The organism is Roseovarius sp. 217, from assembly GCF_000152845.1.
Taxonomy (GTDB): domain Bacteria; phylum Pseudomonadota; class Alphaproteobacteria; order Rhodobacterales; family Rhodobacteraceae; genus Roseovarius.
In genome coordinates this window covers 3,526,269-3,582,302 of sequence record NZ_CH902584.1, presented here as the reverse complement: position 1 = coordinate 3,582,302, position 56,034 = coordinate 3,526,269, and the positions used below count along the sequence as shown (strand labels likewise).

At 61.5% G+C, this 56,034-nt stretch carries 58 protein-coding genes and 2 tRNA genes (2 of these 60 running past the window's edge); 32 read left to right on the top strand and 28 right to left on the bottom strand.

From position 1 onward, the window contains the following. The 12 genes from ROS217_RS17180 to ROS217_RS17125 all read left to right on the top strand — a co-directional run. Positions 1–130, top strand: partial view of a biotin--[acetyl-CoA-carboxylase] ligase gene (locus tag ROS217_RS17180; protein WP_009819065.1) — the 3' portion only. Its footprint begins 629 nt before the window's first position; the window shows 130 of its 759 coding nt (coding positions 630–759); its start codon lies off the left edge, out of view; its stop codon occupies positions 128–130. A gap of 18 nt (positions 131–148) precedes the next feature. Next, positions 149–919: a type III pantothenate kinase gene (locus tag ROS217_RS17175; RefSeq protein ID WP_009819064.1), complete on the top strand. Its 771-nt coding sequence runs from the start codon at positions 149–151 to the stop codon at positions 917–919. 6 nt (positions 920–925) lie between these two features. Next, the gene (locus tag ROS217_RS17170) at positions 926–2,593 is read left to right on the top strand and encodes a ribonuclease J (protein WP_040650701.1); all 1,668 of its coding nucleotides are present in this window, start codon (positions 926–928) and stop codon (positions 2,591–2,593) included. Positions 2,594–2,611: 18 nt separating this feature from the next. Continuing rightward, entirely contained in the window at positions 2,612–3,127 is a 516-nt protein-coding gene (locus tag ROS217_RS17165; RefSeq protein WP_009819062.1) for a DUF2478 domain-containing protein, read from the top strand. Between the two features lie 70 nt (positions 3,128–3,197). Next, positions 3,198–4,577, top strand: coding sequence for a Trk system potassium transporter TrkA (trkA, locus tag ROS217_RS17160; protein ID WP_009819061.1), 1,380 nt, complete (start codon positions 3,198–3,200; stop codon positions 4,575–4,577). Positions 4,578–4,581: 4 nt separating this feature from the next. After that, positions 4,582–6,102 (top strand): TrkH family potassium uptake protein, encoded by a 1,521-nt coding sequence (locus tag ROS217_RS17155; RefSeq protein ID WP_009819060.1) that lies wholly within the window; start codon positions 4,582–4,584, stop codon positions 6,100–6,102. 145 nt (positions 6,103–6,247) lie between these two features. Continuing rightward, a complete protein-coding gene (gene hfq, locus ROS217_RS17150; protein WP_009819059.1) occupies positions 6,248–6,487 on the top strand; it encodes an RNA chaperone Hfq in 240 nt (79 codons plus the stop codon). Continuing rightward, the gene (gene hflX, locus ROS217_RS17145; RefSeq protein WP_009819058.1) at positions 6,487–7,761 is read left to right on the top strand and encodes a GTPase HflX; all 1,275 of its coding nucleotides are present in this window, start codon (positions 6,487–6,489) and stop codon (positions 7,759–7,761) included. Before hfq ends, hflX begins: the two co-directional genes overlap by 1 nt. Before the next feature lie 403 nt (positions 7,762–8,164). Beyond that, entirely contained in the window at positions 8,165–9,196 is a 1,032-nt protein-coding gene (locus tag ROS217_RS17140; RefSeq protein ID WP_009819057.1) for a fatty acid desaturase, read from the top strand. Positions 9,197–9,355: 159 nt separating this feature from the next. Next, positions 9,356–10,165: a DUF4394 domain-containing protein gene (locus ROS217_RS17135; protein WP_009819056.1), complete on the top strand. Its 810-nt coding sequence runs from the start codon at positions 9,356–9,358 to the stop codon at positions 10,163–10,165. Positions 10,166–10,344: 179 nt separating this feature from the next. Further along, positions 10,345–10,875: a sigma-70 family RNA polymerase sigma factor gene (locus tag ROS217_RS17130; RefSeq protein ID WP_009819055.1), complete on the top strand. Its 531-nt coding sequence runs from the start codon at positions 10,345–10,347 to the stop codon at positions 10,873–10,875. Next, a complete protein-coding gene (locus ROS217_RS17125) occupies positions 10,872–11,591 on the top strand; it encodes an anti-sigma factor (protein ID WP_009819054.1) in 720 nt (239 codons plus the stop codon). Before ROS217_RS17130 ends, ROS217_RS17125 begins: the two co-directional genes overlap by 4 nt. Positions 11,592–12,166: 575 nt before the next feature. On the opposite strand, the gene ROS217_RS17120 is transcribed toward ROS217_RS17125, so the two are convergent. Continuing rightward, positions 12,167–12,241: transfer RNA gene (locus tag ROS217_RS17120), tRNA-Asn, on the bottom strand. A gap of 79 nt (positions 12,242–12,320) precedes the next feature. Further along, positions 12,321–13,232, bottom strand: coding sequence for an MBL fold metallo-hydrolase (locus ROS217_RS17115; protein ID WP_009819053.1), 912 nt, complete (start codon positions 13,230–13,232; stop codon positions 12,321–12,323). 39 nt (positions 13,233–13,271) lie between these two features. Between ROS217_RS17115 and ROS217_RS17110 the strand changes: the two genes are divergently transcribed. Further along, complete coding sequence (locus tag ROS217_RS17110) at positions 13,272–14,558, top strand: ATP-binding protein (protein WP_009819052.1); 1,287 nt, start codon at positions 13,272–13,274, stop codon at positions 14,556–14,558. A gap of 124 nt (positions 14,559–14,682) precedes the next feature. On the opposite strand, the gene ROS217_RS17105 is transcribed toward ROS217_RS17110, so the two are convergent. The 11 genes from ROS217_RS17105 to ROS217_RS17055 form a co-directional block, all read right to left on the bottom strand. Continuing rightward, on the bottom strand, positions 14,683–16,230 hold the full coding sequence (locus tag ROS217_RS17105; protein ID WP_009819051.1) for a DEAD/DEAH box helicase: 1,548 nt from the start codon (positions 16,228–16,230) through the stop codon (positions 14,683–14,685). Positions 16,231–16,427: 197 nt separating this feature from the next. Next, a complete protein-coding gene (locus ROS217_RS17100; protein WP_009819050.1) occupies positions 16,428–17,396 on the bottom strand; it encodes a glycosyltransferase family 2 protein in 969 nt (322 codons plus the stop codon). A gap of 379 nt (positions 17,397–17,775) precedes the next feature. Further along, positions 17,776–18,219: a MaoC family dehydratase gene (locus tag ROS217_RS17095; RefSeq protein ID WP_009819049.1), complete on the bottom strand. Its 444-nt coding sequence runs from the start codon at positions 18,217–18,219 to the stop codon at positions 17,776–17,778. Positions 18,220–18,319: 100 nt separating this feature from the next. Beyond that, the gene (locus tag ROS217_RS17090; RefSeq protein WP_009819048.1) at positions 18,320–19,192 is read right to left on the bottom strand and encodes a TIGR01459 family HAD-type hydrolase; all 873 of its coding nucleotides are present in this window, start codon (positions 19,190–19,192) and stop codon (positions 18,320–18,322) included. A gap of 112 nt (positions 19,193–19,304) precedes the next feature. After that, the gene (locus ROS217_RS17085; RefSeq protein WP_009819047.1) at positions 19,305–19,808 is read right to left on the bottom strand and encodes a flavin reductase family protein; all 504 of its coding nucleotides are present in this window, start codon (positions 19,806–19,808) and stop codon (positions 19,305–19,307) included. Positions 19,809–20,001: 193 nt separating this feature from the next. Next, a complete protein-coding gene (locus ROS217_RS17080; protein ID WP_009819046.1) occupies positions 20,002–21,396 on the bottom strand; it encodes a TRAP transporter large permease in 1,395 nt (464 codons plus the stop codon). Then, positions 21,396–22,076, bottom strand: coding sequence for a TRAP transporter small permease (locus ROS217_RS17075; protein ID WP_009819045.1), 681 nt, complete (start codon positions 22,074–22,076; stop codon positions 21,396–21,398). The genes ROS217_RS17080 and ROS217_RS17075 overlap by 1 nt, the downstream gene beginning before the upstream one ends. Positions 22,077–22,198: 122 nt before the next feature. Next, entirely contained in the window at positions 22,199–23,200 is a 1,002-nt protein-coding gene (locus tag ROS217_RS17070; RefSeq protein ID WP_040650699.1) for a DctP family TRAP transporter solute-binding subunit, read from the bottom strand. Between the two features lie 252 nt (positions 23,201–23,452). After that, a complete protein-coding gene (locus ROS217_RS17065) occupies positions 23,453–24,682 on the bottom strand; it encodes a sigma-54-dependent transcriptional regulator (protein WP_009819043.1) in 1,230 nt (409 codons plus the stop codon). Next, entirely contained in the window at positions 24,679–26,448 is a 1,770-nt protein-coding gene (locus ROS217_RS17060) for a sensor histidine kinase (RefSeq protein ID WP_009819042.1), read from the bottom strand. The genes ROS217_RS17065 and ROS217_RS17060 overlap by 4 nt, the downstream gene beginning before the upstream one ends. Before the next feature lie 52 nt (positions 26,449–26,500). After that, positions 26,501–27,076 carry a YqgE/AlgH family protein gene (locus ROS217_RS17055; RefSeq protein ID WP_009819041.1) on the bottom strand — a complete coding sequence of 192 codons (576 nt, stop codon included), beginning with the start codon at positions 27,074–27,076 and terminating at the stop codon, positions 26,501–26,503. 162 nt (positions 27,077–27,238) lie between these two features. On the opposite strand from ROS217_RS17055, the gene ROS217_RS17050 reads away from it, so the two are divergent. Continuing rightward, positions 27,239–28,021, top strand: a complete 783-nt coding sequence (locus tag ROS217_RS17050; protein WP_009819040.1) for a protein-disulfide reductase DsbD domain-containing protein — start codon at positions 27,239–27,241, stop codon at positions 28,019–28,021. 9 nt (positions 28,022–28,030) lie between these two features. On the opposite strand, the gene ROS217_RS17045 is transcribed toward ROS217_RS17050, so the two are convergent. From ROS217_RS17045 to ROS217_RS17035, 3 genes are all read right to left on the bottom strand, one after another. Further along, positions 28,031–28,861 (bottom strand): arginyltransferase, encoded by an 831-nt coding sequence (locus tag ROS217_RS17045; protein ID WP_009819039.1) that lies wholly within the window; start codon positions 28,859–28,861, stop codon positions 28,031–28,033. An 87-nt stretch (positions 28,862–28,948) separates the two neighbouring features. Then, on the bottom strand, positions 28,949–29,398 hold the full coding sequence (locus tag ROS217_RS17040) for an RDD family protein (RefSeq protein WP_009819038.1): 450 nt from the start codon (positions 29,396–29,398) through the stop codon (positions 28,949–28,951). Positions 29,399–29,461: 63 nt separating this feature from the next. Then, a complete protein-coding gene (locus tag ROS217_RS17035) occupies positions 29,462–29,929 on the bottom strand; it encodes a YbaK/EbsC family protein (protein ID WP_009819037.1) in 468 nt (155 codons plus the stop codon). A gap of 79 nt (positions 29,930–30,008) precedes the next feature. Between ROS217_RS17035 and ROS217_RS17030 the strand changes: the two genes are divergently transcribed. From ROS217_RS17030 to ROS217_RS17010, 5 genes are all read left to right on the top strand, one after another. Then, positions 30,009–32,795 carry a glutamine-synthetase adenylyltransferase gene (locus ROS217_RS17030; RefSeq protein WP_009819036.1) on the top strand — a complete coding sequence of 929 codons (2,787 nt, stop codon included), beginning with the start codon at positions 30,009–30,011 and terminating at the stop codon, positions 32,793–32,795. Between the two features lie 3 nt (positions 32,796–32,798). Next, entirely contained in the window at positions 32,799–33,083 is a 285-nt protein-coding gene (locus ROS217_RS17025) for a hypothetical protein (protein WP_009819035.1), read from the top strand. A 134-nt stretch (positions 33,084–33,217) separates the two neighbouring features. Beyond that, positions 33,218–33,847, top strand: a complete 630-nt coding sequence (locus tag ROS217_RS17020) for a DUF6778 family protein (RefSeq protein ID WP_254656451.1) — start codon at positions 33,218–33,220, stop codon at positions 33,845–33,847. A gap of 43 nt (positions 33,848–33,890) precedes the next feature. Further along, entirely contained in the window at positions 33,891–35,087 is a 1,197-nt protein-coding gene (locus ROS217_RS17015; protein ID WP_009819033.1) for an RSP_2647 family RNA methyltransferase, read from the top strand. Then, the gene (locus ROS217_RS17010) at positions 35,084–35,629 is read left to right on the top strand and encodes an RSP_2648 family PIN domain-containing protein (protein ID WP_009819032.1); all 546 of its coding nucleotides are present in this window, start codon (positions 35,084–35,086) and stop codon (positions 35,627–35,629) included. The genes ROS217_RS17015 and ROS217_RS17010 overlap by 4 nt, the downstream gene beginning before the upstream one ends. A gap of 116 nt (positions 35,630–35,745) precedes the next feature. On the opposite strand, the gene ROS217_RS17005 is transcribed toward ROS217_RS17010, so the two are convergent. After that, positions 35,746–36,243, bottom strand: coding sequence for a lactoylglutathione lyase family protein (locus ROS217_RS17005; RefSeq protein WP_009819031.1), 498 nt, complete (start codon positions 36,241–36,243; stop codon positions 35,746–35,748). 103 nt (positions 36,244–36,346) lie between these two features. Here ROS217_RS17005 and ROS217_RS17000 point away from each other — a divergent pair, with 103 nt between their 5' ends. The 4 genes from ROS217_RS17000 to ROS217_RS16990 all read left to right on the top strand — a co-directional run bounded on the left by ROS217_RS17000 (position 36,347) and on the right by ROS217_RS16990 (position 39,547). Continuing rightward, positions 36,347–37,237: a LysR family transcriptional regulator gene (locus ROS217_RS17000; protein ID WP_009819030.1), complete on the top strand. Its 891-nt coding sequence runs from the start codon at positions 36,347–36,349 to the stop codon at positions 37,235–37,237. A gap of 150 nt (positions 37,238–37,387) precedes the next feature. Continuing rightward, on the top strand, positions 37,388–37,702 hold the full coding sequence (locus tag ROS217_RS24135; protein WP_009819029.1) for a hypothetical protein: 315 nt from the start codon (positions 37,388–37,390) through the stop codon (positions 37,700–37,702). Between the two features lie 221 nt (positions 37,703–37,923). Continuing rightward, entirely contained in the window at positions 37,924–38,283 is a 360-nt protein-coding gene (locus tag ROS217_RS23640; protein ID WP_083781558.1) for a hypothetical protein, read from the top strand. A gap of 22 nt (positions 38,284–38,305) precedes the next feature. Continuing rightward, a complete protein-coding gene (locus ROS217_RS16990) occupies positions 38,306–39,547 on the top strand; it encodes a PqqD family peptide modification chaperone (RefSeq protein WP_254656450.1) in 1,242 nt (413 codons plus the stop codon). On the opposite strand, the gene ROS217_RS16985 is transcribed toward ROS217_RS16990, so the two are convergent. From ROS217_RS16985 to ROS217_RS16970, 4 genes are all read right to left on the bottom strand, one after another. Then, on the bottom strand, positions 39,537–40,721 hold the full coding sequence (locus tag ROS217_RS16985; protein WP_009819027.1) for a vWA domain-containing protein: 1,185 nt from the start codon (positions 40,719–40,721) through the stop codon (positions 39,537–39,539). The genes ROS217_RS16990 and ROS217_RS16985 overlap by 11 nt on opposite strands. A gap of 6 nt (positions 40,722–40,727) precedes the next feature. After that, positions 40,728–40,895 (bottom strand): hypothetical protein, encoded by a 168-nt coding sequence (locus ROS217_RS24430; RefSeq protein ID WP_009819026.1) that lies wholly within the window; start codon positions 40,893–40,895, stop codon positions 40,728–40,730. A gap of 3 nt (positions 40,896–40,898) precedes the next feature. Continuing rightward, positions 40,899–42,272, bottom strand: a complete 1,374-nt coding sequence (locus ROS217_RS16975) for a DUF2927 domain-containing protein (protein WP_009819025.1) — start codon at positions 42,270–42,272, stop codon at positions 40,899–40,901. Between the two features lie 280 nt (positions 42,273–42,552). Continuing rightward, positions 42,553–43,392 (bottom strand): AAA family ATPase, encoded by an 840-nt coding sequence (locus tag ROS217_RS16970; protein WP_009819024.1) that lies wholly within the window; start codon positions 43,390–43,392, stop codon positions 42,553–42,555. Positions 43,393–43,550: 158 nt separating this feature from the next. Here ROS217_RS16970 and dksA point away from each other — a divergent pair, with 158 nt between their 5' ends. Continuing rightward, the gene (gene dksA / locus ROS217_RS16965) at positions 43,551–44,006 is read left to right on the top strand and encodes an RNA polymerase-binding protein DksA (protein ID WP_254656449.1); all 456 of its coding nucleotides are present in this window, start codon (positions 43,551–43,553) and stop codon (positions 44,004–44,006) included. Between the two features lie 92 nt (positions 44,007–44,098). Further along, positions 44,099–45,271: an FAD-dependent monooxygenase gene (locus ROS217_RS16960; protein WP_040651645.1), complete on the top strand. Its 1,173-nt coding sequence runs from the start codon at positions 44,099–44,101 to the stop codon at positions 45,269–45,271. A gap of 82 nt (positions 45,272–45,353) precedes the next feature. On the opposite strand, the gene xth is transcribed toward ROS217_RS16960, so the two are convergent. Continuing rightward, a complete protein-coding gene (gene xth / locus ROS217_RS16955) occupies positions 45,354–46,136 on the bottom strand; it encodes an exodeoxyribonuclease III (protein WP_009819021.1) in 783 nt (260 codons plus the stop codon). A 65-nt stretch (positions 46,137–46,201) separates the two neighbouring features. After that, positions 46,202–46,525, bottom strand: coding sequence for a HesB/IscA family protein (locus ROS217_RS16950; RefSeq protein WP_009819020.1), 324 nt, complete (start codon positions 46,523–46,525; stop codon positions 46,202–46,204). Positions 46,526–46,603: 78 nt separating this feature from the next. On the opposite strand from ROS217_RS16950, the gene ROS217_RS16945 reads away from it, so the two are divergent. The 7 genes from ROS217_RS16945 (at position 46,604) to ROS217_RS24425 (ending at position 53,432) form a co-directional block, all read left to right on the top strand. Next, on the top strand, positions 46,604–47,800 hold the full coding sequence (locus tag ROS217_RS16945; protein WP_009819019.1) for a deoxyguanosinetriphosphate triphosphohydrolase: 1,197 nt from the start codon (positions 46,604–46,606) through the stop codon (positions 47,798–47,800). Positions 47,801–47,901: 101 nt separating this feature from the next. Continuing rightward, positions 47,902–49,647 carry an arginine--tRNA ligase gene (argS, locus tag ROS217_RS16940; protein WP_009819018.1) on the top strand — a complete coding sequence of 582 codons (1,746 nt, stop codon included), beginning with the start codon at positions 47,902–47,904 and terminating at the stop codon, positions 49,645–49,647. 75 nt (positions 49,648–49,722) lie between these two features. Then, positions 49,723–50,676 (top strand): SPOR domain-containing protein, encoded by a 954-nt coding sequence (locus ROS217_RS16935; RefSeq protein WP_009819017.1) that lies wholly within the window; start codon positions 49,723–49,725, stop codon positions 50,674–50,676. Next, positions 50,652–51,680, top strand: coding sequence for a beta-N-acetylhexosaminidase (gene nagZ / locus ROS217_RS16930; RefSeq protein WP_009819016.1), 1,029 nt, complete (start codon positions 50,652–50,654; stop codon positions 51,678–51,680). The genes ROS217_RS16935 and nagZ overlap by 25 nt, the downstream gene beginning before the upstream one ends. Next, a complete protein-coding gene (locus ROS217_RS16925; RefSeq protein ID WP_009819015.1) occupies positions 51,673–52,461 on the top strand; it encodes a segregation and condensation protein A in 789 nt (262 codons plus the stop codon). Before nagZ ends, ROS217_RS16925 begins: the two co-directional genes overlap by 8 nt. Positions 52,462–52,465: 4 nt before the next feature. Beyond that, positions 52,466–53,125, top strand: a complete 660-nt coding sequence (gene scpB / locus ROS217_RS16920; RefSeq protein ID WP_009819014.1) for an SMC-Scp complex subunit ScpB — start codon at positions 52,466–52,468, stop codon at positions 53,123–53,125. A 130-nt stretch (positions 53,126–53,255) separates the two neighbouring features. Beyond that, positions 53,256–53,432, top strand: a complete 177-nt coding sequence (locus ROS217_RS24425; RefSeq protein WP_009819013.1) for a hypothetical protein — start codon at positions 53,256–53,258, stop codon at positions 53,430–53,432. Here ROS217_RS24425 and ROS217_RS16915 read toward each other — a convergent pair. The 5 genes from ROS217_RS16915 to ROS217_RS16895 all read right to left on the bottom strand — a co-directional run. Next, positions 53,429–54,502 carry a 2'-deoxycytidine 5'-triphosphate deaminase gene (locus ROS217_RS16915; protein ID WP_040650693.1) on the bottom strand — a complete coding sequence of 358 codons (1,074 nt, stop codon included), beginning with the start codon at positions 54,500–54,502 and terminating at the stop codon, positions 53,429–53,431. The two genes, ROS217_RS24425 and ROS217_RS16915, sit on opposite strands and share 4 nt — an antisense overlap. A gap of 78 nt (positions 54,503–54,580) precedes the next feature. Then, a tRNA-Pro gene (locus tag ROS217_RS16910) sits at positions 54,581–54,657 on the bottom strand. Positions 54,658–54,724: 67 nt separating this feature from the next. Beyond that, positions 54,725–55,564 carry a MerR family transcriptional regulator gene (locus ROS217_RS16905; RefSeq protein WP_009819011.1) on the bottom strand — a complete coding sequence of 280 codons (840 nt, stop codon included), beginning with the start codon at positions 55,562–55,564 and terminating at the stop codon, positions 54,725–54,727. A 14-nt stretch (positions 55,565–55,578) separates the two neighbouring features. Then, complete coding sequence (gene ihfA / locus ROS217_RS16900) at positions 55,579–55,923, bottom strand: integration host factor subunit alpha (protein WP_296430493.1); 345 nt, start codon at positions 55,921–55,923, stop codon at positions 55,579–55,581. Between the two features lie 68 nt (positions 55,924–55,991). Beyond that, positions 55,992–56,034 carry the 3' end of a beta-ketoacyl-ACP synthase III gene (locus ROS217_RS16895; protein WP_009819009.1) on the bottom strand. Its footprint extends 932 nt past the window's final position, so 43 of the gene's 975 nt are visible here — the last part of the coding sequence; its start codon lies beyond the right edge, outside the window — the gene reads right to left on this strand; the stop codon is at positions 55,992–55,994.

The following is a 56,034-nucleotide window of genomic DNA, read 5'->3' as shown; positions in this document are numbered from 1 at the left end:
AGTGATTACCGCCCGCACGACCCGCGAGGTCTATGAGGGCACGTTTCAAACGGTGGACGAGGCTGGCAATCTTGTTCTATTGACCGCAATGGGACGGCAGACGATCGCGGCCGCCGAAGTGTTTTTCTGACGAAAAGGGGCCGGGCGCATGCTCTTGGCGATTGATTGCGGCAATACCAACACGGTGTTTTCAATCTGGGACGGACAGAAATTTCTCTGCACGCTGCGCACCGCCACGGATCATCAACGCACTGCCGACCAGTATTTCGTCTGGTTCAAGACTTTACTGCACCACTACGGGATAAAGGCCGATATTAACGGCGTCATCATCTCGTCCACCGTGCCGCGCGTGGTGTTCAATCTCCGGGTGTTCTCGGATCGCTATTTCAATTGCCGCCCAATCGTGGTCGGCAAACCCGAGTGCCGCCTGCCCGTCGATGTGCGAGTGGATGCGGGCACCCAAGTGGGACCGGATCGACTGGTGAATACGGTGGCTGGATTCGACCTCTATGGCGGCGACCTGATCGTGGTGGATTTCGGCACCGCGACCACCTTTGACGTGATCGACAACGATGGGGCCTACATCGGCGGCGTGATCGCGCCGGGGGTCAACCTGTCGTTGCAGGCACTGCATGAAGCCGCCGCCGCCTTGCCCCATATCGACGTCACCAAACCAGAGCGCGTGATTGGCACGAATACCGTCGATTGCATGCAGTCCGGCGTATTCTGGGGTTATGTCGGTCTGATCAATGGGCTATGTGAACGGATAAAGGCCGAGCGTGGCCGCACCATGAGGGTGATCGCAACGGGTGGGCTGGCACCTCTCTTCCAGCAAGGTACGGACGTGTTCGACATGTTCGAGGACAATCTGACGATGCACGGCCTGACCGTGATATACGCATATAATAAGGAGGGCTGACGCCCCATGAGTAGCGAACGACTTATCTACCTGCCCCTCGGAGGGGCGGGCGAAATTGGTATGAACGCCTATGTCTACGGCTATGGTAAACCGGGCAAGGAGCGACTGATCCTTGTCGACTTGGGGGTTACTTTTCCGGATATGGACGGGACACCCGGGGTTGATCTGATCCTGCCAGATATCAGTTGGCTTGAGGCGCGTAAGGGGCAGCTTGAGGCGATCTTTATTACTCATGCACATGAGGATCACGTTGGCGCCGTCGCGCATTATTACGGGCGTCTTGGCGCGCCGGTGTACGCACGCGCGTTTACCGCCAATATCGCGCGCCGCAAAATGGAAGAACATGGCCACCCTGACAAGGCGGTCAAGACCGTTTCCCCTTGGCCAGAAACTGTGGCAGCGGGACCGTTCACGGTTGGATTCGTGCCGCTTTCGCACTCTATCCCGGAAAGCTCTGGTCTGGTGATTGATAGCGCCGGTGGGCGCATCGTGCATACCGGGGACTTCAAGATCGACCTCGATCCGGTGGTTGGAGAGCCGTTTGACCGTGATCTCTGGGCCAGCCTCTCAGAGCCGGGTGTCAAGGCGCTTGTTTGTGACTCTACCAATGTGTTTAGCCATCACGAAGGACGCTCCGAGAGCACAGTGGGCGGACCGATCACGGATCTGGTTGCGGCCTCCAAGGGTATGTTCGTTTGCACGACATTTGCCAGCAATGTTGCGCGCGTCAAATCGTTGGCCGAGGCTGGCGTCCGGGCGGGACGCTCTGTCTGTCTCATGGGACGTGCAATGCAGCGGATGATCGAGGCAGCGCAAGCCACAGGCGTGCTCAAGGGATTTCCCAAGACGATCAGTCCGGAAGAAGCGGGCTCCGTACCGCGCGACAGTCTGATGTTGATTGTCACCGGCAGTCAGGGCGAGCGGCGTGCGGCCAGTGCGCAACTTGCCAATGGCAAATACAACGGCATCGTCCTCAAGGATGGTGACACGTTCCTGTTCTCATCCAAGACCATTCCCGGTAACGAGCGCGGCGTCATTCGCATCATCAACCAATTTTCTGAAATGGGTGTCGATGTGGTCGAGGGCGATGACCGCTATCACGTCTCGGGCCATGCCAACCGCCCTGATCTCGATGAGATGCACAAGCTTATCAAACCGCAGATGGTCATTCCGATGCATGGTGAACATCGACACCTGCGCGAGCACGTCAAACTGGCCAATGCCAACCGGCTCAAGGGTGTTCTGGCAGTCAATGGGATGATGATTGATCTCAGTGGCACAGCACCCAAAATTGCTGAATATGTCGAGACCGGTCGCACCTATCTGGATGGGTCTGTGCAGGTGGGGGCGATGGATGGCGTGGTCCGGGACCGTATCCGAATGGCCTTGAACGGGCATGTGATGATCAATGTCATCCTCGATGAAGAAGACGAGCCTTTGGGTGAGCCTTGGGTCGAGGTCATGGGCCTTGCCGAGACTGGGCGCAGCCGCGCGCCCCTCGTAGATGTCCTGGAAGAGGATCTCGCGCAGTTCATGGGGCGGGCAGGGGCCAAGACACTGACTGACGATGACAAGCTCGAAGAGGGGTTGCGCCGTGTCGCACGGCAAAGCGCCCAGACCGAGATCGGCAAGCGGCCAGAGGTGACGGTGGTCATCAGTCGCCTGACGGTCTGAGCCAGAGAGGGCAGAGGTATGCGGATCGGCTATGTTATGGCAGAAGGTCGGGGGGAAACCGATCTTTTGTTGCATGACGTGGCGCGAGCGGCGCAGGCGCGCGGCCTGCGTTTGTGCGGAACGGTACAGGTAAACACCAATTGCGGTGCTGATCGACCCTGCGACATGGATGTCGAGGTGCTGCCGGACGGACCGGTGATCCGCATCTCTCAAAGTCTAGGACCTGGTGCGCGCGGCTGTCGGTTGGACCCATCGGCGCTCGAGCTGGCGGTCGCCGCAGCCGAGGCACGGCTAGCGGAGGGCTGCGATCTGGTCATCGTCAACAAATTCGGCAAGCACGAGGCCGAGGGGCGCGGGTTTCGCAATCTGATTGCCGAGGCACTGAGCCGGGACGTGCCGGTGCTGGTTGGGGCAAATCGGCTGAACGCGCCGCATCTGTTGGCCTTTTCCGATGGGCTGGCAGAAGCGCTCAGCCCGGACCTCGCGCGCATTCTCGATTGGCTCGATCATGCGGCAACCGGTGCGCGCGCCTGAACCAGAACGCAATTGACCGGGCGGGGGCCATCTGTCATGCAGCAGGCTCAGTCAAGGTGAGGCGAAGACGATGAAGGTCATCATCTGCGGGGCTGGCCAAGTCGGCTGGCAGATCGCACGGCATCTCTCGGGCGAGCGCAACGATGTTACGGTTGTGGACAACAACCCGGATCTTGTGCGCCGCGCCACCGAAACGCTCGATGTGCAGGGGATCACGGGCTTTGCCTCTTACCCCGATGTGCTTGAGCGGGCAGGCGCGCGCGATGCGGACATGATTATCGCGGCCACCTATTCGGATGAGGTCAACATGGTGACCTGTCAGGTGGCACACTCGGTCTTTGGCATCAGTCGCAAGATTGCGCGACTGCGCAGTCAGTCTTATCTCGATGCGATCTATTCCGATCTCTACCGCCGCGATCACATGCCGATCGACGTCGTGATCAGTCCCGAACGAGAGGTGGCGCAGGCCGCGTTGCAACGCCTCGCGGCACCCGCTGCATTCGACACCGAAATGTTCATGGGCGGGCAAGCGCAACTCATGGGCATCAGGCTCGAAGAGGACTGTCCGGTCCTCAATACGCCGTTGCGCCAGTTGAGCGATCTCTTCTCAACTCTGCGTGTGGTGGTTCTGGCGGTTCGTCGTGAGGGACGACTGTTTGCGCCTGAAGCAGGTGATCAGCTCTTTGAAGGGGACGAGTGCTATCTTTTTGCCCCGGTGGAAGATGTGCCACGCACACTCGAGGTGTTCGGCAAATCGCAAAAGAAACAGGAGCGGGTGGTCATTATCGGGGGCGGCAATATCGGTCTTGCGGTGGCGCAGGCGCTTGAGACGAGACAGGGCGGTCGTATCCGCGCCAAGGTGATCGAGAAAAGCCGGCCTCAGGCAGAGCGTGCGGCGGATGCGCTGGAGCGCACGATTGTTCTGAACGGAGATGGTCTCAACGCCGCCCTCTTGGCCGAGGCGGGGATATCGCGCGCAGATGCGGTTTTGGTTGTGACTGATGACGACAAGACCAACATGCTGGCCGCCGTGCGCGCCAAGTCCGAAGGGTGCCCATTTGCCGTGGCGTTGATCAATGACCCGACGATGGTGCCACTACTCGAACCCTTGGGCATCGACGCCTATATTAACCCGCGTGCGACGACTGTAAGCTCGATTCTGCGGCATATCCGTCACGGCAAGGTACGCGGAGTCTATTCCATAGGTGATGCCGAGGGCGAAGTGATCGAGGCAGAAGTGATGTCGACCTCTTCCATTGCGGGCGCGGCCATCCGCGACATCGACTTTCCCGAGGGCGTGCTGGTTGGAGCGGTGCGCAAGGGCGGCAAGATCTACAAGCCCGCAGGCGGCCTTCGGGTGGAGGCGGGCGATGTGATCGTGATATTTGCAATGGCGGCAGATGTGGCGGCGGTTGAACAGCTGTTGCAGGTCTCGATCGACTTCTTTTGATCCCATGATCGCCCGGCTTCTGACATTTCCCCTGATCCTGATCCTCGCTGGGGTGGCGGCGTTTCTTATGTTTCTGCCTGCCATCGACGCGGCGATGCGCGGCTACAGCGGCGTGGGGCGAGCCTTTGCTTTTTCCGGTATTCTTGGACTGGCTTTGGTTATGAGCGTGGGGTTGGCTCTGTCCGGCCGAACCAATCAAAAGATGAACGATACGCAAAATCTGATTTCGCTCTTGCTAGCCTATCTCTTGCTGCCAGTCTTTCTGGCGCTGCCCTTCTATGAAGGGGTCAGAAATACCACATTCCTCAATGCATATTTCGAAATGGTATCCAGCTTCACGACCACCGGCGCTTCGCTCTTTGATGCGCCGGGGCGTTTGAAGGACAGTCTGCATTTGTGGCGTGCACTGGTAGGCTGGAGCGGGGGGCTCCTGATCTGGATTTCAGCGTCTGCGGTTCTGGCACCGCTCAGCCTCGGCGGTTTCGAAGTTACAGCACGCGGCGAACCGGGGCAGGATGAGACAGTGCTTGGCCGGTTTGAGCGAGCAGCCCCGGCCAAGCGATTGGCACAATCCACGGCCGTATTGGCGCCGGTCTATATCGGGCTGACAGCTGCGCTCTGGATCATCCTGATGATTGGTGGGGAGCGCGCCTTTGTCGCAGCGGTGCATGCGATGTCAACCATGGCGACCAGCGGCATATCCTCGATTGGAGGCCTACAGAATGGCGCTGCGGGCTTTGCTGGTGAATTTGCTATTTTTCTCTTTCTCTTTTTTTCACTGTCCCGGCTTACTTTCTCATCCGATACGATTACCGCCGCGCGGCCGGGTGTCATCAATGATCCAGAGTTCCGGCTTGGCGTCATGCTGGTGATCGGTGTTCCCCTGATCCTGATTGTGCGTCATTGGCTTGCGACCTTGGGCATAGAGGAAACTGGAGACTGGCGTGTGGCGCTACGGGCACTCTGGGGCGCGCTCTTTACCGTGCTGTCGTTTCTATCCACCACAGGCTTTGAGAGCGCGGACTGGCAAGAGGCGCGCGACTGGTCAGGCTTGGGCACCCCTGGACTCATATTATTGGGATTGTCCCTGATTGGCGGTGGAGTGGCGACGACGGCAGGTGGTGTGAAACTGCTGCGGGTCTATGCGCTCTATCTGCATGCACGACGCGAAACCGAGCGTCTGGTGCATCCCTCCTCGGTCGGGCGGGCAACCGGCCTCGGGCGACGTATCCGGCGTCAGGGGGCCTATATTGCATGGGTTTTCTTCATGCTATTTGCGATGTCACTTACCTTTGTCACAGCGCTGTTGACGCTCTTTGGCCAAGGGTTCGAATCCGCACTGATTCTTACCATATCGGGCCTCTCAACGACTGGACCATTGATCCTCACCGCGAGTGAGGCGCCAATCCGCTTGTTGGAGCTGAGCGCCGGGGCCAAGATGGTCTATGCGATGGCGATGGTATTGGGACGACTCGAGACTTTGGCCCTTATTGCATTGCTCAATCCGTCCATCTGGCGAGACTAGCACCCCGTGCCTATCAACCTTTCAGATTGGAACGATTTTATTTTTGGGCTGGAAACTCTCGCAAGGGCAAGACATACTCTTTTGCATATGTAAGACCCCTCGCGCCGGTTCGCGGTGCGCGCAATAAAAAAAGGCAGGAAGACGCATGGCTTCTGATCGACAAAATTTGCAGGACGCTTTTCTGAATCAGGTACGCAAGACCAAAATTCCTGTGACCGTCTTTCTGATCAACGGGGTCAAGTTGCAGGGTGTGATCACTTGGTTTGACAATTTCTGCATTCTGCTGCGCCGAGACGGTCAGTCGCAGCTTGTTTACAAGCATGCGGTGTCAACCATCATGCCCTCGCAGCCCGTGAATCTCTATGACGGTGATGAACCCAATTGATGGACCATGCACGCCCGATCACAAGGGCCTGGGTCATCCACCCCGAGATAGCCGGTGCAAGCCGCACACGTGAGCCTGCTTTAGCACTCGAAGAAGCCGTGGCTTTGGCGCAGGCTTTGCCGGATATCGACGTGGTCGGGTCGGATGTGGTGCGCCTGCGCAAACCCGATGCTGGTCGTCTCTTTGGTAAGGGCAAGCTTGAGGAGCTTCACCAAGCGATGGAGGCTGCCGACGTCGAGCTTGTGCTGGTCGATGGGCCGGTGACGCCCGTTCAGCAACGTAATCTGGAAAAGGCTTGGGGTGTGAAGCTCCTTGATCGTACCGGCCTTATCCTCGAGATTTTCAGCGACCGTGCCGCCACTCGGGAGGGCGTGCTTCAAGTTGAAATGGCAGCCCTCAGTTATCAGCGCACGCGCCTTGTGCGGGCCTGGACCCACCTTGAGCGGCAGCGCGGCGGGCTTGGCTTTGTCGGCGGTCCCGGCGAGACACAGATCGAGGCGGATCGTCGTGCGATTGACGATCAACTTGTGCGCCTGCGCCGTCAGTTGGAAAAGGTGGCCAAGACCCGCACGCTTCACCGCGCCGCCCGTGCCAAGGTGCCGTTTCCGATTGTGGCCCTCGTTGGCTACACCAATGCGGGGAAATCCACGCTTTTCAACCGTCTGACAGGGGCGGATGTTATGGCCAAGGATATGCTCTTTGCGACGCTCGACCCGACCATGCGTAGAGTTGCCCTGCCAGAGGGTGGTCCCGAAGTGATCCTGTCTGACACTGTGGGTTTTATCAGTGACCTGCCCACTGAGTTGGTCGCGGCCTTTCGCGCAACTCTCGAAGAGGTCCTCTCTGCCGATCTTATCTGCCATGTGCGTGATATTTCACATCCGGAAACCGTGTCTCAATCGCGGGATGTCGCAGCAATCCTCGAAAGTCTTGGGGTGAGCGACAAGACCCCACAGATCGAGATTTGGAACAAGATCGACCAGCTCGAGGATGAGGCCCGCGCTGCAGCGGTGACTCAGGCCGAGAGGCAGGATGATGTTCTCGCGATTTCTGCAATCACAGGGCAGGGGATCAACGACCTCGTTGCCGCCATCGGCGCTAAACTGGCCGATGTGACCCATGAGACGGTGTTACACCTTCAGTTTGGCGAGGGACGCAAACGGGCTTGGCTCTTTGAAAAGGAGCTTGTCGAGTCGGAGCGTCAGACCGACGATGGCTTTGACTTGACCGTCCACTGGACAGCGCGCCAAGAGGCCCAGTTCCGCGATCTATGATGGTGGAATGCTTGGGCCCCCGCGAAGGGATCCTGAGAGGGCTGTCGCTAAGGTGCCAACTGGACGTTGCTCGAAATCCGCAGCGTTTGAGTTTGTCCTCATCTGCAAGAAGCAATGGTGCCAACGCCTCGTAAGGCAACACATGACGAGATTGGATTTCTTCTTTGAGGCCGTGATTTGCCCCTTCATGGTGCCTTCATCAAATTCCTGCTATTGTCACAGCCCTACGAGACCGCGCTCCCCAATGACCTCGAACCCAAACGCCGCAGACGACAAGTATCTCGATCTCCTTAGTTCACCGCCTGCGGCACCTTCGCCCGCTTTGGCATAAAACATGCCTTAATCCTTGCCCGTGCCGTGCTTTCGTTTATCAAGAACACGCACAAGAACAAGAAGCTGACGCATGCCCAAAGACACTGCTCCTGAAACACCCGCACCGGTTCTCAAAGATGCGCGCGACTGGGTTCGTATTCTGTCGACCTATCGCGACCCGAGCCCAACGCGTAGCACCTTCGAACTTGGGGTCACGCTTGGCCCGTTCCTGCTGCTCTGGGCGGCTGCATGGTGGTCGTTATCGGTCAGCCTGTGGCTGACACTTGCGCTGTCGCTCGTCAACGCTGCCTTCCTCTTGCGTCTCTTTGCGATCCAGCACGATTGCGGCCATGGTGCATTTTACAAAAGCCGCAACCTCAGCGATTGGCTCGGGCGTGTCATAGGTGTGCTTACTCTCACACCCTACGATGTCTGGCGGCGCGCCCACTCGATCCACCATAGTTCGGCGGGCAATCTCGGGCGGCGAGGAATAGGCGATATCACCACCCTGACCGTGAGCGAATACCGCGCTCTGTCGCCACTTAAACGTCTGATGTACCGGCTTTATCGACATCCGATTGTGATGTTTGGCTTAGGGCCAGGTTACCTTTTCTTTGTGCAGAACCGCCTTCCCATGGGGCTTATGGCACAGTCGCGATACTGGATCAGCGCGATGGGCACCAATGCGGCGATCCTCGCACTGCTTGGGCTCATCCTATATTTTGGTGGGCTTCTGCCAATCCTGCTTATTTTCGTGCCCACGACCCTCCTTGCTGCCACTGCTGGCGTTTGGCTCTTTTACGTGCAGCACCAGTTTGAAGACACGCATTGGGAGGAGGATGACGATTGGGATCTGCACGATGCGGCCCTGCACGGCAGTTCACATTACGTTTTGCCGTCGGTCCTGCAATGGCTCAGTGCCAATATCGGGATACATCATGTGCATCATCTCTACAGCCGCATCCCGTTCTACCGCCTGCCTGAGGTGCTGCGCGACCATGCAGCCTTGGCTGAGTCGCATCGACTCACGATTCGTCAGAGCTTTGCAACGACACGCCTGCACCTCTGGGACGAGAGCAGTAAGCGGTTGATCTCTTTCTCGAACTTGGCCACCAACCCCTGACACCGATATTTTCGGGAAAATTTCAGCGCCAGACCCGTCACTTTAGTCGGGCTGTTTGAATTTTTTTACCACCCCTGCATCCAAACACCGTCTCGCCCGAGTCTCCTAAGTATCCAAGCTGCAGATAGGCTGCGGCTTCTGATATCCGAGGACTGACTTATGACCAAACTGACTTTTGCACTCGCGACCACTGCCCTGCTGACGAGCACATCGTTGGCCACCGCAGATAATCATGGCAACCACAGCCTGACCGCAATTGCCCTTTCGGGCGATAACATGTTGCACAAGATCGACGTTGCCACTGCGACGGTCAAAGCCTCCATGCCGGTCGAGGGGGTCTCCAGACTGCTCGGAATTGACCTGAGACCAGCCACAGGTCAGTTGATCGGCGTCACCGACGGGTTTGAGATTGTCGAGATCGACCCGGAAACCGGCGCTACCACGGTAATCTCCAAAATGGACAAAGAGCTTCCGATTGACGGCGATGCGGCCGTGATCGTGGACTTCAACCCCAAAGCCAACAAGCTGCGCTTTATGTCCGGCACAACCAACCACCGTGTCGATATCGAGAGCGGCGCTGTTACCGTCGACGGCAGTCTGACCTTTGACAGCGCTGATATGCACGCAGGCGAAGCCCCGGCCATCGTCGCGGCGGCCTACAGCAATTCCTATGGCACGCCTGAAGCAACGGCGATGTACGACATCGACAGCACCATCGTCGCCCTTATTCAACAGACATCACCCAATGACGGCACGCTCGCTGCCATCGGCAAACTTGGAATTGACGGCGCGGCGCCCTATGCCTTCGATATCGCGACCGATGCCGAGGGAAAGAATACCGCGTGGCTGGTGTCAGGTTCCATGCTGCACACGGTCTCGCTTGACTCCGGGTCCGTTGCCGAAAGCTGGGAACTGACCGGAACAGACGGCGCCGCCGTGCGCGACATCACCTTCATGACGGCGATGTAACCGGATTGTCGGCTCCGCACGTGGGGCCGGCAAGCACCTCCCGGTAAGATCATCCCCCAGTTTGGCGGATGTTTTGTGCCCAGTTACCGCCGATCTTGGTTTGACCGGGAGGTGTCCAGTCTTTACCCCTGAACAGAAGGAGTCGACTCCTAGCATTAAGATGGAAAAAGAGCCCTTCTGTGACAGACCTCTCCCTGTTGATCCAATCCTGTGCCGCCGGCGAGCGCTCGGCCTTAAAACAGATCATGGAGACCGAAGGTGGGCGAATGCTCGGCGTTGCCCGTCGGATGCTCCGACGACAGGATCTGGCCGAAGACGCTGTGCAGGAATGCTTCGTCTTGCTCTGGCGGAAAGCGCACCAGTTCGATGCCGAGAGGGGTCAAGCCAAGGCTTGGATCTATACGATCTTGCGCAACCGATGTCTCACGCTCTTGCGCAACGCGCATCCGGAAACCGCACTTGATCCCGCAGAGGCTGAAGAAGCATCTGATGATGCAATTCTAGAGATCGCCTACAATCGTCTTGAGCGCACGCATGATCTGCGCATCTGTCTTGAATCCTTGGACCCTCATAAACGCATGGCCATTCTGTCATCCTATATCCTTGGCTACAGCCATGGCGAGATTGCCGGACGCATGGGGGCGCCACTCGGATCAGTCAAGGCTTGGGTGCGGCGCGGTCTGTTGATGCTGCGGGAGTGTCTGTCATGACCGACCGTTCCCTGTCAGAACGGATCGACGAGGTCGTTCTTGGTCTGGCCAGCGAGGCGGAGCTGTTCGAGATCGAAGGGCTCTGTGCGGCGGATGCCAAAGTGGCCGCGATGCTAGAGCGCGCGCGCCAGCGATTTTTGGCTCTGGATGAAACTGCCGATATACTGCCCCTCCCTGACGGCCTATGGGCACGAGTCGAAACATCCTTGACCGAAGCCGGGCCACACGCGGATGAAATTCCTGCCACCGCACAAGTGATCGCGTTTGCTCCTCTTCAACACAGGCTCAAGACATGGCGATTGGCCGCTTTGAGCGGCATCGCTGCAACTTTCATGCTTGCAAGCGTTTTGGGTTGGTCACTAGTGACAGCGGTTGACCCAACAGTCATTGCCGTTCTGCTCGACGACCAAGGACAGCCCATTGCCGTGGTCGAAGGCACGCAGAGCAACCAGACCCTGATTACATTGTTGGAGAACGCCCGTGTCCCGGACGATCGCGTGATGCAGGTCTGGACCAAGCCGCAGGATGACGGCAGCCCGGTGTCCCTTGGCCTGCTGTCAACGGCGCGCTCTCTTACCCTGTCGGTGGACGGCCTTCCTCCCCCCCGCGCGGACCAACTCTACGAGATCACCTTCGAGCCTCTGGGGGGCTCTCCCACAAACCTTCCAACGGGTCCGATCCTGGCGAAAGGCTTTGCCAAGACACCGGTGTACTAAGACCGCTTTGAATCCTGCCTTGCGCCCCATCGCCAGGGCGGCCTGATGAGAACCTTGGCGCTGTGACCTGCCACTGATCGTTTCTCCAATTTCATAAACACCTTACCACGGTGTCCACGAAATCGGCAGCAGCTCAAACGGATAATTTCTGGTTCATCCTATCAATTAGGAGATCGAGATGATGCAGAAACCTGAAACTTCGACGGACGCCGCTGCAAGCTGGTCAAGACCATCCGCCACAAAATCCGCCAGACCTATTCTGCTGAAAGGAAAATCCGCGTTATCTTGGCCGGTTCGCGTGGCGAGGAAAGTATCTCGGTGCTGTGCCGGTGGGAAAGTATTGCCGAGAGCCTGTGTAACAGCTTGCTAAACGCGTTTCTGGAGCCCGGCGGCCTTCGGCGATACTGCCACGTCGTGCCGCGCAGGAGAAAGCGGAAAGCATGATCCATGGCGCTGACCTCCGGCAGAGGTCGCACTGACCGATGCCTCGCGGGGAATTCCTTTGAGTGATAAAAGAAAGCCCACAACGAAGCCGTTGCGGGTTTCTCTTTGCTATCAATACCTTGCGGTAGTTTTGGCTCCGGCGGTAGGGATCGAACCTACGACCAATTGATTAACAGTCAACTGCTCTACCGCTGAGCTACGCCGGAACACTTGGGCCGTATAGCAACCGAGTTGGAGGAGGTCCAGAGGATTTGTCACAAAAAATCGACTGCTTTCGTGTATCCGTCAAAGGCACGCAAATGCTGTGTCGGCGTGCAGTTCACCCAGTGGAATAATTCGAGATTTCTGAGTTAGATCAATGAGGTGCGCAAGTACATTTCGTCTCGCGACCGGGAGGAGGTGAGCGGGGGTATCTGCGTAGACGATCGCTGTCACTTGAGAGGCTGACCGGGGGCCTGCGTGCAAGACCTCGAGAATCGCAGCTTCGCGCGCTAAACGGTGTGATATCAGCCAGTCGAGGCGCGCGGCCGGGTCTTCTATTGGTCCACCGTGGCCCGGCAGAAATCGTCTTGCATGGAGCGCTTTCAGCCGCCTGCAGGATGCCATGAATTGTGTGAGGTCCCCATCTGGCGGCGAGACAAGAGAACTGGCCCAGCCCATCACCAGATCCCCTGTCAGAATTGTGTCTTCGATCACAAAGCACAGGTGATTGCCAAAATGACCCGGCGTCCAGTGTGGCGTAATCTGCCATCCATCGCCAACGACGGACTCTCCATCGAAGAGCAACTGATCCGGGGTAAAAGTCACGTCCACACCCTCTCCACCGCCGATCATACCCGTGTCGGCGAGGTGTTGCATCACGGGGCTGCGGCCAGCTCTTGCGTCGCCATAGGCGAAGACCGGTGCACCCGTTTCGTCCGAGAGGCGCGCTGCCAAGGGCGAGTGATCGAGATGTGCGTGCGTGACGAGGATGTGGCTGACGCACTGTCCGGGGCCAATCGCACGCAGAATGGCCTGCAAATGCGCGGTATCATCTGGGCCAGGGTCGATTACGGCCAATTGTCGGGTGCCCAGAACGTAGGTATTTGTACCCCAAAACGTCATCGGCGAGGGGTTGGGCGCAAGAATCCTCCGGAGGTCGCTGCCCAGATCTTGCGCTATGCCTACGGGGGGTCTTTTTTCTTGGTCCGTTTGCATGGCTCTTCCTTCTGGCAACCCACGCAGCTAGGTTTAACCATGTCGGTTCGATGGCTCAAACCCTATATGCCCCGAAGCCTTTATGGGCGAGCGGTTCTTATCCTGCTTTTGCCGGTTATAACGCTGCTTTTGGTCGTGTCTTTGGTATTTACACAAAGGCTCTTCGACGACGTCACACAGCAGATGGTAAAGACTGTGGCCCGCGAGATTCGGCTGGTGTTGGCCCAACCTGAGGGGAGCGCGGTTGCCGACATCCTTGAGATCGAGCGGCGGCGCGTACCAATGTCCGAGATTCCTCGTGCAGATGAGTACGACTGGTTCGATCTGTCTGGGAATGTGGTCATCCGCGAGTTGCGAGAGTATTTCGACGATTTGGAACGCGTTTCATTGGCCGATAGCAAGTATGTCATATTATATTTTCAGCGAGACGAGTCGGTGATCGAACTTGTATTCGACCGTCGTCGAGTATCAGCGCGGAGACCCTATCAAGTTCTTGTAAACCTTGCGTTTTATGGGATTTTGATGACGGTGGTCTCTTATGTTTACATGCGCAAACAACTGCGACCAATTACGCGCCTTGCAGAGGCGGCAGAGGCTTTTGGGCGCGGTCGGCATGTACCCTACCGCCCGGCAGGCGCCATAGAAGTGCGCGCTGCGGGCAATGCGTTTCTTGATATGCGCGCACGGTTGGAACGACAAATCGAACAACGCACCTTGATGCTTTCGGGCGTCAGCCACGACTTGCGCACCCCGTTGACCCGACTTCGATTAGGCCTTGCGATGTTGGATCACGAAGAGGCCGCGCCAATGTTGCGCGACGTGGTGGATATGGAGAGATTGCTCGATGGGTTTTTGGCCTTTGCCCGTGGTGCGCATGAAGGCGAAGCCGAGCCCATTGATCCAATTGATCTCGTGAGGCAAATTGTCGAGGATTCGCAACGTGCGCAGGTTCCTGTGGCACTGGTTGAGACGCGCGGAGAAGGAAGTATTGCTCTGCGGCCAGCGAACATCCGACGAGCTGTTGAGAATCTGATCAACAATGCTGTGCGCTATGGGTCGCGAGCAGAGGTTTCTGTCGTTATGACAGAAAAATCCCTGCGCATCCGGGTGGAAGACGATGGACCTGGCATTCCGCCTGACAGCCGGGGCGACGCCATCAAACCGTTTACGCGTCTGGAGCCTGCGCGAAATCAGAACCGTGGCATGGGAGTCGGCTTGGGTTTATCAATTGTTTTGGATGTGGCTCGGGCACATGGGGGTACGTTGCGCTTGGGCGAAAGTGTGCGTTTGGGCGGCTTGTGCGCTGATATTGTGATCGCGCGGTGATGCGAAATCGGAACGTATCGTAGTTTTTTTCTGAAGGGAATCAAACTGGATGCAGACCATCCACAACACAGGTGGGGCCTGACGGGCCACCTGTGCCGATGAAAAATATTTTAATATTAGCAGGTTAGCTTGCGCGCCGCTCATCGAAACTGAGTGCGATGAAGCTAGGCAGGTGATCCCCCAAGCCCACAACACGCGGGCCACCAGCTTGATCCTGCCGTCCGCGGCCACCGCTGTTCCCACCGCCTTGCCGCTGGCCTCGCTCTTGCGGGCGCTCGCTCTGGCGTTCTTGTGAACGTTCGGGTTGACTCTCTTGGCGAGGAGCAGATCGCTCGGAGCTTGTCGTGCGCTGCTCGGGTTTGACAGCCATCACTTCCGCGACAGGCTCTGTAGGATTTTGCACGGGCAGGGGGGCGTTGTCGGACTTTCCTCTGCTGCGGCTCGCAGTACGCGAACGGCGGGGCTTGACGGGGCGTTCGTCACTGCCTTGCGGAGGCTCTGCGTTGGTTGTCGGTGCGCCCAAGGTAATGGGGCTCTCAACCCGGGGAATTTCCTTTTGAAGCAAGGCCTCAACGCCTGCGAGGTTCTTTTCGTCGCGCGGGTTACAGATCATCAATGCCTTGCCGGCGCGACCGGCGCGGCCGGTGCGGCCGATGCGGTGAACGTAGTCTTCGGCATGGCTGGGCACGTCAAAGTTGAAAACATGGCTGACGGCGGGGACATCGAGTCCACGCGCGGCGACATCCGACGCAATGAGAAAACGCAAGGTGCCAGCACGGAAGCCGTCTAGGGTGCGTGTGCGTTGGCTCTGTTCCAGATCGCCGTGAATGGGGGCTGCGTCATAACCGTACTTTATCAAGGACTTAGAGACCACATCTACATCAACCTTGCGGTTGCAGAAGATGATTGCATTGCTACAGGCCTCGCCTTCACGGTCGATCAATGCGCGCAGAAGCCTGCGCTTTTCGCTATCTGCGTTCTCGCGGCGTGTGGGCTTGAACATGACCACGCCCTGTTCGATGGTCTCGGACGCGGTGGCCTGTCGAGCAACCTCGACGCGGGCGGGGTTTGACAGGAAGGTATTGGTGATGCGCTCGATCTCAGGCGCCATCGTGGCCGAAAAGAAAAGTGTCTGACGTGTGAAGGGGGTGAGGCTGAAAATCCGTTCAATATCAGGGATAAAACCCATGTCGAGCATGCGGTCGGCCTCGTCTACGACCATGATTTGAACACCGGTCAGCAAGAGCTTGCCACGCTCGAAATGATCGAGCAGGCGGCCCGGCGTCGCAATCAGAACATCCACGCCCTTGTCGATCAGTTTGTCCTGTTCCTTGAAGCTGACACCGCCGATGAGCAGCGCCTTTGTCAGCTTTAAGTGCTTGGAATATGTATCAAAATTCTCAGCTACCTGGGCTGCGAGTTCGCGTGTCGGGCACAGAACCAGACTGCGTGGCATCCGGGCGCGGGCGCGGCCGCGGGACAGCAGTGACAGCATCGGCAGCGTGAAGCTGGCAGTTTTGCCGGTGCCGGTTTGGGCGATCCCTAGGACGTCGCGGCCTTGCAGCGCGTGGGGGATGGCTTCGGCCTGAATGGGCGTCGGGGTCTCGTAACCAGCCTCTTCTATGGCTTTAAGGACCTTGGGATTCAGGTTCAGATCAGAAAATTTTGTCATGTGTATCCGTGGTTTACGGACACAATCCTGGCCCGTACGTCTGGCGCGGGTTCGGGCCCCTCATGGGCCTGTGGTTCTCCACATGGATGACCCGCTGCGCAGCACTTACCTGAGATCGGCGCCAGCGTCAATGCATCGCATTTTCTTGGCAACAATACCGGGGTTCAACCCGAAGATTATGCTTTCATTGGAAACACTTACGCATGGTTTGGAAAGTGGCGCGCGCGTTTGGTGTCGAGGTCGAGATTGATGGGGTGCAGGTGTCCAAATGCCTCAAGTCGATGGCGCAGATCTGGGGTGGCGGTGCAGACTTCGGTGAAGAAGCGACGGAGGGCCAAGTCACCGCCATCGGCCTCTAGCATTTGAAAAAACTCATGCATATTAAAGGCATAGCCGTCAGACTGTGGTGCGGGCTTGAGGTCGGCGCGGTAGGAGCCGTGGTTGAGTCGGTAGCGATACGCGGCGTGCCAATGCTCCCACGTTGCGGCGTGCAAATGGCAAAGCAAAACTTCATGTAGTTCCTTAGCATCACCGTCCATAAGCTTGTTTTTAAATGCATTATGGATGCGAATGCTTGTTTCTGGCAGACCCGTTCTGACAAAGACCTTGCCCGCGACATGGCTCATGAAGCCGCCATTCAGATAGGGGCCAAAGGTGGGATAGATGGCATTGGTCTGGCTGCGGCGTTCGGTCTGAGACAGGGCGCAGGATTTGAACCACCCGTACGTTTGTGCGGCTTCAGCGTACGGATCGGGGGCAAGTGCCTCGACCGGGCGCACGCGAGCGCTGAACGTATCGGGGGAGAGCTGCGCCAAGTGACCAAACAGGGGACTGTCCGACCAGAGAAATTCGTCGACGTCGATATGGGCGAGCCAATCGACCTGTGGTCGCTTGTTGAGGCAATGCGTGGCGTTGACGCTTTGGCGCGGTTGATGTTTCTCTGGTCGCCCAGTGCGGGAGCGTCTGCGCCAGTACCCGTCATCGCAGAGTATCACACGGCATTTAGGATGCGCGCGCAGGGCGGCTTCGGCCTCTGGGTCGGGGTCGTCAAGATAGACATGCACGCGGTGGGCACCCAGATCGAGATGATGGGCGGCGAAATTGAGGATGTCTTGGGTGGGGGCCTTGATCGTGGCGACCACGCCCCAGGTGGGTGCTGCGTTCATGCGCGCAGAATGCGCAAGCCGCGCGCCCGCCGCAAGGGCTCAGGTGTGTTTAGGGATTTGACGTGTTTTGCGCACAAATAGTGGGTTATGATTGGGTGGAGTGCTCGACACTGGCCAGTTGCTGACATTGGCCCCATGCGATGAGCCGCGCGGTGCCCGTCCGCCGGGTGGGCGCTGTTACCTATCTAGCTAGCACTTAATGCTCGCCAAATACTTCCGCGTTATCAAGCAACTACCACGATGCAAAAGCGCCCGCCCGGTGGGGCGGACGGGCGCTGCGCGGCGGCGCGTGCCGCGCCTTGATTCCGCGCTTTTGAGATTGGGGCAAAGTTCGGCTTTAGGCCGTTCGCTATCCTCGCGTCGAAATTGGCTGACAGCCTCAGTCGAACTTGCGCGAGGGGGCGAGAACCGTGGCTTCGCCGATCAACACCTTTTTGCCATTCACCAGACAGCGGCAATCGAGTTGCACCCGGCGTTTGCCGTGGTCGATGCCGATCACCTCGACCTCTGCATGGACCATGTCGCCGGGGCGCACGGGGGCGAGAAATTTGAGGGTTTGGCCCATGTAGACGGTGCCGTGTCCGGGCAATTGCTCGCCGATCACCGCAGAGATGAGGCCAGCGGTCAGCATGCCATGCGCGATGCGCCCCTCGAAAATCGTATCCTGTGCATAGGCGTCATCGAGATGCACTGGGTTGCGGTCGGTCGAAACCTCGGCGAACAGCTCGATGTCGCGGTCGGTCACGACCTTGCGCAGATGGCGGGTCATGCCCATTTCGATGTCTTCGATACAGATCGTGCCGCGCGGCATGTTGTCCAACATTCGCCCCTCCAACAGGTTTGGTGCGTAATTATCAGGCTGTATTTCGCCTCAAGTTGGAATTTAATTACTTTGCGGATGCAGAAAGATCAAGTGTTTTCTCTCAGCGCAAGAATCCGATTGTGAAGGTGGGTGAGGATTTTTCCTTTGCAAGATAATCGTTTAACGCTGATTCATCCGGTTGGTGCGACGTTTTGGTCTCTGTCGCGGCCAAGCCGCCGGAGATGAAGAGAGAATCGATATCCTCACCCATCGCACCGGCCACATCGGTATGAACCCCGTCGCCGATTGCGAGGATGCGGGCGTTCTCGACATCGCGGCCAAGGGCCAAAAGGCGGCGGCGGGCGAGGTCATAGATGGGAGGATGCGGTTTGCCGAAATAGAGGCTCTCACCGCCCATTTCGGTATAGAGCCGGGCCAGAGCGCCCGCACACCATTCCCGCACCTCGCCACGATCCACCACGATATCGGGATTGGCGCAGAGGAGTTTCAGGCCCATCTGCTTGGCATAGAGGAACTGGGGGCGCAGATCGCTGGGGTCCGCCAAGGGATCGAACGGGCCGATGCAGACGATGCCCTCGGCGTCTTCCAAGGGGACGCGGGTGATGGGCACGGGGTTTTCGATCAAATGCAGCGGATCGAAAAAGCGACCATCGAACGGTTGACCGACGAACCAGACCTTTTCGCCGACCACGCCCTGAAACATCGCAGCACGGGCGCTGTCGCCGGAAGTGGCGATGGTATCCCAGGCGTCGCGGGGCACGCCGAAGCCATCGAGTTGTTTTTCGACGCCGCCGCGCGCGCGGGGCGAGTTGGTGACGAGCACCACGGTGCCGCCGTCTGCACGGTAGGATTGAAGGGCGGCGACAGCATCCGGCAGGGCGCGCACGCCGTCATGCACGCAGCCCCAAAGATCGACAAAGAGCGCGTCATAATTGGCGGAAATCTCGCTGAGGGCGGTGATGATGCGGGTCATGGGCGGCTCCTTGTCTGCGGTCGGTGGCTGAGGTCGGCGCAGATATGGCAGGGCGCGTGCGCTTTGGCCAGCGGCGGATTTGAGTATTTTGACCAAGAAAAGCGGGGCCGCCTTAGAGTCCGTGTGGGCGCACGATGTGGTAATCGCCGCTGAGATAGGTGAGTGGCTTTTGTCCGGCGTTGGTGAGGGCCGTGACGGTGCCGATGCAGATGGCATGGCTGCCATGGGTGATGCGATCCGTGAGCCGGCAGGAGAAGGCGGTGGCGCGCGGCAGCACCGGGCCTTCGGGCCGGGGCGTGTAGTTGAGGCCGAGAAAGCGCTCAGCGGGATTGTCGGGCGACGGTCCGGCAAAGGCACGCGCCACTTCGACCGCATCCTCGGACAGGACATTGACGCAGAAGGCCGCATTCTCGATGACGCTGCGCGCGATCCGGCTGTCGGAGCGCAGGCAGATCAGGACCGAAGGCGGATCGGCGGACAGCGAGGAAAAGGCGCTGACCGTGGCCCCCGCGAGGCCTGCCACCCCGTCCGTGGTCACGACGGTGACGGTCGCTGCCACCTGTCGCATGGCGGCGAGAAAGGCGTCGCGCTCAACGCTGAGGGTGTCTGAAGTCACGCGCGTCTCTCCTGTCGGGGTCCGGGGTCTTTGGGTAACGCCGAAATGTGGCGGGGTAAAGGAAATCCCGTGCCCGGGGGTCAGGTAGCGTGGTGTGATCTGCTTTCAAACCGCACCGGCGAAGGGGCATGAAAAAACCACGCAAGCCGGGGCCTGCGTGGTCAGGGGGACGGTTGGTCCGTCCTTGGTGTGCCTATTTGATGATGGTCTCTGGACCCATGACCGCGTTGGGCAGGACGGTCGAGATCCAGGGCACATAGGTGATGATGATCAGGAACACGAAGAGCACGGCGAGGAAGGGCAGGGCGGCGCGCACCACCGCCATCATCGGCATGCCTGCCACGCCGGAGGTCACGAAGAGGTTGAGGCCGACCGGAGGGGTGATCATGCCGATCTCCATGTTCACCACCATGATGATGCCAAGGTGAATAGGGTCAATCCCGAGTTCCAGAGCGATGGGGAACACAAGCGGGGCGACGATCACCAGAAGGCCCGACGGTTCCATGAACTGCCCGCCGATGAGCAGGATCACGTTGACCACGATGAGGAAGGTCACCGGCCCCAGACCTGCGCCGAGCATGGCGTTGGCGATGTGCTGGGGGATCTGTTCCTCGGTCAACACATGTTTGAGGATGAGCGCGTTGGCGATCACGAACATGAGCATCACGGTGAGCTTGCCCGCATCAAGCAGCGTCTTGCGGGTGTCGCGGTGGAAGAAGGCGGTGAGGAGCGCTGTGGGGCGTTGGTAGAGCGCCAGCGGTGCCTGACCGTCACCGCGCGCCAGCGGCCCCATGTCGCGGTAGATGAAGCTGGCGACCAAGAAGGCGTAGACTGCGGCCACCGCCGCCGCCTCGGTCGGGGTGAAGATCGCGCCGGTGATGCCGGGGATGCCGTAGATCCCCACCATGATGATCGCGATCAGCAAGAGACCCCAGGCCGCCTCGCGGAAGCTGTCAAAGATTTCACGCCAGCCGCGCCATTCGCCCTGTGGCATGTTCTTGACCTTGGCGATGACATAGATGGTGATCATCAGCATCGACCCCGCCAGAAGACCCGGCAGGACGCCCGCGAGGAACATCCGGCCCACCGAGACATCGGTGGCGCTGGCGTAGACAACCATGACGATGGAGGGCGGGATCAGGATGCCAAGCGTGCCCGCGTTACAGATCACACCGGCGGCGAATTCCTTGGTATAGCCCATTTGGCGCATGGCGGCGATCACGATTGTGCCGATCGCGACCACGGTGGCGGGCGAGGAACCCGAGAGCGCGGCGAACATCATGCAGGCCAACACGCCGGCGATGGCGAGGCCGCCGGGCAGGTGGCCGACGCAGGCGATGGCAAAGCGGATGATGCGTTGCGCCACGCCGCCGGTGGACATGAAGGAGGAAGCCAGAACGAAGAACGGGATCGCGAGCAGGGTGTAATGACCGACGAAGGCGTTGAGCAGTGTGCCTGCAATCGAGGCCAGAGACGTGTCGGAATAGAGCAGCATGAAGAGCGTGGAACTGAGACCGAGCGAGACGGCGATTGGCACGCCGATCAGCATCAGGCCGACGACCATGGTGAAGAGCAGAGCGACATCCATCAGTTTTGCCCTCCATCGGCGTTACGCGCCTGGGCGGCGCGGAGTTCTTCGATCTCGTCTTCGACCTCGTGGCTGGCAATCAGGCGGTCGATCTTGCCGGTCCAGATGGCAATGGCGACCTGTGTGAAGCGCAGGACGAGCAGGAAAGCCGAGAGCGGCAGAACGAGATACGGGATCACCTTGGGCAGTTTTTCGTAGGAGTCGCCGTAGTTGATCAGGTCTTCGAGAAAGCGGAAGACGGCCAGCATGGGCACATCCTGCACCTCGTAAAAGCTCTGGGAGCGGGCGGTGGTGTCAAAGCCGGTGGGAACCCAGCGCCCGGAGGTGGGAGGCAGGTCGGCGAAGACCGCCCAATAGTCATAGCACCCCTTGAGCAGCAGCAGAGAGAAGAAGAGGCAGGCCACGACCGCAACCAGCCCCACGATCCGCCGCGCGGGGACCGAGAGCAGGTTGATCACGGCATCGACGCCCAGATGCGCATGTTTCTTGACCGCATAGGAGGCGCCCAAGAGGACGAGCCAACCGAACATGAATACGGTCAGTTCGAGTGCCCAGAGGATATTCACGTTGAACACATATCGAGCGACAACATTGGCGAAGGTCAGCAATGTCATCACCCCCAGGAGCGCGGCAATCACCGTCTCCTCGATATGGTCGATAAGCCCAGTCTTGTGCTGCATCGTCCCATTCCCAAATTTTGTGAGTGTGTCGCGGGTTGCAAGTCGGGCGGGTGATAGAGAAACCCGCCCGATGCACCAATGGCCCGCCAATACGATGGCGGGCCGCACCGTTTAAAGCCGGATCAGGAGCTTTCGTTCGAGGCAACGGCGGCGTCGATGTTGTCCTGGCCCACGTCTTCCTTGAACTGGTCCCAGACGGGGTTCATCGCTTCGACCCACTTGGCACGCTGTTCCGGGGTCAGTTCACGCACCACGCCGCCGGCGTCGATGATGGCCTGTTTGGCGTCTTCATCGACCTTGGTGGATTCGGCGTTGCGCAGTTCGGTCACTTCGTTGACGATGGTCAGGAACTGGTCGCGGGTTTCGGCATCGAGGCTGTCGAGGAAGTCGACGCTGGCCACGACGAGATAGTCGATGATGCCGTGGTTGGTCTCGGTGGTGCCGTCCTGCACCTCGAAGAACTTTTGCCCATAGATGTTGGACCAGGTGTTTTCCTGCCCATCAACCACGCCCTGCTGGAGCGCGCCGTAAACCTCGGAGAAGGCCATTTTCTGCGGGCTGCCGCCGATAGCTTCCATTTGAGCCACGAGCACGTCGGAGGATTGCACGCGGAACTTGAGGCCATTGGCATCCGAGGGTTCGAGCAGCGGCTTGTTGGCCGACATCTGCTTCATGCCATTGTGCCAATAGGCGAGACCCTGAAGACCACGGCGCTGCATCGAGTCGAGCATCGCCTGACCGGCCTCGGAGCCTTGGAAGCGGTCGACTGCGGCGACATCGGTGAAGAGGAAGGGCAGGTCGAAGAGGCGGAATTGCTTGGTGAACTTCTCGAATTTCGAGAGCGAGGGGGCGGCCAGTTGCACATCGCCCTGCAACATCGCCTCGAGCACCTTGTCATCGTCATAGAGGGTCGAGTTGGGGAACACCTCCATGCACATCTTGCCGTTCATTTCCTCGTTGACGCGGGTTTGCAGCAAGGAGGCGGCGATGCCCTTGGGGTGTTTGTCGGTATTGGTGACGTGGCTGAACTTGACGACGATTTCGCCGTCTTCGCAGGCGGCCATGGCAGCGCCTGCGCCAACGGTCAGGGCCAGTGCCGATACGGCAGCGGTCAGGAATTTCATGTGGGTCTCCTCCCAAGTGGTCATGTTTTGGACTGCGCCCAAGTGGGGCACGGTGGTGACATGGTGAGAGAAAGCGGTTTCCCGCTCAAGGATTTGTATGATTCCTAGGCGGGATGCCTGTTTTATGACGGTTTTACAGAGGGTTGTGCGGCATTATCAGGGTAGCGGGTTTGCGCCCTGTGCATGGCTTGTGCGAAATTTCGCACAGGCAATTCGGGCGTTGTGCGGGATTTCGCACAGATTCCGTCGGGCTCAGCGCCGGTAATCCTCGGGGCGAATCCCGTAGCGTGTCAGCTTGTCGTAGAAGGTCTTGCGCGGCAGTTTGAGCACCTGCGCCGCCTGTGCCGCGCGCCCGTTCTGACGCCCCAAGGCGGCGATCAGGAGCGAGCGTTCGACCCGCGCCATCTGTTCGGCCAATCCCAGTTCGGCCGCCTCTGCGGCGTTGTCCGGCATGCCCAGCACAAAGCGCATGGCCGCAGACATGAGGGAGCGGGCATTGCCCGGCCAATCCTGCGCCATGAGGGCTGCGAGGTGATCGGGGCCGATTTCAGGCGCAGGCAACCCGGCCTGTTCGGCGGCCTGAGCGACATAGTGGCGAAAGAGCACGGGGATATCCTCGGGGCGTTCCGAGAGCGCGGGGATGCGGACGCGCATCACCTCGAGCCGGTAGTAGAGATCTGCGTTGAAGCGGCCGGCGCGCGCCGCCTCTTCCAGATCGGCGGTGCTGCCAGCGATGAGCCGCGTCTCGGAGCCGGATTCCATCCGATCGAGGAGGGCATATTGGCTGTCCATCGGCAGGGCCGGGATTTCGTCGAGAAAGAGCGTGCCGCCATGTGCCTCGTGCAGGGCCATATCGAGGTCGCGGGGGTCGAGCCGGGCCGCGGCACGTTTCACAAAGGTGCCGCCGGCGCGGGGCGACATCAGGTGAATGACCTCGGCCACTTTGGAGACACCCGCGCCCGGCGGGCCGATCACCAGCACTTCGGTCCCTGTGCGGGCCGCCTGACGCACGGTCTGGCGCATATCCTCGGCGATGCGCGAGGTGCCAAAGAGCATGCGCGCCGCCGGATCACCGGTTTCAAGCTGGGCCTTGAGGCGGCGGTTTTCCAGCACCAGCGCCCGGTTTTTCAAGGCGCGGTCCAGCACGGGAATGAGGGCATCCGGCGCGCAGGGCTTTTCGAGGAAATCAAAGGCCCCTTGACCCATCGCCTTGACCGCCATGGGAATGTCGCCCTCGCCGGTGAGCAGGATCACCGGCAGTTCGTCATCAAGCGCGCGGGTATGGGCCAGCAGGTGAAAGCCGTCCCGCCCCGGCATGCGGATGTCCGAGAGGATCACGCCTGCGAAATCGCGGCTGATGTGATCCTTGGCCTCGATAAAGGAGCCGGCGGCGCGCACGGAGTATTCAGCCAGGTCCAATGTCTGGCAGAGGGCCTCGCGGACGGGTTTGTCATCATCGACCACCAGAACCTTGCGGATCATGCGGCACCTTTCTTGACGTGGGCGGGGTCTGTCCATGGCTCCAATGCCACGGTGAATTCCGCGCCGGTTTCGGTGTTGCGGCCTGTGATCTGTCCACCGAAACTCTGAACAAGCCCGTAAGAGATCGACAGGCCAAGGCCCATGCCTTCGCCATCGCCCACGAGTTTGGTGGAATAGAAGGGGTCGAAGATCTTTTCCGGTTCCTGAATGCCGGGGCCGGTGTCGCGCACGCAGAGGGTGACGGGGGCGCCGGGGATGAGGGTGAGGGTGAGGCGTTTGTTGGTGCTCTTGGCCATAGCGTCGGCGGCGTTGGTGATGAGATTGACCATCACCTGACCCAGCCGCACCTCGCCGCCGCGCACCCACACGGGGGCGGGCGGTGTCTGCCAGTCGAGCGTGATGGCATCGGCGGTGAGGCGTGCGTCGGTCATTTCGAGGGCGGTGTCGATCACGCGGCCCATGTCGACGCGGCCCATCGGTTCGTTTTCATTGCGCACGAAGGCGCGCAGGTTGCGGATGATACGGCTCATGCGGTGGGCCATCTCGTCAATACGGGAGAGGTTCTCGGCGGCGCGGTCGGGTTCCCCGCGGTGCAGGAACGCGCCGCCATTGGCAGCGAATTGGCGGATCGCCATCAGGGGCTGGTTGAGTTCGTGGCTGATGCCTGCGCTCATCTTGCCGAGGGCGCTGAGTTTGCCCGCCTGCACCAGTTCGGCCTGCGCGCGTTTGAGGGCGGCCTCGGCCTCTTGGCGTTCGCGGATTTCGTGGCGCAGCGCAAGGTTGGTGCGGGTGAGGGTGGCGGTGCGCTCGGCCACGCGCCCCTCAAGCTGGGCATTGGCGCGGGCGAGCGTTCGGCGGCGTTCCTGTGCGAGATAGAGCAGCGCGCCAAAGAACAGGAGCACGCCCGCCACCGCGCCCGCCTGAAGCCCCGCGATGCGGCGGGCGGGGGCGACATTCACCAGTGCTGCACCCGTCATGCCGATGCGCGGCAAGGTCTGGCTGACCTGAAGGGCGCGGCGTGGCAGATAGGGGCCAAGGTCGATCTGCCAGATTTCATATCCGGTCGTGAGGCTGCGGGAAAAGGGGATGGGCGCGCCATTTGGCGGGATCAACACCGTGTCTTGGGGCACCTTGCGCCAGCCCAAGAGTTCCGAGCGGTTGGACATAAAGACCCGCCCCCGGTCGTCGACCAGAAACACCGCCGTTTGCAGCCCGCGCCATCCGAATTCGACATTCTCGGCATCGGCGATGGCGACAAGCGCGCCGCGCACCTTGCCATCGGGGCCGAATGAGGGAGCGGCGAAGTGAAACAGCCGCTCTGTGCCATCGGCGCTCATGGTATGGGCGGTGCCAAGCGCGCCGTCCATGGCGCGCAGAAATGGCGCGGATGTGGCCAGCCCCTCGGGCAGGCGCGTGCCGGTGCCCGCCAGCAGATTGCCGCCTCGGTCGACGTAAAAGAGCCCGGCGGCACCGGTGCGGTCGGCGGAGGCGGTGAGCAGGCGGTGTGCGGCGGAATCCTGATGCCGGGCATTGGGGCGGTTCAGCGCGGTCAAGGTGGGATGATCGGCCAGCGCCACCGCCTGATCCCGGTAGCGTTGCAGGTCCGACACAAGCCCGCCCAGCACCAGCGCCATATCGGCGCTGCCGCGTCGCGCCAGATCAGAGAGCGCTGCGCGATAGCCATAATGCCAGAGCGTGCCGCTGATCAGGACGACCATCAGCAAGAAGGGCGCGACAATCACGATGAGGGGCGACTTGAGAAACATGGCGTGCAATCTACCAGCGCGCCGAGGCTGTTGACCAGCGGGAATACCTGTCTCAGGCGTGCCCGGCCTCGGACGAGAGCATCAGGGGTGAGATCCCCAGTCGGGTGAGCGCCGTTTCCCATTTCGCCGCGTCGGGCGTGTCAAACACCAGCTGTGAATCGGCATCACAGGTGAGCCAGCCGTTTTGCGCCAGTTCGGATTCGAGTTGCCCCGGACCCCAGCCCGAATAGCCGAGCGCCAGCAGCGCGCGTGACGGGCCTGCGCCGCGGGCCATATCCTCTAGAATGTCGAGCGTGGCGGTCATCGCGAAGTCATCGTTCACGTCGAGCGACGAGATGGGTGACCGATAGCCCGGGTCATGCAGGACAAAGCCGCGCCCATGTTCAACCGGGCCGCCGAAATGTACCGGGAGGTTGCGAGTCTGGCGGGTGTGGGAAATCGAGAGTTGCTCGAGAAGGTCGCGCATTCTGAGATCCTGTGTCGGTTTGTTGACGATCAGGCCCATCGCGCCGTCTGAGGAATAGGCGCAGAGCAGCACGACGGCATGCGCAAAGCGCGGATCGCCCATGCCGGGCATGGCGATGAGCAATTTCCCTGTCAGATCCATATCCGGGTGGGCAAGTGTCACGGGCGGCCTCTGTGCTGTCCTGCCTTGAAAATGGGGTGAGCGGGCAAGGGGTGCAAGCGATCTCTTCACAGTCTGGCAAGAATTCTCGCTCGATTGTGAGTTGGCAATTGGCGCAGAATACCCCATTTCACACTCATGATAAAATCTATCGCTCTCTTTTTCATGGCAAGCCTGTGGCTCGTCCTGCCGCTCGACCGGGCGCGGGCGCAGGATAATATGGTGAATGTCAGCGTCTTGCCGGGATGGCAGATGGCGGATGGCAGCCATATTGCGGCGCTCAAGTTCGTGCTTGCGGATGGGTGGAAGACCTATTGGCGTGCGCCCGGCGAGGCGGGGATTCCGCCGCAGTTCGATTGGCGCGGGTCAGCGAATCTGGCGCGGGCCGAGATCGAGTGGCCCACGCCAAAGCAGACCGTGACCAATGGCATGCGCACCATTGGGTATGAGCATGTCTTGGTTTTGCCCGTGCGCCTGACACCGGCGCGTGTTGGCCAGCCGATCACCTTGAGCGCGGAGATGGAGATTGGGGTTTGCAGCGATATTTGCGTGCCGATGAGCCTGTCCGTGTCGCAGCGATTGGACGGGACGGCGAAGCACCCCGATCCGCAGATCGCCGCGGCCTTGGCTGCGCGGCCTTATACGCAGTCCGAGGCGGGCGTGGGGCGCGTGGTGTGCAAGGTGGCACCGATCGAAGGGGGCGTGCATCTGGTGGCCGAAGTCGATGTTTCTGCGATGGGATTGCAGGAATTGGTCGTGGTCGAGACCGGCAATCCCGCCCTGTGGGTGACACAGGCGACAAGTGAGCGACGCGGCAACCGTCTGCGGGCCGAGGTGGATATTTTCCACGCCGAGGGTCGTGGGTTCATGCTTGATCGAGGTGGCCTGCGGCTCACGATTCTGAGCACGGGCGATGCGGTGGACATTCAGGGCTGTCCGGCGGGATAGGGGCGGTTCCTAGACCGAGCGCGAGCGCAGCGGGCGGCCATCGGGCAGCGAGATATTCGCCACCTGTTCGGAAATCGGATCATTGACCAGAGGATGCGCCTGTGCGCGGAACTCTTGGGGGTCGCGCATTTTCTGCCAGCGGTTGCCGACATAGACTTCGAGCCCGGTGAAGGTGGCCTTGTATCCCATTTTCGAACTGCCGGGCACCCAATAGCCCAAATAGACATAAGGCAGGCCGTTTTCGCGCGCGATTTCGATGTGATCGAGGATCACATAGGTGCCAAGCGACTCGCGGGTGCGGTCAGGCTCGTAGAAGGAGTAGACCATGCTGACCCCGTCATCGAGAATGTCGGTGAGGCAGACGGCGATCAGCGCGCCGGTCTCGGCCTCGGTATATTCCACGACGCGGGTGCGGATCGGGGTTTCCTCGACCATGGCGGCGAATTCGAACGTATCCATATCAGCCATGCCGCCGGTCGCGTGGCGGCTTTCGAGGTAGCGGCGAAAGAGGCTGTATTGATCCTCGGTTGCCCAAGGTGACGTGGCGCGGCGTCTCAGGCCCTCGTTGCGGCGCAGGGTGCGGCGCTGGCTCTTGGAGGTGGTGAACTCGGCCACGTTGATCCGCGCCGAAAGGCAGGCGGCGCAATCGGCGCAGGACGGGCGGTAGAGCACGTTTTGCGAGCGGCGAAAGCCTTGTTTGGAGAGCCCGTCATTCAGACGCTGCGCGCCCTCGCCTTGCAGGGCGGTGAACAGCTTGCGCTCCATCCGGCCCGGCAAATACGGGCAGGGTTGCGGTGCCGTCACATAGAATTGGGGCGCGATGGGAAGTGTGTGCCGCATGGTTAATCCGCTGTCTGTCTTGGGCGGACGATAACAATGATATCCGCCCCCGCCAAGGGGCTTGTCATGGCTGCGTTACACGGCGCGTTATGCGGCGGCGCGGCGGTTTATCGCGACGGATCCAAGCACCCGGTCGGTGAGGCCCTGCGCACGGTCGCCGGTGAGCATGAGCACGACGGACACAACCTGAAGGATCGGTATGGCGAAGGAAACCGTTAGGCCAAGCGTGTGCAGAAAAGCCTGCGAAAGATCAAAGCGCGCACCCGTGGCGTCGCGGAATTCGATGGCCGTGAGGCGCATGCCCCAAGTGGCAGAGCCGCGCGCAATGGTCGCGACGCGGTAGGCAAAGCCCACTACGGCCATGAGAATGGGAAAGAAGAAGAGGCCGGTGAAGGCCGTGAAGGGCACAATCAGCAGGCTGATCCCTATGATCACGACCGTATCCACGACAAAGGCAACAAGCCGTTTGACCGGGACATCGGCGTAAAACTCCGGTTGGGTGTCTGGGTTGGGCAGATGCCAGCTTGTGTCGGTCATGGTCTGGGTGCGGATCCTCGTTGAGCCCTCAAGGTTGGGGGCGTCGACGGGGTTTGCAAGGGGTCAGGTGGTAAAATCCGCCAGATCGCCGCCGCTGAGGCGCAAGAGGTCGCGAGGATCTATGCCGAAGAGGTGGCGCGGTGTACCCGCGGCGGCCCAGACCTGTGGAAAGGTCAGGAGATGCGGATCAAAGAACGCACGCGGGGCGATGAGATGGCCCAAAGGCGAGACGCCACCGATGGCAAAGCCGGTTTGCGCGCGGATGAGGGCGGCATCGGCCTTGCCCAGAGGTTCGTCTGCCAGCGTGGAGGCGCGGGTATCGCACACGCGGTTGGCGCCGGAGGTGACAAAGAGCAGTGCCGCGCCGCTGGTCTCGCCGCGAAACATGATGGATTTGGCGATCTGCGCGATGTCACAGCCCACGAGGTCGGCAGCCATCTGCGCCGTGGTGGCGTCGCCGATCTCGATCGGTGTGATGTCGAGCCCGGCGGCTTGCAGGGCCGCGGTCACGCGTTTGAGGCTCTTGCTCATGATCTTCTCCGGATTTTTTCACAGTATTTCAGGCGCGTGGGGCATTGACCAGCCTTGCGCGGCTTGTATCACTCGGACCATGAGTTTTAGCAATCGCCTGACCCGCCTGCCACATGCCTTTGATCCTGCCGAGGGAGAGGAGGCGCGTGCCGCCTTGCTCGGTCTTGACCCCAAGCTGTCGGATCTGGTGGCGGGGGCGGCGGGGTGCAGCCCGTTTCTCAAATCGCTGATCCTGCAAGAGGCGGCGTGGCTGGAGGGGGCGTTTGACGATCCTGAAGCGGCCTTGGCCGTACTCTTTGCGGCGTTGAAGGATACCCCGGCGGAGCGTCTGGGGTCTGCGTTGCGCGAGGGCAAGCGGCGGGTGGCGCTGATCACCGGGCTGGCCGATCTGGGGGGTGTTTGGCCCTTGGAAGAGGTGACGGGCCATTTGACGGATTTTGCCGATCTGGCCTGTGATCTGGCGCTGAAAGCGGCCTTGGCGGCGGAGATCAAGCGCGGCAAGCTGCCGGGCATGACCGAGGCGGATGTTGCCACAGGCGCGAGCATGGTGGTGCTGGCGATGGGCAAGATGGGGGCGCATGAGCTGAATTACAGCTCTGATATTGACCTTATTTGCCTCTTTGATGAAACGCGGCTGGCGCGGGAGGATTTCCACGAGGCACGCGCGTCGTATGTGCGGGCCACGCGCAAGATGTCGGCGATGCTGAACGACCGCACCGCCGAGGGGTATGTGTTTCGCACCGATCTGCGGCTGCGCCCCGATTCGGGCGTGACACCCGTTTGCATGGCGATGGCGGCGGCAGAGACCTATTACGAGAGTCTGGGGCGCACTTGGGAGCGTGCGGCGTATATCAAGGCGCGGCCCTGTGCTGGGGATCTCGAGGCGGGCACGCGGTTTCTGCGCACGCTCAAGCCCTTTGTCTGGCGCAAGCATCTGGATTTTGCCGCCATCGAGGATGCTCATAACATGCGGCTGGCCATTCGCGAGCACAAGGGGCTGGGCGGCACGCTCTGCCTTGAGGGGCATAACATGAAGCTGGGGCGTGGCGGGATTCGCGAGATCGAGTTCTTCACTCAGACCCGGCAGTTGATCGCGGGCGGGCGCGATACCGATCTGCGGGTGCGCGGCACGGTCGAGGGGCTGGCGCGGCTGGCCGAGAAAGGCTGGGTGCCGAAGGCGGCGGCGGACACTTTGACGGGGCATTACCGCTTTCACCGCGAGGTCGAACACCGGGTGCAGATGTTGCGTGATGCACAGACGCATCTGCTGCCCAATTCGGCGGAGGAGTTTGATCGGCTGGCAGCCTTTATGGGGCGAGAGACGGCTGAGTTGCGCGCCGAGATCGTGGCGCGGCTGACCGAGGTGCATGATCTGATCGAAGGGTTCTTTCGCCCCGAAGAAGCGCCCGCGACGCCCGAGGCGGCAGAGGCGCTCAATGGCGATGTGATTGCCCGCTGGCCGAGTTACCCGGCGCTGCGGTCTGATCGGGCGGTGCAGATTTTCAAGCGGCTGAAGCCGGATATTCTGGGGCGGCTGGCGCGCACTGCGCATCCCAATGAGGCCTTGTTGGCCTTTGATGGGTTTTTGTCGGGCCTGCCCGCCGGGGTCCAGGTATTTGCGCTCTTTGAAGCCAATCCGCAGTTGATTGATTTGCTGGTGGATATTGTCGGCACGGCCCCGGCACTGGCGGCGCATCTGTCGCGCAATGCGGGCGTATTCGATGCGGTGATTGCGGGTGATTTCTTTGCCGAGTGGCCGGGGCAGGCGGCGTTGGAGGCGGAGTTGACGGCGCGGCTGGCGGCGGAGAGTGACTATGAGCGCGCGCTCGACGCGGCGCGGCGCTGGCGTAAGGAATGGCATTTCCGGATCGGGGTGCATCATCTGCGTGGGTTGACCGGGGCGGATGCCGCCGCGCGGAAATACGCGGATCTGGCAGGGGCGGTGATTGCCGGCGTCTGGCCGATGGTGGTGGCGCAATTCGCTGAGAAGCATGGGGCACCGCCGGGACGGGGGGCTGTGGTTCTGGGCATGGGATCGTTGGGGGCGGCGCGGTTGAACGCGGGCTCTGATCTTGATCTGATCGTGATTTACGATGCGGAGGATTCCGAAGGCTCGGAGGGGCGCAGGCCGCTGGCGGCGCGCCCTTATTATGCGCGGCTGACACAGGCGATGATCACGGCGTTGACCGCGCCCATGGCCGAAGGCCGGCTCTATGAGGTCGACATGCGGCTCCGCCCCTCGGGCAATCAGGGGCCGGTGGCGACAAGCTGGCCAAGTTTCCAGAGCTATCAGCAGAATGAGGCCTGGACCTGGGAGCATCTGGCGCTGACGCGGGCGCGGGTGATCACCGGCGAGCCAGAGTTGGCACGCGATGTCGAGGCGTTCCGTGAGCGGTTGATTGCGGAGAAGGGCGACCCCGAGGCGGTTTTGGAGGCGGTGGCCGAGATGCGCGCGCGGGTCGCGAGTGCCAAGGCGCCGGCCGGACCTTGGGATGCCAAGCTGGGGCCGGGGCGGCTCTTGGAATTGGAGTTGATGGCGCAGGCGGGCAACCTGATGGCGGGACAAGCCGCGCGCGATGTGGCGGCAGGCCTTGAGGCCGGTGTCGCAATCGGTTGGCTGAGTGACGGGGATGGCGCAGCACTGTCAGAGGCTTATGCGCTTTGCTGGCGGTTGCAGATGGTGGCGCGGTTGATCAGTGACAAGCCGCTTGATCCGGAGCGCATGGGCGAGGGCGGCGCGGCATTTCTGCTGCGCGAGACAGGTCAGGAGGATCTGGGCATGTTGCAGGACCGGCTGGAGACACGCTGCCGTCGGGCGGCGTCGGTGATGGATGCGGCGCTGATGCGTCTGCCCAAGGGGCGCTGAGATATGGCGCGTGATCCCATGGACCCCAAAGGGCTGATTTACGAATCCTACCGGATCGAAGGCATCACTGAGCCGGAATGCCGGTCGGTTTTCCTCGATTGGGCGCTGTCGCTGCCTGCGGGGCAGGAGGTGCAGGGCGCGATTGCCGAGATGATCGGGCGCTATGGGACAGATCATCCCGCGCATCCGATGACGCAGGTTTTGAGTGAAGGCACGGCTAGCGCGGGTCCGGCGCGCAGGCGGGGTGGCTGGCGGTCACGGCCGCGTGGGTCTGAGGGCCAATCTTAGGATCGCTTGTTTGCGTTATGTAATGCGACGTTGCTCGGACGGTTGACACGGTAAAACACAGAGTTTGTCGCAAATGCGCCCTAATCGGGCGTAATCCATAGGGTGCGACAAGAAGCAGGCCCATGGAGGAAGACATGAGCAAACTGAAATTGATGGCTGCGATGATGCTCGGATTCGGTCTGTCGGCCTGTGGCAGTGTGGATACGGCCACCCGCAATGCGCCGCTCGAGGCACCCGTGCTGCGGGCCGCACCGATCTCGTTGGATGTGCAGCAAATTCGGGTCACCGTTCCCAAATCGCTCAAAGTCTCTGAGGCCAACAGCTATTACCCGATGGGTGATATCGTCTGGCGCGAGGATGCGCCGGGAGATCGCCATGCTCAGGTCAAGACGATCATGGAAGAGGCTCTGGCGACAGGCGTGGCCGGATTGCAGCCTGGGACGATCCCGGTGGCTCTCGATGTCGAGGTGACGCGGTTCCATGCGTTGAGCGAGAAGGCACGGTACACTGTTGGCGGTATGCATACGATCCACTTTGCCATGACCCTCCGCAATCCGGTGACGGGCGAGGCTTACGGCGCGCCGAAACCGGTCACGGTCAGCTTCAAGGCGTTTGGAGGAAGTGCAGCGGTTGCCGCCGAGCAACGCGGCATCACGCAGAAGGTCCGGATCTCTGAGCGTTTGGCCAGTGTGATCCAGACCGAATTGGGCATGCCCGTGCGCACGGACGCCGATCAGGTCGCGGCGCTGAGCGTGACCGAGTAAATCTGATCTTTTCCACAGACAGCAATGGGCGTAAGGGGACGGTATGACACCGTCCCCTTATCCTGTGATCCGCCTTCGCCCGAATGTCGAGCCGCGCGCCATCCGTCATGGTGCGCCTTGGGTATTCGACAATGAAATCGTGACTGACCGGCGCACCAAGGCGCTGGCTGCGGGCACCATCGCCCTCTTGGAGGATGCCGAACGCGCGCCTCTGGGGCTGGTGGCGGTCAATATGGCCTCAAAGATCATGGCGCGGATGATGGAACGCGATGTGAGCGTTGCTATTGACCGCGCATGGCTGGTGGCGCGTCTGACCCGCGCCCATGAGATGCGCGCGCGGCTGCATGACGCGCCGTTTTACCGGCTGGTGCATGCTGAGGCGGATGGGTTGCCCGGTGTGGTGATCGACCGCTTTGACGATATTGCGGTGATTCAGCCCAATGCGGCCTGGGCCGAGGCGATGCTGGCCGATCTGGTGTCGGCGGTGCAAGAGGTCACGGGCGTGGGCACCGTGCTCAAGAACGCATCCGGGCGCGCGCGCGGACTGGAAGGGCTGGACGATCAGAGCGCGGTTCTGGTGGGCGAGGCCCCGACTGCACCGGTGCCGGTGGCGATGAACGGGGCCATCTATATGGCCGATCTCCTGGGGGGGCAGAAGACCGGGCTATTCTACGACCAACGCCCCAACCATGCCTTTGCGGCGCGGTTGACCAAGGGCGCGCGGGTCTTGGATATGTTCAGCCATGTGGGCGGATTTTCTCTGGCGGCCTTGGCGTCGGGGGCGGATCACGCTTTGGCGGTCGATGGGTCCGAGCCTGCCTTGAGCCTGGCTGCCGACGGGGCGGCCCGGATGGGGGCCTCGGAGCGGTTCACCACGCGGCGCGGCGATGCGTTCGACGTGATGGAGGCGTTGGCGGCTGAGGGCGCGCGATTCGACGTGGTGATCTGCGATCCGCCTGCCTTTGCGCCGACCAAACAGGCGATGGAAAAGGGGCTGCGCGCCTATGAGCGGGTGGCGCGGTTGGCGACCCCGTTGGTGGCTCCGGGCGGCTATCTGGTCTTGTGTTCCTGTTCGCATGCGGCGGATTTGAGCAAGTTTCGCTCGGCCTGCACGCGTGGCATTGGGCGCGCGGGGCGCATGGGACAGTTGATCCATACCGGATTTGCCGGGCCGGATCACCCCTTGCATCCCAATTTGGCCGAGTCGGGCTATCTCAAGGCGCTGTTTTACCGCCTATGAAGGTGCTCTTGGACACTTGCGTCATCTATCCCAAGGTGATGCGCGAGATGATCCTTGGCGTGGCTGAGGCCGGGGCGTTCACGCCGCTCTGGTCCGAGCGCATCCTTGGTGAATGGCGGCGCGCGGTGGTCAAGTTGGGACCGGAGGCCGAGGCACAGGTGGCAGGCGAGGCCGCAGTGATGACGGCACGGTGGCCGGGGGCCTGTATCAGCTATGCGCCCTCGCTCGAGGCGCGGCTGTGGTTGCCGGACCCGGCTGATACCCATGTATTGGCAGCCGCGATTGCCGGGTCGGCTGATGGAATCCTCACGTTGAATGCGCGCGATTTCCCCCGCCATACGCTGGCGGAAGAGGGGGTGTGGCGGGCTGATCCCGATGCGTTTCTGCACGGTATCTGGAAGGCACAGCCGGGACTAGTGGCGGATGTGGCGCAGGTGGTTCTGGACAAGGCGCGGCATCTGTCGGCGGGCAGCTGGGAGATGCGCCCGCTCTTGAAAAAGGCGGGATTGCCGCGTTTGGCGAAGGCGCTCGGGTCCGTTTGACGGACGGGGGCGCAAGAATTCGCAGTGTCCGCAAACGGCGCCAACGGGTACAAGAGCCTGGAAGCGCCGAGCGGTATCAAACACGTCGTGGTCAGCAGTAAGGCTGGCGCGGCCAGCTATTCGTAGGCACCAGCGGAATAGGTGAGCTCGTAGCTGTGGCTATAAAGCTCGAAGACGATGCCGAACGGGTCTTCGACGTAAACCATACGGTAGGGCTTGGTCCCAGGGAAATATTCGCGCACCGGCATCCGCTGCAGCCCGCCGGCGTCGACGATGCGTTGGGCCAGACCTTCGACGTCCGGGTCCTGCACCGCGAAGTGAAATGTTCCGTGACGCTTGTGCTCGAGCTTGTCCTCGGGCGCGTAGTTGCCGGGGAACTCGAAGATCTCGATGCCGATGCCATCGGCGGTCGACAGATGCGCGATCCTGAGCGAGCCCCATCCGGGGCCGAACACGTCCGTGCACATGATGCCAATGGCGCTGTCGTCCTCGACGGCCTCGGACGGCGCCATCACGACGTAGAAGCCGAGCACGTCGGAGTAGAACTTCACGGCAGCATCAAGGTCCGGAACGGACAGGCCGATGTGGGAAAAGGTGCGGGGTGTTTGGGTCATCTCGTATCTCCATTCGCGTTGCGTTGACGCCGATATGGACAGCGCATGCCGTTTTATGAAATTATTGTTCTATATGTGAATCATAATGAAGTGTTATTATCCAATGCTCAATGCCACTTGGCTCGAGACCTTTGCGACGCTTTGCGAAACCGGGCACTTCACCCAGGCCGCTGAGCGTCTGAACATGACCCAACCGGGCGTGAGCCAGCATCTCAGGAAACTCGAGCAGCAGGTCGGACAGGGGCTGATCAATCGGCAGGGCAAGAGTTTCACCCTCACCGCAGCGGGCGAAGCAATCTTCGCGCTTGGTCTGTCGCGCCGCGCCGAGGAGAAACGCCTGCGCGACGCCATCGAGGCAGACGACCGGGACGCGGGGCCGGTTCACATCGCATGCTCGGGCAGCTTTGCGATGCTGCTCTACCCGATCCTGCTGCCTTGGATGCGCGCCGCGCCCGACCTGAGTGTTCATCTCGAGGCGGCGCCGCAGGCCGAGATCCTGGCAGGGCTGCTGGAAGGGCGCTTCGACCTGGGCGTGCTGGGCGCGGACCCCGACCACGCGCGGCTGGAGGCCAAACACCTCGGACGCGAGGAACTATGTCTCGTCCTGCCAGCGGACGCAGCTGACACGCCTACATCCTTCACCGATCTTGAGGCTCGTGGCTTTATCGCCCATCCCGATGGCTACGGCTATGCCGATGACTTGCTGAGGCTGAATTTCCCGGAGGACTACCCTGGCGCCGACCGACTGAGAGTGCGCGGTTCGGTCAATCAGATCGGTCAGATCCCCGCGCCCGTGGCCAAGGGGGTCGGCTACACACTCCTGCCCAAAAGCGGCGTGGAAGCTTTCGCCGACAAGGCGAGCCTCTCCGTTGTCCAGCTTCCGAAGCGCCGCTGGCACGAACTTTGGCTCGTCATGCGCCGCGGTCGTCGCGTGTCGGCAAGGGTGCGCTACGCGCGGGACATGATCGAGCAAGCGGCTGGACAACTCCGGTGAGCACGAAGTCGTCCGATTGAAACGATAGGCCCACACAAAATATGGACACCCCCAAAAAATTCAGGGGTTCGCGGAATAAACCCTGATCCTCGGCGTTTGTCTTATGTCCGCCCACGCGGCGGTGTTCAGACAAATGAGAGGAGAACGATCATGGCAGAGGTCAATAGCATGGCCCTCACACGGCGGCGGGCCTTGGCGCGGTTGGGGCTGATGACCGGGCTGGCCTATGTGGCGCCGGTGATGATGCATCTGAGCGCGGCGCATGCCTCGGGTGCCGGTGGGGATGGCGGCGGCGGTGACGGCGGCGGCGGATCAGGCGGTGGGGGCTCGGGTGGCGGTGGATCAGGCGGTGGGGCCTCTGGTGGTGGCGCTGGCGGTTCTGGCGGTGGTGCCAGCGGTGGGCGTGGCTCTGGCCCATCCGGGCGCGGGGCGGATGGCCGTGGGTCCGGTCCCTCGGGACGGTGAAGACGAGCACGCGCGGCGTTTGCAACGCTGCGCGTGCGTTTGCCTGATCCGCGTATATCTCGGCCAAGTGTCGGAGCGCGAGCCCGTCCGATGTCGGCAAAACCTCGCGCATCCAGCTTGCCAGAGAAGAATAGCAGGTCATTTGCGGTAAATTGCATCGTAGAACGTCACCCATTTATTGGCGCTCTGCGTCGACAGGAACCACGCGAGAGGAGAAAGACATGACACAGGAAGATAGAGCACAGGAAGAGACAAAGGCTCTGACGCGGCGGCGGTTGTTGACGCGATTGGGTTTGGCGACCGGGTTGGCGTATGTCGCCCCGGTGATGATGCATCTTGGGGCAGCGCATGCCTCGGGGGCCAGCGGGCGTGGATCACGCGGCTCGCGGGGGTCTGGAGCCTCGGGGCGAGGATACTATCGGAACGGGTATTATCGGAACGGGTATTATTACGAGCGGGGATCCAGCGGAGGCTCTTATGGCTCGGGGCCGTCAGGCAGGGGTCGCCGTGGTCGCCTAAGCACGGGTCAGGTTGTCGATCAGATCATCGGCACATTGGATGGTCTGGGGGCGTTGCGCTGAGATGCGCGTGGAGCCGCCGCATTTGAGGCCGCCCGGGCCGCGTCGATGGGCGGCACCGGGCAGGGCCAAGACCCAACTGACCTGTGCCGAAGCGCCGCAGGTGGTGGAGCTTTGCGGGGCAGAGGCGGTGGGCCGCGCGTTGGACACGGTGATGCCGGATTGGGGTCTGCGCGCGGTGGAAGGCCCGGTGCCACCCGGTGCCCCTGTGACGGTGATCACGGATGTGGCACCCAAAGGCTATAGTTTTCAATCCTGGTGGTCGCGGACGCCGCTGACGAAGCTGGGCCTCGCCGGGGCGAGTTGTGGCGCCGTCGCGGATCTGGTGCAGAGCTATTGCGATGCGCGGCCAGACACGCTTGGGCTGCATTGCGGGGCGGTTGAGCTGGGCGGGCATCTCCTGGCCTTTACCGGGCCGTTCCGGGCGGGCAAGACGACACTGGTCACGCGGTTGGCGGCGGAGCCGGGCGTGCGGCTCTTTTGCGACGATGTGTTGCCGGTGCGGCCGGATGGTCAGGCGGTGGCGCTTGGGATTCAGCCGCGCCTGCGGCTGCCCTTGCCAGACAGAGTGTCGGATGGGTTTCGCCGGTATGTTGCGGATCATCTGACGGTGCAGGACAGTCGCTATGGGTATGTCGAGAGTCCCGAACAGGCGCGCACCGGCACGTTGGCCCCTTTGGCGGCGTTGATTGTGCTCAGGCGCGAGGAGGGTGCGCGGGCGCGTTTTCACCGGATGCGGTCGGCAGAGGCCGCAGCGCATCTGATCCGGCAGAACATTGCAGATCCCGGTGAGGCGGAGGCGCATTATGATCGGCTGACCGCTCTCGTTGCAGGGCGCTTTTGCGTGACGCTGGTCTATTCCGATCTGGAGGAGGCGGTGGCGCAGGTCCACCGCGCCTTTGCTGCGGGGCATCTGCCTGCGCCGGACCTAGAGATCGACGCGCCCTTGCCGCCAGACCCGATCGAAGGCGATGTGTCGCCGGCCGATCTGTCGGAGGTTTATTGCCGCGCGGCGGAGGTGAGCGCGCGTGAGATCGGTGAAGATGTGTTTCTCTGGCAAATGGAGGGGCGCAATTTCTTTCGTCTGAATCCGGTGGCTGGCGCGGTGTGGGATTGGCTGGAAGAGCCCGCGACGGGCCATGAGATTGCCGCGACGTTGAGGGACGTGTTTGCCGATACCCCGGCAGAAATCATCGCGGCGGATCTGTCAGCCCTCCTGGGGCAGCTATCGGCGCGCGGATTGGTGACGGCGTCACTCAGCGGATGAGCGTGCGCATGCCCTGATCGAGACCTGCGAGGGTCATGGGCACCATGCGATCCTCAAAAACCTCACGGATCATCTGGATGGATTGGGTATAGTCCCATTCGCCCCGAGGCACCGGGTTGATCCAGAGGTGATTGGGCCATTGCGTGCGGGCGCGATTGAGCCAGACTTGGCCAGCCTCGGCGTTCCAATGTTCATTGGCACCGCCGGGATAGGCGATTTCATAGGGCGACATGCTGGCATCGCCCACGAAGATGCATTTGTAATCTGCGCCATAGGTGCGCAGCACCTCTTGGGTCGGGGTCTGGGCATTCCAGCGGCGGGCATTGTCGCGCCACACGCCCTCATAGAGGCAGTTGTGGAAGTAGTAGTATTCAAGGTGTTTGAATTCAGCGCGGGCGGCGCTGAACAACTCCTCCACCACCTTGATATGCGGGTCCATTGAGCCGCCGACATCGAGAAAAAGCAGCACCTTGACCGCGTTGCGCCGCTCGGGCCGGGTTTGCACATCGAGATAGCCATGTTCGGCGGTGGCGCGGATGGTGCCGTCGAGATCAAGCTCTTCGGCGGCCCCGTCGCGCGCCCATTTGCGCAGGCGTTTCAGCGCCACCTTGATGTTGCGGGTGCCAAGCTCGACCGAGTCGTCGAGATTGCGGAATTCGCGTTTGTCCCAGACCTTGACCGCGCGGCGGTGGCGGCTTTGATCTTGACCAATCCGCACGCCTTCGGGGTTGTAGCCATAGGCACCAAATGGCGAGGTGCCGGCGGTGCCGATCCATTTGGAGCCGCCCTGATGGCGGCCTTGCTGGTCCTTGAGGCGCTCGCGCAGGGTTTCCATCAGCTTGTCAAAACCACCGAGCGCCTCGATTTCAGCGCGTTCTTCGGCGGTCAGATGCTTTTCGGCGAGTTTTTGTAGCCATTCGCCGGGCAGGTCGACGGCATTGAGCACGTCCTGGGCGCTGATGGCCTCAAGCCCGGAAAAGCTGGCGGAGAAGGCCTGATCAAAGCGGTCGATATGGCGCTCGTCTTTGACCATCGCGGTGCGGGCAAGGTAATAGAAACCCTCGACGTCATAGGTGACAAGGCCGCGCCCCATGGCCTCGAGTAAGGTCAGGTATTCGCGCAAGGAGACCGGAAGGCCCGCGCGTCTGAGGTTCTCGAAGAACGGCAGGAACATCGCGGATCAGAGCGCGCTGCGGTGGATGATCAGAGTAAGGAAAAGACCCAGAAGGGCGAAAATCAGTGCTAAAACAAAGGCATATTGGAGGATGTCCGCCAATTTTCCTTTGCGTCGCCACGCCATGAGCGCGCCGGTCAGCGCGCCCAGAATTGCCCCGATGATAACAATCATGCCTTACCCGTTCGGTCCTTTGAGCGGGCTGAGCGCGCCCACTTCGCGCAGTTTGGCACGCACTGCCCAATCCGCGCCGTACCCGTAACGCGCCCAGCCCAGACTGTCCAGTCTGACGGCGCGCGCCTCGGAGACGCGGCCCGAGAGATCGAGCGCCTCGGCGCGCAGCATCAGCAGCGTGGCGAGAAGGGCGGCGTTCTCGGCGCGCTCTGCCGTGGCAATATGCCGTCCAAGCAGCATGAGGGCGTCCTCGTCGCGACCCATTGAGACCGCATAGGCGGCCAGTTGGGCGGCGGCAAAGGCGCGGTGCAACTCGGTGCCGGGGTTGGCGTCATAAAATCGCTCGGCCGCGACAAACTGATCCTGTGCAAAGTCGGGATCGGTGGATTGGGTGATGCGTCCGAGCGCAAAGTGGCTGAAGGCGCGGCGGTGGTCGGTCCAACCGACGGCCTGCGCGATGCGGACCGCGTCCATCGCGGCGGTGCGCCGCTCCATCTGGCGGGCGCCCGGCCCGAGAGCGGTCTGGATGGCATCAATCCAAGCGCGCGGGGTGGAGCCCGAAAACCGCGGAGCGAGACCGTCGCCGCCGGGGTTGAGACGCGACAGGATGCCGGGAAGACGCTCTTCGACCTCGCGGCGGGTCATGCCTGCGCGCAGTTCGGGAGCGTAAAAGGCGCGCAGCACCAGCATGTCAAATCCGGTCAGGACCGCATGGACATTGTCATCGTTAAAGACGCTGTCGGAGAGGCGGTAAAGATCGTTGAGCGGTCCAAGGGCCTGCGCCAGTTCTTCGTGCAGGCAATCGCGCACCTCTTGGGGGCTGGTGTCATTGGGCACGAAAATCGCGATCGTCTCGCGGCGTCTGAGTTGGCTCCAATCCGTGACACGGGAATTGCGGGCCGCGCGATACTGTGAGAGGCGGGTTATATTGGGGACGACGAAGCAGGCCGCCTTGGGCAAGCTACGCTGGATCGCGTCGCGGCTCACGGCCTCGATGGTGATGTTTGCCGGGCCTTCGGTGACGCGGGAAATGTTTATCCCGGCCTCGGTTTGCAGGCGGTGCATCAGGCGATTGAGGTCCGAGATCAGGGTGATCGGTGGCGCGCCGGTGACGCGGACCGTGATTGGCCCCTCAAAGCGCGAGAAGTGTTGCAACATCCGCCCTGATTCAAGCTGGAAGCCGAGATCCAGTATGTCACGCTGGATGTCACGATTAGAGCGCTGCGCCGGCACGGGGCGCGGCGCGGAAAACGCCTTCATCGGAGGCATGCCGGTCTCTTGCGGCATGGCGGCGCGGGACGCGGGTTCATTATAGCTGTAATTACCGGGCACGCAGGCGCCGAGCATCAGGCAGATTGGCAGGATTACGCGACGCATCAGACCCCCGTATCGTTTTCGGTCACAACAGACGCCGCCGTCGGAATGACGGGGGCCAATCGCCGGTGGGGGCGGGCAGAGCAAAGCGCGGTCGTCGTGTCAGCGAACCGCGCCTTTTATCTGCCACGGCCTTAGCCGGGTTGGGGGCAGAATTTCTGTTCATCCTGTTCCGGGTAAGGAGCATTTAAGGCAAAATTGTGGCAACCACATTTTACCACGGATGCCGACACATGTCATGGTTGTTTTTCGTTGTAAATCAGATGTCTGTCTTGCTTGACCTTTACCGCTGACGGCGCGCCATGAAGGCGAGGCGTTCGAAGAGATGCACATCCTGCTCGTTCTTGAGCAAGGCGCCGTGCAGTTTCGGGAGAGCATCAGCCCCGTCGCGCCGCAAGTCTTCGGGCGAGAGATCCTCGGCGAGGATGAGTTTGAGCCAGTCCAGAACCTCGGAGGTGGACGGTTTTTTCTTGAGACCCGGTTGATCGCGAATCTCAAAGAACTGGGTGAGGGCGGTCGTGAGCAGCGCGGTCTTGATGCCGGGATTATGCACTTCGATGATCCGCTTCAGGGTCTCGGGATCGGGAAAGCGGATGTAATGAAAGAAGCAGCGGCGCAGAAACGCATCGGGCAATTCTTTCTCGTTGTTCGAGGTGATGATGATAACCGGGCGATGGCGGGCACGGATCGTCTCGCCGGTCTCGTAGACGTGGAATTCCATGCGGTCGAGTTCTTGCAAGAGGTCATTGGGAAACTCGATATCGGCCTTGTCGACCTCGTCGATCAGCAGAACGACCTTTTCATCCGAGGCAAAGGCCTCCCAGAGTTTGCCGCGTTTGATGTAGTTGCCAACGTCATGCACCCGCGCCTCACCCAACTGGCTATCGCGCAGGCGGCTGACGGCGTCGTATTCATAGAGACCCTGTTGCGCCTTGGTGGTGGATTTGATGTTCCACTCGATGAGGCGCAACCCGAGCGCACCTGCCACCTGCCGGGCCAGTTCAGTCTTGCCCGTGCCGGGTTCGCCCTTGACCAGCAGGGGGCGTTCGAGCGTGACGGCGGCATTGACCGCGACGGTCAGGTCATCGGTCGCGACATAGGCATCGGTGCCTTTGAATTTCATCGGTTTTTCAATCCTCTTGCAGGCCAGTGGCGCTGAGTTCAGCGCTAAACTAGTCTGTTCGACAATTCACATCAATGCCGTGTGATTGGCTAGTGACAATCCCCGAAGTGGCGTGTAGATCACCGCGCATGGGGCGCCGACTGTCTGAGGAGTTCATTATGCCAGACACTGGCTTTGATGAGGGGATCGAGATGAAAGCGGAAGTATTTCTGCCCAATGATTACCAGCCTGCCGAGGATGAGCCGTTCATGAACGCTCGGCAGATGGAGTATTTCCGGCGCAAACTGATCGCGTGGCGGTTGGAGCTGCTGGAAGGCAGCCGGGAGACCATCGAAGGGTTGCAGGATGGCACGCGGGCGATTCCCGATGTTGCAGACCGCGCCAGCGAGGAAACCGACCGGGCTCTGGAACTACGCACGCGGGACCGTCAGCGCAAGCTGGTGTCCAAGATTGATGCGGCGCTGCGCCGGATCGAGGACGGCGAATACGGCTATTGTGAAATGACCGGCGAGCCGATCAGCCTCAAGCGGCTGGATGCGCGGCCCATCGCCACGATGACGCTTGAGGCGCAGGAACGCCATGAACGGCGCGAAAAGGTGCATCGCGACGACTAATCGACCAAGGGGTTACAGGCTCCGGGATGAAATTTGACCTAAATGACGCGCCGGGACTTTCCTCCCGGCGCGTTTCGTATCAAGACATGCGCATGACGTTGAACGGGCTGAGCATAGCGGTCATCGGGGCCGGAATTGGCGGGTTGGCTGTGGCCCGCGCCCTTTGCCTGCGCGGTGCGGATGTAACCCTACTGGAGCAGGCCCCCGAGATCAGCGAAGTGGGGGCGGGATTACAGATCAGCCCCAACGGATTCGCGGTCTTGCGCGCGCTCGGGCTGGACGAGGTGTTGCAGGCGCGTTCGGTGCAGGCAGAGGCGGTCAGCCTGCGCGATTATCGAGGCGGAGAGGTGCTGAGGCTCGATCTGACGACGCTGGAGCGGCCAGAGTATCATTTCATTCACCGTGCGGATCTGATTGACAGTCTTGCCGATGGTGCGCGCGCTGCGGGCGTCAAACTGCGGCTGATGCAACGGGTGGCGGCAGTCGAGGCTGGGGCGCGACCTGTGGTGCGGATGGTCAATGGATCGAGCCTCGATGTGGATCTGGTGATCGGAGCGGATGGGTTGCATTCGGTGGTGCGGCGTGCGCTCAACGGCACATTGGCCCCGTTCTTTACCCGGCAGGTGGCGTGGCGGGCGGTGGTGCCCAACCTCTGGGGGCGCGGTCCCGAGGCGCAGGTGCATATGGGGCCGATGCGCCATATGGTCAGCTATCCGCTGCGCGGTGGCACATTGCTCAATCTGGTCGCGGTGCAGGAACGGGCCGCCTGGACCGAAGAAAGCTGGAGCCAAACGGATGATCCGTTGGCAGTGCGGGCGGCCTTTGGCGATTTTGGGTCAGAGGTTCAGGCGATGTTGGCGGCGGTTGAAGAGGTGCATCTCTGGGGTTTGTTCCGGCATCCGGTGGCGCGGGTCTGGCAGCGCGACGGATTGGCGGTCTTGGGCGATGCTGCGCATCCCACCTTGCCGTTTATGGCGCAGGGGGCGTCGATGGCGCTCGAGGATGCCTGGGTTCTGGTCGATGCATTGAGCGAGGCCGAGGGGCTGGCGGAGGGCTTGGCCCGGTATCAGGAGAGGCGCGAAGCGCGGGTGCGCCGGGTGGTCGAGGCGGCCAATCGCAATGCGTGGAAATACCACCTGAGCTTTCCACCGCTCAGATGGGCCGCGCATACTGCGCTGCGGGCGGGGGGAGCCTTTGCCCCTGACCGGATGATACGACAGTTTGACTGGCTTTATGGGCATGATGTGACGCGCAAGGCGGGGTGAGGGGGTTCACCTTACGGGCGCGGGTCGCATGCCAAAATGACCGCTCAAGATCAAGTCCAATCCCGTGCCGTAGCGACGGATTTCAGGCGTCGATTTCTACCCACAACGGAACATGGTCTGAGGGTTTGTCACGGGCGCGGATTTCCTTGTCGATACCACAGTCGGTCAGCAAATCCGCCGCTTGCGGGCTGAGCAGAAAGTGGTCAATGCGGATACCGTCATTCTTGTTCCAAGCCCCGGCCTGATAATCCCAGAAGGTGTAATGCCCCGGACCCTGCACCCGCGCGCGGAACGCTTCGGTGAAGCCCAGATTGAGGATGCGGCGAAAGGCGGCGCGGCTCTCGGGGAGGGCCAGCGCATCCTCGCGCCACGCCTCGGGGCGGGCGGCGTCCTCATCCTGCGGGATTATGTTGTAATCGCCGCCCATCAGGACCGGCTCTTCACTGGCGAGCAGATCGCGCGCGCGGGCCTGCAGGCGTTCCATCCAGGCCAGTTTATAGTCGTATTTTGGTCCCGGCGTCGGGTTGCCATTGGGGAGGTAGAGACCGCAGAGGCGCAGCGCGCGGTGGTCTCCCATGACGGTGGCTTCGATCCAGCGGGCCTGTTCGTCGGTGTCGTCACCGGGCAGGCCGCGCGTCACATCCTCTAACGGACGTTTGGAGAGGATCGCCACGCCGTTAAAGCCCTTTTGCCCATGCGTTTCGACATTATAGCCGAGATCCTCGAAGATTTCGCGCGGAAAGCCGTCATCGACGGATTTGATCTCTTGCAGGAGGACCACATCGGGGGCGGCCTCATCAAGCCAAGCGGGCAGGGCGTCGATCCGGGCCTTGATGCCGTTGATGTTGAACGTGGCGATTTTCATGGCGCGGCCCCCCCCGTGGTGTCGTTTGATCCTCTATCGCGCAGGGGCGCGGAGGTGACAAGCGGTCACATCGAGAACGAGGTGCCGCAGCCGCAGGAGGAGGATGCATTTGGATTGTCGATCACAAAACGCGCGCCGATCAATTCTTCGCTGAAATCAATCGTTGCCCCGGACAAGAAGGGCAGGGATACGGAATCCACGACCACTTTTTGCCCCTCGCCTTCGAGAATCAGGTCGTCCGCCGCAGGTTGATCCAGCCGGATTTCGTATTGAAACCCGGAGCAGCCGCCGCCCTCAACCGCGACGCGGAGAGCCTGTCCCTGATCCCCCGCGCCGATTTCGGCGAGGCGGGCAAAGGCGCGATGGGTCACCTTGGGTGGAAGTTGCATGGCGGGCTCCGGGGTGTTTTACGTTTCGGTTCAACTGCAATATATGGTCCATGGCCTCTGGCGACAAGGATATCCCGCATGACCGCTCTTTATGCCTCTGATCCCACGGCGATCCGGGGGCGTCTGGTGCCTGAAGAGGAGAGTGTTTTTCGCTCACCCTTTCAGCGCGACCGGGACCGGATCATCCATTCCAGTGCGTTTCGGCGACTCAAGCACAAGACACAGGTCTTTGTCGCGCATGAGGGCGATTATTTCCGCACGCGGCTGACCCATTCCATCGAAGTGGCTCAGGTGGCGCGCACGATTGCCGGAGCGCTTGGGCTGAATGGCGAGCTGACCGAGGCGGTGGCGTTGGCGCATGATCTGGGGCATCCGCCCTTTGCCCATGCCGGCGAGGATACGCTCGATGCGCTGATGGCGCCCTATGGCGGGTTTGATCACAACGCGCAGGCGGTGCGGATCGTGACATCGCTGGAGCGGCATTATGCCGAGTTCGACGGGCTCAACCTGACATGGGAGACGCTGGAGGGGCTGGCCAAGCACAACGGCCCCTTAACGCCCCTCCGGGGCGATGGCCCGGTGACCGGGACGCTGCCTTATGCCTTGGCGGAGTACAACGCGCGGCATGATTTGGAGTTGCACACCCACGCCAGCGCCGAGGCACAGGTGGCGGCCCTCTCGGACGATATTGCCTATAACAATCACGACCTGCACGACGGGTTGCGCGCGGGGCTCTTTACCGATGAGGAAATCGCGGCCCTGCCCATTGTGGGCGACTGTTATGCGGACGTGGACCGGCTCTATCCGGGGCTGGATGCCAAGCGCCGCAGACATGAGGCGCTGCGTCGGGTGTTTGGTGTGATGGTGGGCGATGTGATCGACTGTTCGCGCCATACGCTGGATGAGGCGCGCCCCGCCTCTGTGGCGGAGGTACGTCATCTGGGCCGCCCGGTGATCCAGTTTTCGGCTGGTCTCTGGGCTGATCTGAAGGAAATTCGCGGCTTTCTCTTTGCCCGCATGTATCGCGCGCCAGAGGTCAATGCGATGCGCGACCACGTGCATGTCGTGGTGAGTGACCTCTTTCCGCATTACCTGCATGCGCCGCAGCACCTGCCGGAGGAATGGCGCAAGGATGTGGCGCAGGCTGAAGATGAAACGGGTCTCGCCCGGTTGGTGAGTGATTACATCGCTGGCATGACGGATCGTTTCGCGCTTCAGGAACACGCGCGGCTGACGGGCAATCCCGATCTGGTTGCGGAGAGAGAGGGGCTTTAGCGCGTTGCGATCCGCTCTTTGGTCCAAGGGTGGGCGAGGCTTGTGATTGACGCGCCTCTCGCCGTTGAGTAACCCACCGCAATGCAGCAAGGAAAGCTTTTATGAACCTCTTTACCGATATGCGTGCCCTCGTCGTGGAAACGCTGGCCGCGATGCAGACCGGGGGCCAATTGCCGGAAGGGCTGGATCTGGCCAATGTCACGGTCGAGCCGCCGCGCGATGCCGCACATGGTGATATGGCGACCAACGCGGCGATGGTGCTGGCCAAGCCTGCGGGCCTCAAGCCGCGCGAGATTGCAGAAGCGCTTGCGGCGCGGCTGGGCGATGATCCCCGCATCGAGCATGTCGAGGTGGCGGGTCCGGGGTTTCTCAATCTGCAACTCTCACCGCTCCTCTGGCAAAACGTGGCGCGCGCAGCGTTGCAGCAGGGCGTCACTTTCGGGCGCTCGACCATGGGGCAGGGCCGCCGCGTCAACGTGGAGTTTGTCAGCGCCAACCCCACCGGGCCGCTGCATGTGGGCCATACGCGGGGGGCTGTGTTCGGTGACGCTCTGGCGAGTCTTTTGGATTTCGTGGGCTATGAGGTCACGCGCGAATATTACATCAATGACGGCGGCGCGCAGGTCGATGTGCTCGCCCGCTCGGTCTATCTGCGCTATCTTGAGGCGCATGGGCAGGCGGTGGCCTTTGCCGATGGCACCTATCCCGGCGATTACCTCATTGAGGTCGGTGAGGCGCTGAAGGCTGAGGTGGGCGATGTCTATGTCGGGCAGCCCGAGGATGTCTGGCTGGAGCCGATCCGGGATTTCGCCACGGATCGGATGATGGCGCTGATCCGCGAGGATCTGGCGGCGCTTGGCGTCGAGATGGACGTATTCTACTCGGAAAAGTCGCTTTATGGCACGGGGCTGATTGAGGCCGCGATCGAGGATCTGCGGAGCAAGGGGTTGATCTATCGCGGCGTGCTGGAGCCACCCAAGGGTAAGATGCCCGAGGATTGGGAACCGCGCGAACAGACGTTGTTCAAATCCACCGAACATGGCGACGATGTGGACCGCCCTATCATGAAATCGGATGGCGGTTGGACCTATTTCGCCCCGGATATTGCCTATCATTATGACAAGATCAGCCGGGGGTTTGACCTCTTGATCGACGTGTTTGGCGCCGATCATGGCGGCTATGTCAAGCGGATGAAGGCGGCGGTCTCGGCGCTGTCGAATGGCCGTGTGCCGGTCGATATCAAGCTCTGCCAACTGGTCAAGCTCTTCAAGAATGGTGAACCGTTCAAGATGTCAAAGCGCGCGGGCACCTTTGTCACGCTGCGCGATGTGGTGGATCAGGTGGGGGCTGATGTGACCCGCTTTGTGATGCTCACGCGCAAGAATGACGCACCTTTGGATTTCGATTTCGACAAGGTGCTGGAGCAGTCCAAGGACAATCCGGTGTTCTACGTGCAATATGCCAATGCGCGGGTGAATTCGGTGCTGCGCAAGGCCGCCGAGGCCGGGATGGCGGTGGATGATGCCACGCTGGCGCAAGCCGATCTCTCGGGTTTGACCCACGAGGCAGAGTTGAACGTCGCACGCAAGATTGCCGAATGGCCGCGTCTGGTCGAGATTGCCGGGCGTACAAATGAGCCGCACCGCGTGGCGTTTTATCTCTATGATCTTGCGTCGGATCTGCATGCCCTCTGGAACCGGGGCAATGACGACGCGTCGTTGCGGTTCATTCAAGAGGGCGATGTGGCCACATCGCAGGCTAAAATCGCCCTCGCGCGTGCTGTAACCGTTGTTATTTCCGCAGGTCTTGGTATTCTTGGTGTCACTCCGGCGGAAGAAATGCGCTAACGCAGCAAAGCCGGGGGTGAGGCAGAACAGTACATCCCCGGCGACCATGTATCGCCGGAGAGCAAGAGGCGGACCATGGCAGATATGCACTATGCACGGCCCGAAGCGGGGCCTGAGCGGACGAGTTTCATTGTCAGGCTGACCAATCTGACCGGCGCGGCGTTGTCGATCGCGCTGATCGCGGGCGTGGGCGTCTGGGGATACAAGATGGTCATGCGCGATGTGTCCGGCGTGCCCGTGGTGCGCGCGGCTGAAGGACCAATGCGGGAGACCCCCGCCGATCCCGGTGGCGATGCTGCCGCGCATCAGGGTCTGGCGGTCAATGCGGTGGCCGCAGAGGGGATTGCGGCGGCCCCGGCGGATCGCCTGGTTTTGGCCCCGCCACCGCTTGAATTGTCGCTGGACGATGTTGCGCCACTTACCCAAGGGACGGAGGAGGCTGCGGCGCGGCCCACGGCTGAGGCAACGCAGAGCGATCCAAGTGCTGCGCCGGAAGAGCTGCGCAATGCCTCTATTCTGGCGCTCGCAGATCAAATCGCAGCCGGGGCGTCGCCGATGGCCCCGTTGGAAGAAGTGGTCACCGGGCCGGAGGCGGTTGATGCCCCTGAGGAGGAGGCCGAGGCCGAAGCCGAAGCGGCTGTGGCGGATACCGCGAGCGCGGTGACGCGCCCGCGTGCGCGACCGGCCTCTTTGACCTCGGTTCCCGAGGCGATTGCGCTTGCGGTGGCGGCGGCACAGTCTGTCCCGTCGGATGAGGTGGATGCCGACACCATCCCGCTTGGGACGCGGCTGGCGCAGTTGGGGGCCTTTGATTCGGCTGAGGTGGCGCGCGCAGAATGGGACCGGCTGGCGGGGCGGTTCGGTGACTTTCTGGACGGCAAACAACGAGTTATCCAGCGCGCCGAGAGTGGTGGGCGCACGTTCTACCGGCTGCGGGCCATGGGATTTGCCGATCTGGGCGATGCGCGGCGGTTCTGTTCGGCGCTGGTCGCGGAACGCGCTGAATGTATCCCGGTGGTCACGCGGTGACGCGGTTTGGGGCGACGATCCTAGATGCGGAGGGTCTGCGGCTGACGGTAGAGGAAAAGGCGCTGTTTCGCGATACGCGCCCGTTTGGTTTCATCCTCTTTGCCCGCAATATCGACAGCCCGGATCAGGTACGCGCGCTGTGCTCTGAGATGCGCGAGGCGGCTGGTCATGAGGCGATGATCACCATTGATCAGGAGGGCGGCCGTGTGCAGCGGCTGCGCGCGCCGCTCTGGCGGGAGTGGCCCGCGCCGTTGGATCAGGCCGAAGCGGCAGGCGCGGGCGCGGCGGAGGCGATGTATCTGCGCTATCGCCTGATTGCCGCGGAGTTGCACGCGCTTGGCATTGACAGCAATTGCGCGCCGTTGGTGGATGTGGCGGGGCCTGCGACGCATCCCTTTCTGCGCAATCGTTGCTACGGGTTTGAGGCCCATACGGTAGCGACGCTCGGGCGTGCGGTGGCGGGTGGTCTACTGGACGGGGGCGTATTGCCCGTGGTGAAGCATATCCCCGGACATGGCCGCGCCGAAGCGGATAGTCACCATGATCTGCCGGTGGTGACAGCCGTGAAGAGTGACCTGCAAGCCACGGATTTTGCACCGTTTCAGGCCTTGAATGACCTGCCGCTCGGGATGACCGCGCATCTGGTCTATACCGCGATTGATGACGCACCTGCGACGCTGTCCGCGCCGATGATGCGGGTGATCCGGGATGAGATCGGCTTTGACGGGCTGATCATGACCGATGACATTTCGATGAAGGCGCTGAGGGGGACGCTGCCGGAGCTGTCGCGTGCAGCACTCGAGGCGGGCTGCGATGTGATCCTGCATTGCAACGGCACGCTGCCGGAACGGACGGCGGTGGCCGAGGCGGCGGGTGAGATGACCAATGCCGCGCAGATCCGCGCGGAGCGGGCGCTGACATGGCGCAAGACCCCCCAAGAGATTGACATTTCCGCCCTCTCGGCACAGCTTGATGCGCTGATGGGCGGGTGTTCGCATGGTTGAGGACGATTTCGACAGGGACGAGAGGCCGGTCAATGTGGCCGAGCGGCTGGCCGCCGAGGCGCTGATTGTCGATGTGGATGGGTTTGAGGGGCCGCTGGACCTGCTCCTGACGCTGAGTCGGACGCAGAAAGTGGATTTGCGCAAGATTTCGGTGCTGGAACTGGCGCGGCAGTATCTGGCCTTTGTCGAGCAAGCCAAGGCGCTGCGGTTGGAACTGGCGGCGGATTATCTGGTGATGGCGGCCTGGCTCGCCTTTCTCAAATCGCGGTTGTTATTGCCGCCTGACCCGACAGAGGACGGGCCGTCGGGCGAGGACTTGGCGGCGCATCTGGCGTTTCAATTGGAGCGGTTGCAGGCGATGCGCGATTGCGCGGCGCGCCTCATGGGACGCGACCGGCTCGGGCGCGATTTCTTTGCGCGCGGTATTCCCGAGGATGTGGCGCGGCTGCGGCGTGTGACCTATACGGCGACGCTGCTTGATCTGATGCAGGGCTATGCAAGGATCAGGACGCGCGACGAATTCCGCCCCTTTGTGATGGATCGTGACGCGCTGTTCACGATGGAGCAGGCGTTGGAGCGGATGCGGGGGCTGATTGGGTTTGCCGGCACCTGGACGGATATCGTGAGCTATTTGCCGGAGGGATTTACCGCCGATCCCGGACGTCGCCGTTCGGCCACGGCCTCGACCTTTGCCGCGGCATTGGAATTGGTCAAAGAGGGACGGGCGGAACTACGGCAAGCGGAGGTTTTCGCGCCCATCGAGCTAAGGCGCAGGGATTAAGAGCATGTCAGAAGTATCGGAAGAAAAAGAACAAAGTCTGTTCAAGGCACCTCCCGTTGCTGAGCAGGAACGGATGATTGAAGCGATGCTCTTTGCGAGCGCCGAGCCGCTTACGACGCGTGACATGGCCGAACGGATGCCGCATGGCAGCGACCCCGCAGAAGCGCTCGTTCATCTGCGCAAGCGTTATGAGGGGCGCGGTGTGCGTGTGGTCAAGGTAGGTGATGCCTGGGCCATCCGCACAGCGCCCGATCTGGGGTATCTGATGAGCCGCGAGACCATTGAGACTCGCAAGCTGAGTCGGGCCGCGATCGAGACCTTGGCGATCATCGCCTATCACCAACCCGTGACGCGCGCCGAGATCGAGGAAATTCGCGGTGTGGCCGTCAGCCGGGGGACGGTGGATCAACTGCTGGAAATGGAGTGGGTCCGGTTCGGGCGGCGCAAGATGACGCCGGGACGCCCGGTGACATTTGTCGTCACGCAGGAGTTTCTGGATCACTTCGGGCTGGAGAGCGCGCGCGATCTGCCGGGGCTCAAGGAATTGCGCGCTGCTGGCCTCTTGGACAATCGCCCGCCGCCGGGAACGATGCCGACGATGGGCAGCGAGGACGGTGACGAGGACGAGGGCGCGCCGGGGCAGAACGAGTTGTTCGAGGATTGAAGGGGCTGGATGGTCGGCGCCTCCGGCGGGAGTATTTCGGCCAAGAAAAAGCACAACACGCCTGGTCTGCCCTGAAATTGGCAAGTTTCAGGGTTATGTCGGTGCAAGAGGCAGCAAGGGGAGCGGTGCTATGAACGCCAATCAGATGATCAACATGGTGGTTCGCATGATCCTGCAACGGGTGATGCGCGGCGGCATGACGGCGGTGAGCAAGAGGATGAGCGGCGGCGATGACGCGACGGCACGCAAGACCGTGCAGCGCGGACGGCAGGTGATGAAGATCGGCCGCAAGATGGGGCGCTTTTAAGCCTTGAAATGCTTGGAGAGTTTCAGGCCCTGACCTTGATAGTTTGATGCTATGCCCGCGCCGTAGAGCTGATCGGGCACGCGGTCCATGTGTTCATAGACCAAGCGTCCGACAATCTGGCCGTGTTCCAACACGAAAGGCGCCTCGTGGCAGCGCACTTCGAGCACGCCGCGAGAGCCGGTGCCGCCTGCGGCAGCATGGCCAAAGCCGGGATCGAAGAAGCCTGCGTAATGCACCCGGAATTCGCCCACCATGGCCACGTAGGGGGCCATTTCGGCGGCGCATTCGGGGGGGATATGCACCGCCTCGCGGCTCACCAAAATGTAAAAGGCACCGGGATCGAGGATGATCTGGCCGTTGTCGGAATGCACCTCTTCCCAATAGGCGGCGGGATCGTAATGGCCGATCCGGTCAAGGTCGATCACGCCGGTATGCGGCTTGGCGCGGTAGCCGACCAGCGTGCCGGTGGCAGGGCGCAGATCGACGGAAAAGCCAAGCCCCTCGTCGATCATGGCGGCACCATCCACCAGCGGCGTTTGGGCGTGGAGCGTGCGCAGGGCGTCATCCGAGAGCACGGCCTGACCTGCGCGAAAGCGGATCTGGTTGAGACGCATGCCGGGGCGCACCAGCACGGAAAAGGAGCGCGGGCAAATTTCGGCATAGAGGGGACCGGCATAGCCGGGGGTCACACGGTCAAACTCGACCCCGCTGTCGGTGATGAGGCGGGTCAAGAGATCGAGCCGACCGGTCGAGGACTTGGCATTGGCAACGGCCTGCACCCCCAGAGGAAGGGCGAGCGATTCCATCAAAGGGACCACGTAAACGCAGCCTTTTTCCAGCACCGCCCCGGCGTCGAGGTCGATCCGGTGCATTTCAAACTCGGCCAGCCTGTCGGCGACGGTGCGCCCGGTCCCGGTGAGAAAGGATGCCCTCACACGGTAGGCCATCTGACCGAGACGCAGGTCAAGGCTCGCAGGCTGAATCTGTTCGGGCAGGATCGCGGGTGTGCCGGACAGGGTGCCCGTCTCGATCATGGCGCGGATTTGTTGGCTGGAAAGAACCCCGGTCATCTTTGCCCCCTCTTTTTGCGCCCCGCATTCTGGTCAGGGTGCCCGAGGGGCCGAGGCGGGCGGAATCGTCGGTAAATTTGGTCGGGCTAGCAGGACTTGAACCTGCGACCTTCCGTCCCCCAGACGGACGCGCTACCAGGCTGCGCTATAGCCCGACGATGGGCTGTTCATAGCGATTTTGTCCGCAGGGGCAAGAGGGAAATCCCGAAATCGCGCAGGGATTTACCGGTCTTTGGCGTGAGAGGCCGCATGCGCCCGGAGTGCTGCGACGAGCGGGGCAAAGCGGCGGGCCAATTCCGGGGACACGGGCCGGGGCAGGGTGCTGAGCGCGGTCAGAAGACCGGGGGCTGCGGCGAGGGTGTCGCTCGGATCTGCGGGGAGATCGGGCTCTGCGAAGGGCTCTGGCGGGGGGGTGGTTTCGGCCGCCACAGGGCCTATGGTCTCCGGCGTCTGGACCGGGGCGGGAGTGGAGAGTGGGAGGTCATCCGGCTCGACTGCGGGTTCTGGTTCGGGTTCTGATAGGTGTTCGTCCCCTGCCGTGACAGCCTCTGGCTCCGGGTCACGGGTGGCAGAGTGCTCAGTCGAGGCGGCCCGCGCGTGGTCTGCCGTCTGGGAGATATCGCTCTCGTCTTTGGCCGTGTCCGTAAGATCATCAATCGCGTCCGCAGTCCCGGAGTCCGGTTCAGGCTCTTGCCCGGGATGGGCGAATGTCAGCACGTCGGCGGGGCGAGCGGGCGCTGTTTCGACATCGAGTGCAATGCCGCTGATCTCGCCCGTGGACTCGTCGTCCAAGGGCGGCGACATCCCGCATACGTGTTGAATACCGTGCTCGCGGAGATATTTTTGCGCGCCCTTGATGGTCATGCCCTGATCATGCAGGAGCGCTTTGATGCCACCAATCAGGGTCATGTCTGCGGGGCGGTAATAGCGTCGTCCACCGGCGCGCTTGACCGGCTTGATCTGGGTGAACTTGCTTTCCCAGAACCGCAGCACATGCGCCGGAACCTCAAGCCAATCCGCGACTTCGCTGATGGTTCTAAAGGCGTCGGCGGCTTTGCCCATGGGCGGCGATATCCTCAGCTCTTGGTGCCGTCGGCGACGCGGTCTTTCATCAGGTGAGAGGGGCGAAAGGTCAGCACCCGGCGTGGGTTGATCGGCACTTCTTCGCCAGTTTTCGGATTGCGGCCGACGCGGGCCGTCTTGTCACGCACCGAGAAGGTGCCGAAAGATGAGATCTTGACCTGTTCTCCGCGCACAAGGGCGTCGGACATATGGTCCAGAACGCTCTCGACCAATTGCGCCGCGTCATTGCGCGACAGCCCAACCTCGCGGAAAACGGCCTCGCTCAAATCCATCCGTGTTAATGTCTTGTCGGTCATCACATCCCCGCGATTTTTTTCATTACATTGCGGCGAAGAGATTTCCGAGTCAATCTCAACCACTTACAGGCAGCGGTTAACCTGCGCCTTTTCGCGCATTTTGGTGAGATTCACCAGCGTAGGGCCACGGCCCCCCAGGCCAGACCCCCGCCA

Bases quoted from the DNA above. Each gene is read 5' to 3' on its own strand.
- ROS217_RS17175 (WP_009819064.1), top strand. From the start codon at position 149: ATGCTCTTGGCGATTGATTGCGGCAATACCAACACGGTGTTTTCAATC.
- ROS217_RS17170 (WP_040650701.1), top strand. From the start codon at position 926: ATGAGTAGCGAACGACTTATCTACCTGCCCCTCGGAGGGGCGGGCGAA.
- ROS217_RS17165 (WP_009819062.1), top strand. From the start codon at position 2,612: ATGCGGATCGGCTATGTTATGGCAGAAGGTCGGGGGGAAACCGATCTT.
- trkA (WP_009819061.1), top strand. From the start codon at position 3,198: ATGAAGGTCATCATCTGCGGGGCTGGCCAAGTCGGCTGGCAGATCGCA.
- ROS217_RS17155 (WP_009819060.1), top strand. From the start codon at position 4,582: ATGATCGCCCGGCTTCTGACATTTCCCCTGATCCTGATCCTCGCTGGG.
- hfq (WP_009819059.1), top strand. From the start codon at position 6,248: ATGGCTTCTGATCGACAAAATTTGCAGGACGCTTTTCTGAATCAGGTA.
- hflX (WP_009819058.1), top strand. From the start codon at position 6,487: ATGGACCATGCACGCCCGATCACAAGGGCCTGGGTCATCCACCCCGAG.
- ROS217_RS17140 (WP_009819057.1), top strand. From the start codon at position 8,165: ATGCCCAAAGACACTGCTCCTGAAACACCCGCACCGGTTCTCAAAGAT.
- ROS217_RS17135 (WP_009819056.1), top strand. From the start codon at position 9,356: ATGACCAAACTGACTTTTGCACTCGCGACCACTGCCCTGCTGACGAGC.
- ROS217_RS17125 (WP_009819054.1), top strand. From the start codon at position 10,872: ATGACCGACCGTTCCCTGTCAGAACGGATCGACGAGGTCGTTCTTGGT.
- ROS217_RS17115 (WP_009819053.1), bottom strand. From the start codon at position 13,232: ATGCAAACGGACCAAGAAAAAAGACCCCCCGTAGGCATAGCGCAAGAT.
- ROS217_RS17110 (WP_009819052.1), top strand. From the start codon at position 13,272: ATGTCGGTTCGATGGCTCAAACCCTATATGCCCCGAAGCCTTTATGGG.
- ROS217_RS17105 (WP_009819051.1), bottom strand. From the start codon at position 16,230: ATGACAAAATTTTCTGATCTGAACCTGAATCCCAAGGTCCTTAAAGCC.
- ROS217_RS17100 (WP_009819050.1), bottom strand. From the start codon at position 17,396: ATGAACGCAGCACCCACCTGGGGCGTGGTCGCCACGATCAAGGCCCCC.
- ROS217_RS17095 (WP_009819049.1), bottom strand. From the start codon at position 18,219: ATGTTGGACAACATGCCGCGCGGCACGATCTGTATCGAAGACATCGAA.
- ROS217_RS17090 (WP_009819048.1), bottom strand. From the start codon at position 19,192: ATGACCCGCATCATCACCGCCCTCAGCGAGATTTCCGCCAATTATGAC.
- ROS217_RS17080 (WP_009819046.1), bottom strand. From the start codon at position 21,396: ATGGATGTCGCTCTGCTCTTCACCATGGTCGTCGGCCTGATGCTGATC.
- ROS217_RS17075 (WP_009819045.1), bottom strand. From the start codon at position 22,076: ATGCAGCACAAGACTGGGCTTATCGACCATATCGAGGAGACGGTGATT.
- ROS217_RS17070 (WP_040650699.1), bottom strand. From the start codon at position 23,200: ATGAAATTCCTGACCGCTGCCGTATCGGCACTGGCCCTGACCGTTGGC.
- ROS217_RS17065 (WP_009819043.1), bottom strand. From the start codon at position 24,682: ATGATCCGCAAGGTTCTGGTGGTCGATGATGACAAACCCGTCCGCGAG.
- ROS217_RS17060 (WP_009819042.1), bottom strand. From the start codon at position 26,448: ATGTTTCTCAAGTCGCCCCTCATCGTGATTGTCGCGCCCTTCTTGCTG.
- ROS217_RS17050 (WP_009819040.1), top strand. From the start codon at position 27,239: ATGGCAAGCCTGTGGCTCGTCCTGCCGCTCGACCGGGCGCGGGCGCAG.
- ROS217_RS17045 (WP_009819039.1), bottom strand. From the start codon at position 28,861: ATGCGGCACACACTTCCCATCGCGCCCCAATTCTATGTGACGGCACCG.
- ROS217_RS17040 (WP_009819038.1), bottom strand. From the start codon at position 29,398: ATGACCGACACAAGCTGGCATCTGCCCAACCCAGACACCCAACCGGAG.
- ROS217_RS17035 (WP_009819037.1), bottom strand. From the start codon at position 29,929: ATGAGCAAGAGCCTCAAACGCGTGACCGCGGCCCTGCAAGCCGCCGGG.
- ROS217_RS17030 (WP_009819036.1), top strand. From the start codon at position 30,009: ATGAGTTTTAGCAATCGCCTGACCCGCCTGCCACATGCCTTTGATCCT.
- ROS217_RS17025 (WP_009819035.1), top strand. From the start codon at position 32,799: ATGGCGCGTGATCCCATGGACCCCAAAGGGCTGATTTACGAATCCTAC.
- ROS217_RS17020 (WP_254656451.1), top strand. From the start codon at position 33,218: ATGAGCAAACTGAAATTGATGGCTGCGATGATGCTCGGATTCGGTCTG.
- ROS217_RS17015 (WP_009819033.1), top strand. From the start codon at position 33,891: ATGACACCGTCCCCTTATCCTGTGATCCGCCTTCGCCCGAATGTCGAG.
- ROS217_RS17010 (WP_009819032.1), top strand. From the start codon at position 35,084: ATGAAGGTGCTCTTGGACACTTGCGTCATCTATCCCAAGGTGATGCGC.
- ROS217_RS17005 (WP_009819031.1), bottom strand. From the start codon at position 36,243: ATGACCCAAACACCCCGCACCTTTTCCCACATCGGCCTGTCCGTTCCG.
- ROS217_RS17000 (WP_009819030.1), top strand. From the start codon at position 36,347: ATGCTCAATGCCACTTGGCTCGAGACCTTTGCGACGCTTTGCGAAACC.
- ROS217_RS24135 (WP_009819029.1), top strand. From the start codon at position 37,388: ATGGCAGAGGTCAATAGCATGGCCCTCACACGGCGGCGGGCCTTGGCG.
- ROS217_RS23640 (WP_083781558.1), top strand. From the start codon at position 37,924: ATGACACAGGAAGATAGAGCACAGGAAGAGACAAAGGCTCTGACGCGG.
- ROS217_RS16985 (WP_009819027.1), bottom strand. From the start codon at position 40,721: ATGTTCCTGCCGTTCTTCGAGAACCTCAGACGCGCGGGCCTTCCGGTC.
- ROS217_RS24430 (WP_009819026.1), bottom strand. From the start codon at position 40,895: ATGATTGTTATCATCGGGGCAATTCTGGGCGCGCTGACCGGCGCGCTC.
- ROS217_RS16975 (WP_009819025.1), bottom strand. From the start codon at position 42,272: ATGCGTCGCGTAATCCTGCCAATCTGCCTGATGCTCGGCGCCTGCGTG.
- ROS217_RS16970 (WP_009819024.1), bottom strand. From the start codon at position 43,392: ATGAAATTCAAAGGCACCGATGCCTATGTCGCGACCGATGACCTGACC.
- dksA (WP_254656449.1), top strand. From the start codon at position 43,551: ATGCCAGACACTGGCTTTGATGAGGGGATCGAGATGAAAGCGGAAGTA.
- ROS217_RS16960 (WP_040651645.1), top strand. From the start codon at position 44,099: ATGACGTTGAACGGGCTGAGCATAGCGGTCATCGGGGCCGGAATTGGC.
- xth (WP_009819021.1), bottom strand. From the start codon at position 46,136: ATGAAAATCGCCACGTTCAACATCAACGGCATCAAGGCCCGGATCGAC.
- ROS217_RS16950 (WP_009819020.1), bottom strand. From the start codon at position 46,525: ATGCAACTTCCACCCAAGGTGACCCATCGCGCCTTTGCCCGCCTCGCC.
- ROS217_RS16945 (WP_009819019.1), top strand. From the start codon at position 46,604: ATGACCGCTCTTTATGCCTCTGATCCCACGGCGATCCGGGGGCGTCTG.
- argS (WP_009819018.1), top strand. From the start codon at position 47,902: ATGAACCTCTTTACCGATATGCGTGCCCTCGTCGTGGAAACGCTGGCC.
- ROS217_RS16935 (WP_009819017.1), top strand. From the start codon at position 49,723: ATGGCAGATATGCACTATGCACGGCCCGAAGCGGGGCCTGAGCGGACG.
- nagZ (WP_009819016.1), top strand. From the start codon at position 50,652: ATGTATCCCGGTGGTCACGCGGTGACGCGGTTTGGGGCGACGATCCTA.
- ROS217_RS16925 (WP_009819015.1), top strand. From the start codon at position 51,673: ATGGTTGAGGACGATTTCGACAGGGACGAGAGGCCGGTCAATGTGGCC.
- scpB (WP_009819014.1), top strand. From the start codon at position 52,466: ATGTCAGAAGTATCGGAAGAAAAAGAACAAAGTCTGTTCAAGGCACCT.
- ROS217_RS24425 (WP_009819013.1), top strand. From the start codon at position 53,256: ATGAACGCCAATCAGATGATCAACATGGTGGTTCGCATGATCCTGCAA.
- ROS217_RS16915 (WP_040650693.1), bottom strand. From the start codon at position 54,502: ATGACCGGGGTTCTTTCCAGCCAACAAATCCGCGCCATGATCGAGACG.
- ROS217_RS16905 (WP_009819011.1), bottom strand. From the start codon at position 55,564: ATGGGCAAAGCCGCCGACGCCTTTAGAACCATCAGCGAAGTCGCGGAT.